Here is a 57,671-nt window from a genome sequence, read left to right on the forward strand (position 1 = left end):
TTAATTCTTAATTCTTAATTCTTAATTCTTAATTCTTAATTCTTAATTCTTAATTCTTAATTAAACTATATCTCGTGTTGTAATACGAAAGCTTTATTATAAGTCTCTTTGCGTTGTTTACGAGGATAGAATACTAATCCTATTTTACCATCAGCGATAGGGCTTATTCCTGACAATACTAAATCATTATTATCAATAGACAACACTTCCTTAGTCAATAAGTTTTGATATCCTTTTTTATTCTTGTTATAGAACAGTTCTACTAGCTCATCATTCTTAATCACTAACCATCCATTTCCAAACTCAGTCGTGAATTGTACTGCATTAGTATCATCACTTACGCGTTGTGGATGCCAAGTACCGAAGAACTCATCACCGATATTAAATAAGTCACCATACATCCCTTCTCCATCTGCATCTATCTCTACGATACCTATCTCACCATTCTCCTCACATAATAAATATGATTTCTCATCAAATGACAAGGTCAGCGCTTCGTGTACAAAAGGAAAATCAAACTCTAATAATCTTCTTCTCACTTCCTCTCCATTTTCATCTATCTGACGATGAAGCCATCCGTCCTCTACTTCTGTGATGATATGAATCTCTCCATTTCGTACACAGATCTTATTATCTTTAGGAAAAGGAATAGCTACTTTCTTTTCATCTACTAGCACACCATCTTTAAACACTATAACATTCATCACATCTGCCGCCTTTTCGCTCCAGATATCTACATTATAAAAAATAGAATGATCAGTTGTACATCCTACAAAACGCCCATCAAATGACTTGCTACTTTTAAATCCTTTTATACTCTTATCAAATATAGAATAAGAAGTCATCTCTTCTTCCTCTCCACTTACTAGAGAAACAAAGTTCTCCTTAGTAGGGCTTAAAAATAAAGTAGGCAATACTCCTCTAGTCTCTTTCTCCTCTTTTGTATTTCCCTCACTATCAATGATAGTATATACTAATTCGTACGTATTAGTATCTCCTTCATTCGAATAAATATAATTCGCGACTAACAATCCTTCTTTACTCCAACAGTTTCCCTTTACACTTAAAGCATAAGGAACTTCTATTGTAGATATTAATCCAAAAGGTGTTTTTTCGTTCATAAGATTCTATATATTTAATTTGGTACAAAGGTAACAAAAACAATATAGACATACTCGTTAGAACACAAAACTTATTTAGTGGACAGTAGACAGTTTACTGTTAACAGAATTGTCTACAGCATAGTACTGTAATACTGATGGTGCAGATTTATAATCCGTGACAATCACACCGCACAATAACCACTAAGTACATCTTGTCTATAAGAAAATTCTTAATTCTTAATTCTTAATTCTTAATTATACTAATACGTCTCCTATCTCAGCATGCATCTTTTTAAACATAGCTGATGCAAAAGGACATAACGGTAATACCTTTAAATTCTTTTCTCTTACGTAAGGGATTACTCCTTCAAGCAATATAGCCTTTCCTACTCCTTTACCATTAAATGCCTCTTCTACTCCCGTATGATCTATAATAATCTTATCTGTACCTGCTACAGAATAAGTCATATCTCCAGCGCGTTGCCCGTCTATATAAGCGACGAATGCTCCTTTTGTTTCTTGGGCTTCATGTTTTATTTCCATAGTATATTTCTTTTATTGGTTAATACTTTTCTTTTTTCTTAATACTCCTTATCGGTTTTCTGTTCCCTGTTTCCCGTTGTCTAAACAGCTAATTCTGTATTAATGGTTACCTCTCCTGTCAATACTTTATGTACAGGACACTTATCAGCTATAATAGCCAATCTCTTCTGCATATCAGCATCTAATAATGCACCTTCGAAAGAAACCTTTCTATTAAAAGTAGTCTTTGTCCCTGTAGTGTCTCTAGTCATTTCTATTTCCACCACGATCTTCTCAGCTTCCCACTTCTTTCTATCCATATACATTCTCAGTGTAGCTGCTGTACAGCTAGCTAGTGAAGTAGCTAATACTTCGAATGGGTTAAACCCTTTATTCTGTCCACCTAGATCAGCAGGCTCATCAGTAATCAATACATTACTACCTGCCGTAACCTCTGTATAATATAACTCTGTACCTAAAACGGCTTTTACTGTTACGTTCATATTACTTCTTATTTTTAAATGATTTCATCCCTTCTGGAAACGGTACATAACTATCACTATCGCCTTCAATTAAAGGAAACACATCATAGTTCTGATCGATCCAATCTTGTTTTGCTTTCTCTAATTTGTCTGTATCATGAGATACGAAATTCCACAGTATATAGCGCTCTTCTGGTAGAGGTTCACCTCCGAAGATATAGACTGTAGTATTAGGCTTCATTTCGAACTCACATAGCGTACTATCATTAGAGATCAAGATATTCTTAGGTTCGTACTCATGCTCACCACTCTTCACTCCTCCTTCTAAGATATACATCGCCGCCTCTCCGAATAATCCACTTCCGATATTAATCTTCTTGTGTTCTGTAGATTTGATTTCGATATAATACAATGGGCTATATACAGGCACAGGTGATTTTCTTCCTAATGCTTCTCCTGCTATCAGTTTATACGACACACCATCCTCTTCCCAACTTGGTAAGTCTTTTGCTTCAATATGAACAAAAGAAGGCTCCATATCCTCTAATTCTTTAGGCAATGCAATCCAAATCTGTAACCCGTGTAGAATAGCATCAGGCATAGTCGTACGTATATCCTCTGGCATACGCTCAGAATGCACTACCCCTCTACCAGCTGTCATCCAGTTTACCGCACCTGGAGTGATACGCTCTACGCTTCCCACACTATCTCTATGCATGATCTGTCCTTCAAATAGATAAGTCAATGTAGATAGACCTATGTGAGGATGTGGATCTACATCTAAATTATCGTGTTCTGCTACGGATATAGGTCCCATGTGATCTATAAAAGAAAATGGCCCTACTGTGCGCTTCTGTCTAAAAGGCAATAGTCTTCCTACTAAAAAGTTACCAATACTAGCTGCACGTTCCTCTATAACTAAATCTACGTTTGACATAATATGAATATTTAATTGATGAATACTTTATTGTTCTAGTGTAAAATTAAAGAAGTTCTCTTCATTACTAGTTAATATAGATTAAGAACCACCTTAATTTATCCCCAAAACTCTTCTCTTTAAAGATACTGCTTCTATAGAAAAAAGTAAAGTTGAAAACACTTTTTTAACGTTTCTAAGTACTCAGCGTTAATTAAGCATTCTCTAATCCCTTATTCTCTTCGAGTTTCTTGCAGTTTGCTAGGGGTATTCTTCGAGTTTACTAGCCCAAAGCACGTTTTTCAGCAAGAATACTCCTAGAAACCCTCAAGGAATCTCCTAGCATCCTACATCATGACTAAGGCACTACACACATTGAATAGTATATAAAAAAAATAAAGCATAAGTCAACTCAATAAACTTATGCTTTATAAACAAAACCTAAATAATAAAATCTTATTACTTATCTGATGTTAATTAACTACGTTAACATCGCTCAAAAAAAATAACTATGAAAATGTATACTACACCTAGACAACAACAAATGCTGTGCCAAAAAAAGCAATCAGAGCGAATAAAATGCTTTTTTATTCATAATCCTATACTACACCTCATCAATTAATTCACTAAACTTGAGTATTAACAAGGGGTAACCCTATTTTTATCACAGATCGTATTCTTGAGTTTTTTATTACCTATGTCGTTACAATGTTCTTTTTAGAGCAAAATGAATAACTACTCTATCTCATCTATTTAATCCCATTTATGCTCAGATGACAAAGCTAACTTCCCTCCTCCAGTAAAGAATAATCCAACAGCAACTAAAGCGTAGATACCTAATAACTCTACCTTCCATCCACCATTATCATTTAGACTAAATACATCTGCACTCTGTACTAATAACATAGCAGTAATACAGTTAATAGCAAACACTAAACTCGCTAATCGCATTCTATAACCAGCCAAGATTAAAAGTGGGGCAATGACCTCTCCTACATAAACTCCATACCCAAAGAAAGCAGGAAGTCCTTTATCTACTAATATTCCTTGAATAAACGAAATACCATTAAATAATTTTCCTATTCCGTATAACAACATTGGAAAGCCAATACTAATACGCGTAATTAATAAACCGATGTCTTGATTCTTGTTCATTTCTATTGTATTTTAAAGATTTATTTTTGCAAAAACACCAACGTTTTCTAGGTGTTTCCATGAATTATTAAACTGTTCTAAGTTGGCTGCTACCCCAAAGCTATATTCCTCATACTTCACCCCTAATCTGATATGTTGGAATCCTCTGGTATATTCTTCTGCGTTCACATTACCGACTGCAGATACTCTGAATAATCCTTTCACTTTATCTGTCAGCTGAGGGGTATATTCAAATAATAATGATTGTTCTAGTGTAAAACCTGCTTGGTATGTTGTCCCTACAGCATAAGAGAACAATACCTCCTTACCAGATACCTGATATTGAAGCAACATACTAGCAAACTTGCCTGGATTCTTAATCCCTACTGAAGTGTTTAAAGTAAAGTGTTTTGAAAATTGATAAGCTAGCGTATTACGCATAAATAGAATATTGTGCTTATCATCATCATACTCTGTATCAAATAGAATAAGGTTCTGAAGTTTGACCTTATCGCTAATCTGATAATTAAATGTATGGGTGTAAAAGTAAGAACGGTGACCTACCATTCCTTCTGGATTATATGAAAATTTCTGAGCGAAAACACCTTGCCCAAAAACCATTAAAATTACTATATAAAAAAAAGCTAATCTCATTTGTCTTCTATTCTTATTTGTATAGGACAAATGTATTAGCTCGAGAGAACGTGCTTCTTAAGATAACTTAAGAAGCACTTATTGGGTAAAAAAACTTATTTATTATAAGTTCTTTTTCTTTAAATAGCTTAGAAACTCAGGAGTCACACCTAGATAAGAGGCTATGATATACTGAGGCACGCGTTGTTCTATATCTCTGTAATCCTTAATAAACTTCTGGTATCTAGCATAGACCTCTGTGCTTAAATTCTCTAGCATACGCTCCTGCAGCGCTACATAAGCACTCTGAATCTTAATTCTAAAAAATGTAGATATCTCTGGAACCTCCTGATAGAGTTGCTCTAGATTAGACTGACTAATTTGCAAAATTACAGCAGGTTCGATAGCTTGAATATACATCTGAGAATCTTTCTGTGTCAAAAAACTATACAAATCATTTATCCACCAATTCTCAATACCGATCTGTAGAGTATGCTCTTGACTATTCTCATCTAGATAATAACATCTAGCACTCCCCTCTACAATAAAGCGCATAGAATTAGAAGGTTGCCCAGGAGTAAGAAGAAACTCCTTCCGTTTTAATTTCACTATTTCTAAACTGTCTAATACTTTATGTACAGCCTGTTCATCTAGTGTAATAGTCTGTCTTAAATGAGTTATAAAAACTTCAAAATACTGCTCCTGCATATTCATTGCTCAAAAATAAAAAACAAAGAAACACTTTTTATGGCAATATAAAAATGATAAAAAAAGCTTTATTATCAACAAAACATATCACATATCAAACAATATTGATTTATAATGAAGCTTAACAAAGAACGGGGTTTTGTATTCTAAAAAGCTTTATTACTTTTAGGGTAAGACAATCAAAGGTTAGAAGGTCTTAATCTATAGTTACTACTATTAACAACACAATCAACTACTTTTTATCATGAAAAAGGGACTATCGCTTGATAGTCCCTTTTTTAATTTATCTATAATAGATTCTAAAAAATACTCTTTATTCTTACTTATGATGCAGCTACTACTTTAAGCCCAATAATAGACCCTATCAAAGTAGCGATAAAAAACATCCTCCAAAAAGTAGCAGGATCTTTAAATACAAATATTCCTACTAATACTGTTCCTACAGCACCTATACCAGTCCATACTGCATAAGCTGTTCCTAGTGGTAAGGATTGAGTTGCCTTTACAAGAGCTGCCATACTACAAACTAAGGCTATCAAAAAAGCGGCATACCATCCTACTGCTTCTGCTCCTGTAGCTTCCTTAGCTTTACCTAAGCAAAAAGTAAAACCTACTTCAAATAATCCACCAATAATTAAAATTATCCAGTTCATTTGTTCTAAAAATTTAAGCGTGCAAAGGTGGATAATATAATTTTATTATTTTTTATCAAATGAAAATAAAATTGTCATTTATTTTTAATATAGAAGCTTACCTACTAAGCCTAATTATACTTGACCTATAAACAAGAATTAGCAAATGCTAGAATACTTCGGTTTAAGACAGCATATAGTTCTGCTGACAGTTCCTTATACCTCTTCTCTTGATTATCATTACTGAACTGTCCTACATCATTCCACGAGCCCATCCCCCCGAATACATAGGCTCTATCAGTAGCTTCCATTAAGGCTAAAGCCTCTTCTGTATATCCTCCTTCTACAATCATATCTTTTAGATAGGTAGTTGTAGACGGTTTCTTATTCTCTAATACACTCTTAGCTCCAGCGAATATAGTTTCCCAATTAGCTAGTTCTTCTACCTTACAGAAAGCTACTAGCTCTTCTAATACTGACATAAGGGCTAAGCTCTGTTCTTCTATCTCATATTTAATGCTTGGCAATTCGTTAATAGGAGCAAGTCTATAGGTTACATCCCATATTCTATCTGCACCTAACTGACGTTTATCCTCATTGACCTCCCACTTGCTATACCAAAACTCTGATCGATCTTCTAACACAGTCTCTACCATCCATACTCCCCCACCTCCTACAAATCCTGCTGTCATATACTCTGGTGTATTCGGTTTTGCAAAAGATTGATAGAATAACTTTACTTGCTTTACTCCTCTGAATTTTAAAGAAATAAACCAGTCTATAGGCGCTTGAGTTGTATATTGATTCTTATCTCCTACTACAGGAATATGAAATAACACTTTATTACAATACATAGAGATCTTCTCTCCTTGATTAGAAATCTCTGGTAAATGATCATTTAAGTATGCGTTAGAATAACTAACTACACTAACCATCTGAAGGATCGATACATTCATAGCTATAAAATAAAGCCCTAAATTATATAAATATACGATAGGACACAAAAACTAAAAGCCAATATTCACAAAAATATTGAGCATAAAAAAGTATATCTATATGCTAAAAACTGTATATTGCTGGAATAGATAATACTTAATATTTCTAATCATGGCTAGTCCGGTTAAAATCCCTTATCAGAGTTTTATAAAAATAGATAGAAACTCTACTACTGCAGTATATATGCAAATCGCTAATCAGTTTAGCAATGCTATACAACGCAACTTTATCCCTGAAGGGACTAAACTACCTGGCACTAGAACAATCGCAACATTGCTTTCGGTAAATAGAAATACAGTAATCGCGGCATTTGAAGAAATAGCAACACAAGGATGGATAGAAATGATCCCTAATAAAGGGTGTTTTGTATTGAGCAAAAAGTCTATTCGCCCTAAAACAAGTACTGATATAGATTATCAGAATATTCAACAATATCCAAGTAAACCAGGATATTCCTTTCAAGTCAATAATGTGCTAGATTCTCCTTATGAGACAAATCATTGTGACTATATGTTTAATGATGGTACGACAGATACAAGAATAAGCCAACTGAGTCAACTATCTTCTTTCTATAGTGCTAACCTCAAAAGAAAAAGCAATCGAAAAAAACTATACAATATAAAAAGTGAGGATAACTACCCATTCAAAAGTAATATGGCGAATTATCTAAACCTATCTAGAGGACTACATATCAGTAAGAATAATATACTGATCACACGTAATACCGAAATGAGTATCTACATCGCTTGTAGAGTACTACTATCTCCTGGTGATAAAGTGATCGTAGCTAAGCTGAGCTACTACTCTAGTAATATGACATTTCAAGAAACTGGAGCTCATGTATTAACGGTACCTGTAGATGAGCAGGGTATAGATGTACAAGCGGTAGAAGAAATGTGTAAATCACAGACTATCCGTATGCTGTATCTAACACCTCATCACCACTACCCTACTACTGTAACCTTAAGTGCACAGCGCAGAGTAAAACTTCTCAACTTAGCACGTAAGTATGGTTTTATTATTCTAGAGGATGATTATGATTATGACTTTCACTATGACAAAAGCCCTGTATTACCACTAGCAAGTGTAGACTCAGATGGCATGGTAGTATATATAGGATCATTTGGCAAATCATTAGCACCAACTTTTGAGCATGGGTTTATTGTAGCACCAGAAAGTGTATTAATAGAAATGCAGAAATACCTGAGATTACTAGATCCTAGAGGAGACATTATCATGGAACAGGTACTAAATGAATTAATAGAAGAAGGCGAAATCTTTAGATATCTAAAAAAAGCTTCTAAAATATACAAAGAAAGACGGGACTCTTTCGCTGAGTTATTACAACAGTTCTTTAATAATGATATTCATTTTACAGTACCTGCTGGTGGATTAGCTATTTGGACAGAATGGAACACTCCTATTAACCTGATGCAACTACATAAACAATGTGCTAAAAATAACTTATATCTACCTAAAACCCTACTCTATCAAGACAGAAAATTAACAGGAATGAGATTAGGATTTGGTCATTTAACAAAAGATGAAATGGTAGTTAACCTAGATATTCTTTATCGTACTATACATGCGCTAAAACCTTCTAAATAGAAACCAATTCACATTATTTTAAATACCCATATTTAATTTTTATCACTATATTTGTTTAGTATTTCCTAATTTTAACAATTAATATGAAAACATTTAAGACTAGTATTTTTATAATATTATGTGGAGTAGCCTTTTATAGCTGTAAAAAGGAAGAGAGCTTTAAACTTCCTGAAATGTCAGAACATGAAAAGTCATTAAGCATACATGTGATTGGTGATTGGACAGAATTCACTCCCTTTAATGAGAATAAGCCTAAGAGTTTTTCTTTAAAAGAGAATGGAGACGCTACATCAGTAAATATGATGACTAGTGAATATGAGAATTGGTGGATACAGAATCACGAACTTCTAGTGTTATCTAATAGAGATACCTTACATTTTACAATCAAAGCAAGTAGTGAGAATATCCTTGTTTTAGAAAAAAACAATCAAGAGTTTACCTATAAAAGAGTAGGTACAAATTAATTTATACTTTCAAACATAAAAAAGAGAGGGAAGTATCATAACGTATACTTCCCTCTCTTTTTTATGTTGTCATATATCACCAAATCGGTATTTTATGTAGATAAGCTTGCTGGAATAATTTGTCCTCTATAGCATCACTTCTAATATATCCTTTATACTTAGGTGAGCTCATTTCTTTATAAATTCGCCTAGCTTGTCCTACTAGACCTTCTTGCTTGATAAAATTATTAAAGCCTAAGCAATTCTCTTCATAAGAAGCAAAACATGCCATAAAATCTAATGGATAAACAAATTGCTTAGGAGACATATTTACATTAAATCTCCACCCTTGTTCAATAGTATAAGCTATCAGTGCCTCTCTATTTCTAAACTGCTCAAATATAGGATTCACATAAGTAGAAAGAAGCTCACTAAAAACAGCTGTTTGATCATCAAGGTTCTTGGAGTTAATTTCCCAACTAAACTTCTTCGGGAGAACAGGAATAACATCATTAAGATTAGCTATAAAAACAGTATCTACTGCTAAATCCTTACTTCTGTACTTCTGCAACCTCCATGCTTTTAACTGTTCTGACAACACCATGACAAGGCATGATAACTGTACACTAGTTTTCACTTCGCTCTGAATAGCATGAAACTTCAATACTAACTCAAAATCTGATGATTCTATTCGTTGTTTTAATATCAGACCTTTCTGAGTAGCTACAAAGCCTTCATGTAGATAAGGTGTACTGATATTCTGAATAAACTGTAAAAAAACTTGTTTCCCTGACATAAAAACAGTTTAAGAGTTGTATTTTATTCTCTTACTAGTTCAATACAGTTTGCATTCTCCTCTTTGTTTTCATGCTCTAACTTATAGATTAGGGCTTCCATCTTTCTATAAAAACTAAAATACGAAGCGAATACAAACAAAGTAAGTAATGATAAAGCATTAATAATCACTCCTAACTTGATAATATACATAACATCTACTCTAGTAGCGATACTATACTGATATAAACGCAACAAATAGATCAATAAGAAACTAACCCAAAGCAATAAAATCCAATATGATCTAAACCTCTTTAGTTTAGTACTAGTATTTTTATGTATATATAAGACCGCGCTGATAGTCATCTTATTCAATAATCGATAAGGCATCACTAGATTAAAGACAGGTAAAAACCATCCGAATATTATCCAATACTTAGAATCATTTAATCGAGTATCTAAAGACTGCATATTCACATAGGCTCTATAAAACCATACGATAAATACTATAAAGAAAAAAGCGGCAGCTACAATATTTAATACTGTCACAATGAAGTTTATCGTTTCGAACCTTACTAAATCTTTATTTACATATTGCACACCTAGATTCGCTTTAGTATATATATTGTGCTGGATTAACAAACAGTTCAAACTAGCTACTGAAGATATTATCAATAGCTTAATTGCGACTATTAAAGCATCACCTCGACTTACATTAGACAATAACATATTTCTAATTTGTATTTATAGTTTATCTCCAAAGTTCTTGACTCTGAATCTTTATTTCTTTTACTGTATTTCCCTTTGTGTCTCCTATTTTATTCTCACAAACTACCCAATACATTAGTTTTCTCTTACTCTTTGGGTTAGTATAAACACAGCTAAGCAAGGGAGAATCAGGACTGTTACCTCTACCATTCTTATACTTCATAGGTGTAGTACAGTAAGGTTCTAATTCTTCTATCGTTGTATTATATAGATATGTAGGGTCTGCAAATTCTACTTTACCTTTGGCATCTTTGGTATATGTGCTTTGCATTAAAAACTGTAGCGTATAGAACAACTTCTCTCCCTGTTTTAGTTTCTCAACAGAAAAGCGAGATTCTTCTGCAGTTTTATATGGGATATAATACAAAGTATCTCCTTCAAAATTATCATATATACTGTAATCCATAGCTCCTTCTTTCATCTCTTTAGGGGCAATAGCTAAGGTCTTTAATATTTCTCTTACTTGATTATTATCAACATTCTCCTCTGTAACTAACTCCATTAATTGACCTATCTTCTGACTAAAAGATTGCTTCTGTGCACACATAATTGTTACACTAAGAAAGGCTACTATAGTAAATACTATTCTATACATAATTTTCCTTTTAATTTCTCTAAATTAAAACAATTGAAAGTGAACACAAAATAACTAGTACGTAAATTTCTGAATATATTCAGCTCGTTTCTCTTTACTTATTTTGAGTCCTTGCTCAATATAATTATCAACAGAACCGTACTCCTTCTCTATTCCTTCAAACATTGCTTGAATATAAATAGGCTTAATCCACGAAAAGTTCTCTATAACCTGATAGTTAATCTTCGGAAAGATTACTTTGCCTACTTTAGCAAGCTTCATTCTTCCCTCTACTTCACTTACTCTATAATTATTAGATAACATATATTCAGAAATGATAGTCTCTCTATCTACCTCTAAGATGCTAAGTATCATAGCTCCTATCATACCTGTTCTATCTTTACCTGCAGAACAATGGAACAACACTGCTTCTTTTGATTCAAAAACATCATCCATTATCTCTCTAACTAACTGTGGGTTCTCTGTCATATACAGTTTATAAAACTCCATCACTAGACTATCAGATTGTACAGGAGTCACTTTTCCTTTAAGCACATCCTTTTTAGTCTTAGAGAACATATCCTCAGAATCGTCATACACTTGCACATTCTTATATACTACACCTTCTGGTACTCTATCAGGTTTCTTCGTCACTTCTTTATCCGTACGCAAGTCTATAACTGTTTTGACATTTAGATTTTCAAGTTTAGCATATTCTTTCTCCTTTAGCTTAGAGAGGTGTCCACTTCTAAAGAAATGCCCCCATATGACCTGTTTTCCGTCTTTATTTCTAATCCCTCCCATATCACGAAAGTTGTGAACCTTCTTAAACTCAATATGCCTATTTGATCGATACACAGTATCATGATTAGAAATAACGGGAAATACTTGTCTTTCATTAGTTTTTACAAAATATTGACCTACCTCTGTCTCTACATGCGTACTTTGATCTAAGACAAGTTTTTCATCAGGAGTCAATTGCACCATATACCCTTTTTTGCTTTCTGTTACATTATCATTTTTATCTAAATCAGAAAAAAAAATAGGTTGATAAGTTTGATACGAACATCCTACAAATAAAGTTGATATAAATATTATCTTGAATAAAGTATAGTAGCGCATAAATATTGATATTACTGTTACTAACAAAAATAAGTATAATAATCTAGAATACAACTTCTGACATCGTTATGAAAAAAAAGATCCCAAATGCAAGAAGCAAAATGGGATCCTTTAAAAATATATAGATAACTATTATGAATTCATGTATTTACTGATGTCGAAGTTAAGTCCTTGTGCAACTCTAGTACCTAGTTCAACATTAGCTCTAAACCAGTGGCACAGCTGTCTTCCAATAATCTCATCACGCTTAGGTCCTTCTACACCACTCATTGCCGCAACGATATTAGCTACAGTATTTGTTTTCTCTTCAGCAGTCATAATCTCGTATAGTTTTCCTGGTTGACTGAAGTGGTCATTCTCTCCTTCTCCATTTCTATCATATCTATCAGCCACAACACTATGCAAATCTTGAGCTGGTTCTTTATAACTTTGATCTACTGTAATATTATCAAAGCTATTTGGGAAGTAGTTAGGTGCGTCATCACCATTACCATCTACTCTCATATAGCCATCTCTCTGATAGTTATTAGTCATAAATGGACAACGATTCACAGGTATCTGCTCATAGTTAGCACCTAGTCTATAACGTTGTGCATCTGGATAAGATAAAATACGTCCTTGTAACATCTTATCAGGCGAAAAACCAATACCGTCTACAATATGTGCTGGTGCAAAAGCTGCTTGCTCTACATCTTGGAAGTAGTTTTTAGGCATTCTGTTTAATTCAAGTACCCCTACATCGATTAGTGGATAATCACCATGTGGCCATACTTTTGTTACATCAAATGGATTAACAACTGCTTCTTTGGCTTGTTGTTCAGTCATCACTTGAATTTTTAGATTCCATTTAGGGAAGTTACCATTAGAGATATTTTCATATAGATCACGTTGTGCATAGTCCATATCTGTTGCTCTCATTTGGTCTGCTTCTGGCCCTGTAAGGTTTTTAATTCCTTGAGCTGTTTTAAAGTGGAACTTCACGAATACTCTTTCATTCTCGCTATTAATCATAGAGAAGGTATGACTTCCATATCCATTCATATGTCTATATCCAAATGGAGTTCCTCTATCAGACATTAAGATCATTACTTGGTGTAAACTCTCAGGATTTAATGACCAGAAATCCCATACCATAGTAGCTGATTTTAAGTTAGTACCTGGGTGTCTTTTTTGAGTATGGATAAAGTCAGGGAATTTCTTAGCATCTTTAATAAAGAACACAGGTGTATTGTTACCTACTAAATCCCAGTTACCATCTTCAGTATAAAACTTAACGGCAAAACCACGTGGGTCACGCTCTGAATCAGCAGAACCTTTCTCTCCTCCTACAGTAGAGAATCTTACAAAAACATCTGTTTGTTTACCTACTTCACTAAATAATTTAGCTTTAGTATATTTCGTGATATCATTCGTTACTGTAAATGTTCCATAAGCTCCAGAACCTTTAGCATGCACAATACGCTCTGGAATACGCTCTCTATTAAAATGAGCTAATTTTTCATGTAAAATATAATCTTCTAGTAATACAGGACCTCTAGTACCTGCTGTTAATGAATCTTCATGATCTACATAAGGTCTTCCTGAAGCTGTCGTTAATTTTTGTTCTTTCATAATTATTATTTTTGTCGTTTATCTCTCTTTTTCTTTTACAAACTTACAGTTATAATCCACTGATAACTAGTCTTAAGCATACTTTGATTCAATACAACTATTGATAAAATCTATTATTGTTTAAAAATTAATAAATCCAACCAATGATCTTACATTTATACTGCACTCAAATTTTAAGCCATTTCTATATCTAAAAATACGTTTTTTTTAGCTTATTAACTTTATTCTCTGATTATAAAATAGTTAATAATAATTTCAATTAAAATATATTTATCTCTGTAAATGCAGTATCTTTCTAACTCTTAGCAAATGGTAATTTTCAACACACAATGAATACAGCAGAATTTAGCTTTATATGTTTTGATCAATTAAATTCAGTTCAGAAAGATAACTTAGTACAAAAAATTAAAGAACTAAGTAACTTACCACAATACTTACAGGCAGACAGTGGCAAAGTAAAATATTGGAATTCTATTTTTAAAGTATTTTCTAGTCAGCAATTTATAGTACTAGAGAATAATAACCTTGTTGCAACTATACATTGTGTGCCTTTACATTTAACTAAAACAGAGTTCGCTAAACTCTCAGATGGAGGGTGGAGATGGGCATTAGAGAAATCATTTGCCGACCATGAACGTATCCTAAAACCAAATACTCTGTGTTGCTTATCTATTTTTACGAATAAGTCTTATTCTGAAAATGAAGTACACCAATATGTAATAAACAACCTAAAGCTTTATGCTACTCAAGAAGAATATCAAAACATTATCTGTCCCATAAGACCTAAGATGAAACAACATTATCCCTTACAAGATATAATGAATTATTCTCAATGGATTAATAATTCGGGATTACCATACGATATTGAAATTAGAAAACACGTAATCAATGGAGCTATTATTCAAGGTGTCTGCACTACCTCATTCTACGTCGAAGGTACTATTCTTCAATGGGAAAAATGGACTGGGTATACTTTTCAGTCTTCTGGAGAATACATTTTACCTATGGGATTAACTACGCTTAGAGTAAACGTTGAGCTTAACAAAGGATATTATACAGAGCCTAATATCTGGATGATATATAAACTGTAGATCTAGCTATTTTGAATAGAAAAAGAAATAGAAGTACCTATTCCTCTTTTACTCTTTACAATAAGTTTTGAATTCAACCCTCGAAGTCGTTCTTCCATATTTTTAATTCCTAATCCACGCTTAACAGATTTAAAGCTAAATCCTTTACCATTATCTATAACTTCCATACGAAAATATTGGTCTGATAGATATTCTATTACTAATTTACATTCTTTCGCTTCAGCATACTTCTGTACATTTTGAAATGCTTCTTGAAGAACTCTATAGATATTCACTTTTATCTTATGACTTAGTCTCTCTAGTTCTATTCTAGAGTCAATTTCAATACTAAAAACTGTACTGACATTTCTATTTTGCAAATAAACTAACTCCTCTAAAAGCTGTCCAAAATTACTAACTAAGAACTTCTCTTCATTGTATAGCGCATGAGAACTATTTCTAATAAATAACTCTACTTCTTGTACTTCTTTGACTAAAGATTCTTTAACTAACTCAAGGTTATCATTTTCTAATTGTAAAAGAGAAAACCGAGTAACAAATAGCTTGTTCAATACTCCATCGTGTAATTCTTTCGCAAACTTCTTACGTTCAATATCTTGAGCTCTTGTTATACTATTCTGAATATGAATAATAGAATCATAATATTTTTCTGTATCCTTTTGATACATTTGCACCAGAGCTATTTCTTTTGCCTTATTTCTATAGAAAATAACACATAGCATTCCAATAAAACTAAAAATAAGCGCTATACTCGCATAAGTAATAAGATTATTCTGATCTTTTAGAATTTGATTAGAGCGAATAAGCGAATCTGATTCATATTTTAATCTAGCGAACTTACTCCTAACCGCACTGATATCATTATTAATCAATTCATTAATCTGTTTATAATGATAAAAATTAGATTTAGAATCGATCTTATCATACATCATAAGTAATTCTATTGCCTTTTTCTGTACTCTTAGATCATCATATTGAGTAGCAGCAGAGAATACCTCTTCTAATAATTTAATCCCATTTACAAACTCCCCTCTTTCTAATTGATATTCAGCATATAGTATTTTATTCAGATTATAAGCATGATAGTTACCTATAGTTAGACTATGATCCATAGCTTCAACTATATAACTTATTACAGTATCATAGTTTTTATACTTTAATTGAAGTGATGCATTCGTATGCAGGAGCATAGAATAAAAAGATTCTTTATCCTTATTCTCCAATTGTTCTAAATACCTAAAAGCTTCTTGAATCGCTTCTTCTGCATCATTGTATTCGCCTTTCTCTATATAGGCTCGAGACAAATTATTTTTAATAGAAATCTTATTCATCAATATCTGTTCCCTTAAATAGAAGTTTTTAAGTTCTTCTGAGTCTAAATATGCTTCAGCTTTTTTTAGCATAGTGATAGCCTCATCATTTTTATCTAAACCCAACTCTATCACGGCTAGTACAAATGCTTGACTATACAGAGTATGCTTTGATACATTATACCCATTTAATGATATAGCTTGTAACAGTTGTATATGAGCTTCTAAAAACACACCTCTGCTAGCTAGCAATATACTGAAATACAAATACGTTTTTTGAAGATCTTCAATATTCTTTATCCCCTTATAATATTGAGCTGATTTATTGTAATAATAATAACTACTATCTGAAATAGCAGTATATTGATAATGCTCGCCTAAATCAAAATAGGCACTCGCTAGTGATGCACTATCCTTATTCTTTAATGCATTAAGATACTCATAGGTTAACTTATTTTTTTCATTATAAACATCTTCTTTATTCGCTAAAGCATTTTGCTTATAATAATACGCGTTACCTAATAAAAGTAAACGTTTAGCCAAGCGACTGGTTTCTACATAATGAACAGAATCAACAACCTCTTTTTTATCTATTAAATCTAGTCCTTGTGTCTGTTTTTGTACACCTACTTGCCTCTCCTTACTTTTAGTACAACTAAGAAAAAAGGGGATTAATAAGCAATATAAAATGTATTTTTTAAACATTACACTTCTTGATTCTAAGAAAAGTTAAATGTATGAAAAATTACGCTATCTCACCTATATCACCAACCTTTTTATTAATATTTTACACAATACTACTAAAATAAATTAATACTCTTGCAATCCTTCCTTAAACACTTCTAAAGCTCTTTCTCTAGCAAACTTATGTTCAACTATTGGTTGTCTATAATAGAGTTCTCGCCACTCAGGAACCCATTTATCCATATAGCTTCCGTCTTTATCGAACTTTTTTGCTTGCTCTGTAGGGTTAAATATTCTAAAGTAGGGTGCCGCATCACAGCCACAGCCAGCTACCCATTGCCAATTCCCATTATTAGAAGCTAAGTCGTAATCTAGTAACTGTTGAGCGAAATATGCCTCTCCCCAACGCCAGTCGATCAATAAATGTTTTACTAAAAAGCTAGCAACTACCATACGCACTCTATTATGCATAAACCCTGTAGCATTTAACTCTCTCATTCCAGCATCTACTAACGGATATCCCGTATTACCTTCACACCATGCCAAGAAGTCTGCCTCATTATTGCGATATTTTATACCCTCATATTTAGACTTAAAACAATGCTTTTCTACTGCAGGGTATAAATACATGATCTGACTAAAGAACTCTCTCCAAATCAACTCTGATAGCCATACATCGTTTTCTTTTAAAGCAATACGTACACATTTCCTAATAGATACTGTACCGAAGCGCAATGCTGTACCCAATAGACTAGTCCCTTTTATACTTGGATAGTCTCTATACTGATCATACCTCGAGACGATAGCTAGATCTACTTCATTGGTTATCTTCCTGTTTTCAGAAGGACGATACCCTAGCTGTTCTAAAGATAGAATATCACTTTGAAAACGATGAAACAATACCTTTTCTAAGGCTACGGTATAATCAAACAAATGATTTTCTGTCAATAATGATCTCCATTTTTTAGCATAAGGAGTATATACTTGATACGCTGTGCCATCTTGTTTTAAGATTTCACCTCCTCTAAAAATAACGTGATCTTTATATTGATAAAAAAGGATATTCTTTTGTTGAAGAAAAGAAGCTACCTCTTGATCTCTTTGAATAGCCTGAGGCTCATAATCTTCATTGCTATAAACAGCCTTTATTAAATAGTTATCTGCTAATTGTTCGAATGCCTCAGATACTGTACTGTGATAACATTGAACGCTTGAATTATACTTCTTCAGCTCGTCATTTATCTTCCCGACCTGCTCGTGAATATACTGCACACGCCTATCCTCTACATTGCTAAACTGCTCTAAAATATCTTTATCAAAGATAAATAGAGGTAGAATAGGGTATCCACTCTCTGCTGCATGATAAAAGGCGACATTGTCTTCTAATCTTAAATCACGTCTAAACCAAACTACTACTACTTCTGCTTTTCTCATCGTTTTCTTATTTATCCCTAGATTACCTTCGTATTATCAAAAAAGGGCTAAGCATTCTTTTATTCCCGAAAGATATAAAAGAATACTTAGCCCTACTAAATCAAATTATAAACTACTTATTAAAAAGCTCCTATTAAACTCATCCAACTCGTACCTACCACTAAATAAATAGCGAGTAGCATAACTCCGATGATTAGACCATAAGTCCACCACGACTTTAGCTCTACATACCCACTTCCGAAGAATACTGGTGCAGGACCATGTCCATAATGTGTTAATGTCCCGTAGATAGATCCCATGAAACCTAACATCATCGCTAATAATACAGGTGGAACTCCTAACGAGACTCCTACTCCTAATAAAGCAGCATACATAGCAGCTACATGAGCAGTTGCACTCGCGAAGATGTAGTGACTAAAGAAGTAAACAATCACAATAATAGGGAAAGCATAATGCCAATCCATATCACCCATTTTACCTTTTACTAAATCACTGAACCATCCGATGAAACCTAATTTATTCAATGAACTCGCCATCATCACTAATACCGCGAACCATACAATAGTATCCCAAGCTCCTTTTTCTGCCTTTACATCATCCCATGTCAACACAGATGTCAACAGTAAGATTGCTAAACCAATAAACGCAGTAGTAGTCGCATCGATACTAAATAAGTCTCCAGTAATCCAAAGTGCTAACAGAATAACGAAAGTCATTAACATCAAGATCTCTGATATAGATAGCTTACCCATTTCTCTTAATTTTTCAGCAGCCACCTTAGGCGCATCTCCTGTTTTCTTAAGTTCTGGTGGGAAGATTTTATATAATACTATTGGAGTCAAAATAAAAGCAACTAATCCAGGTACAAAACCTGCAGCTGCCCATGACATCCATGAAATATTAATTCCCATATCAGCAGCGAACTTCTGACACATTGGGTTACTCGCTGTACCTGTTAAGAACATAGATGATGCAATCAAGTTCATATAATAACAGTTCAATGTCAAGAAAGAACCTAACTTTTTATGTGTTTCTGGTTTAGTCGCATCAGAACCGAAGTTCATAGCCATAGACTTCATAATAGGGTAGATGATTCCTCCTCCACGAGCAGTATTACTAGGAATAGCAGGTGCTAATACTAAGTCTGCTAATCCTAATCCATACGCTAACCCTAATGTACTTTTTCCAAAGGCGCGAATAAATAAAAACGCAATTCTATTTCCTAATCCTGTTTTGATAAAACCTCTTGCAATAAAGAAAGAGATACCGATTAACCATATTACTTTATCTCCAAAACCACTTAAACTCAGTGCTATTGACTTACCTGGATCTCCAGGTGCTAACAATTGAAAGAATGCTGTTAGACCTACTGCTAACATACACATTGTTCCCATCGGTGCGGCTTTTAGGATAATACCTAAAATGGTACTTACGAATATGGCAAATAAATGCCAGGCATTTGGAGTTACTCCTTCTGGAATTGGACAAAACCATAGTGCAATCCCGATTACAGCTGTAATCGCAAGATTCTTAAGATTTACTTCTTTCATCACTTATACATCTTTGTGGTACAATTAGAATCTACATTGCAATTGGATAAATGCTAGATTAGAATTATAAGTTTTCGAATCTTTTATATTTTCTTTAAAGTTGTCTATTTGCATCCCCAGTTGGATTCTTGCTCCATAATTTTTAAGGAACTCTAAACTAAACATAGGTGTCAATGTCTGACGTGCATTAGAGTTTAACTGTGACTCCGCATCTAGATACTCATATCGACATGCGAACTCGATAGCCTGGAAGTGCTTTTTACCTACTTCATATCGAATGTTTGGTAGCACATAGAAACTCTTCATCACATAATCATCTAACTTACCTAAGCGCTTATCAGCTGCCAGCTTAAAGAACGCATCGTGATTAGTCCCTTGCTTAGCCTCTGTTTGAAAATCAAAACACCAACGATCACCAATAGGAAACTTAGCTGCTGCCTCTACTCCTACTGCATATACGTTTTCTTTTTGCACCTCACCTATACCTCCACTAATACCTACATTAAAATCATGCTTCTTATTCAGGTTAAATAAAAGTCTACTTGAGTAATGCTTACCATCATCACTATCCGTCTTATTCTTTCCATTACCATTCGTCACAGAGAACCCGTAACTCATTGGCACCTTCCCTAAGTCTACGCTACCTGTAATAGCAGCACCTACCTGGAAGCTCATCCATCCGTTATTACCGAATAGATAATAAGAGTTAGAATAATCTATGGACTTAACGATATCTACTGCATACGTCTCTTCTAATCCGAATAGAGGTCTAAACTGTCCTACTGTAATCTGAAAGTAACGGTTAACCGTATACTTAGCATACGCATTTTCTAAAACTCGTGTACTTACGTCTTTATTCTTAAAGTCCGCAAAATTAACAAGAGCCGTTACTTCTAAGTTTTCAGTAATCTTCGCATTCATAGAAACACGCATTCTCTTGATATCAAAAGAATTGTTAGCATAACTTGTCTTTTCTGGTGTTTCTGAGTGATGTAGTCCATCTATATCCACACCTTTTTTAAAGTTATCTAAGTATCTAGTCTGGAATACTCCTCCTACTTTAAACTTAGGATATTTCTGCGGTTCAGGATTGATAATAACCTTTTCTTCGAAGACTTTGATTGTATCTGTCTTGACTTCTTGTGCGAATGAAATAGCGGAGCAGCATAATCCTGCTCCTACTATTATTTTAAATTTTAAGCTATTATAGAGTGTGAGAGTGCTCATAGGCTTATTTTTTATTTGTTATTTCTTAAACTTTAAAAAGCTAGCACGATTGTACTCGTAGTTCATACGTGCAATGTTAAGTACAGAAATACCTTGTGGGCATTCTACTTCACACGCTTCTGTATTAGAACAGTGCCCGAAATCTTCTGCATCCATCTGCGAGATCATTCTCAACGCTCTTTCTTTACGCTCCTCTTGAGATTGAGGTAACAGGGCTAATTGAGTAATCTTAGCTGATGTGAATAGGGCAGCACTACCATTCTTACAAGTAGCCACACATGCTCCACATCCGATACACGCCGCAGAGTCAAAAGCTGATTCTGCTGTCTCATGTGACACAGGGATTGTATTAGCCTCCGGAGCCTGTCCTGTATTTACAGATACATATCCTCCAGCAGAGATAATACGGTCAAAAGCACTTCTGTCCACTTTTAGGTCCTTCTTCACTGGGAATCCCTTTGCTCTAAAAGGTTCTATTAATACCGTCTCACCATCTCTGAACTCACGCATGTGTAACTGGCACGTCGTTGTATTCTCTAATGGTCCATGAGGGTTTCCATTGATTACTACACCACATTGTCCACAGATACCTTCTCTACAGTCGTGGTCGAACTCTACTGGTTCTTCTTTATTTACAATTAATTGTTCGTTTAATGTATCCAACATCTCCAAGAAAGACATATGCGGATTTACATTTTCTAACGTATAATCAACAAGTTTTCCTTGTGTTTTACGATTTTTTTGTCTCCAAATTTTTAAATGCAGTTTCATAGACTTTTTTAATTATTTATAACTACGGATAGTTGGTTGTACGAATTCGAATTTTAACTCCTCTTTATTCAAGATAGGCTCTTTATCTAATGACCCTGGCCACTCCCATGCAGAGATGTATTGGAACTCAGCGTCATTACGCTCAGCTTCCCCTTCCTCTGTCTGGTACTCTTCTCTAAAGTGTGCTCCACAAGACTCGTTTCTAGTCAATGCATCATAACACATTAACACACCGATCTCTAGATAATCTGCTACACGTCCTGCTTTTTCTAATTCAGCATTCATGGTATCATTCTCTCCTGGAACATGAACGTTTTTATAAAATTCATCTCTTAACTTTTTAATCTCTTCGATTGCATAAGTTAACCCTTCAGCTGTTCTAGCTAGACCACAATAATCATATAATAACTTACCTAATTTTTTGTGGTAGTAGTCCACTGACTTATCCCCTTTTATATTTAATAATTGGTCTATTTTTTCTTTATTCTCAGTCACCACTTTATCAAACTCTGGATGATCTGTAGAGATCTTACCTACTCTAATCTGATCTGCTAGATAGTTAGCAATCGTATAAGGTGCGATAAAGTATCCATCTACAGAAGCCTGAAGCAATGAGTTTGCACCTAATCTATTCGCTCCGTGATCCGCGAAGTTCGCTTCTCCTAATGCAAATAATCCAGGAATAGTAGTCATTAACTCATAATCTACCCATAGTCCTCCCATAGAGAAGTGAGCTGCAGGAGATATCTTCATCGGTTCTTTATACGCATTGATACCTGTGATCTTCTCATACATACGGAATAAGTTTCCGTACTTCTCAGCGATTTTTGGTTGTCCTTGCTCTTTGATTGCTTTAGAGAAATCTAAGTATACCGCATTCTTTAATGGCCCTACACCATGTCCAGCATCGATACGCTCCTTAGCTGCACGAGATGAGATATCACGAGGTGCTAAGTTTCCGAATGCAGGATAACGACGCTCTAAGTAGTAATCTCTTTCATCCTCTGGAATATCATTTGCCTCTCTTGTATCATCTGCTTTTTTAGGTACCCATATACGTCCATCATTACGCAGTGATTCTGACATTAATGTTAGTTTAGATTGGTAGTCTCCAGACTGAGGTAATGAAGTTGGGTGAATCTGAGTCCAGCTAGGAGACGCGAAATAAGCTCCTTTTTTATGTGCTCTCCAAATAGCAGATCCATTACATCCCATCGCTAAAGTAGATAGGTAATAAATTTTACCGAAACCTCCTGTTGCTAATACTACAGCATGTGCTGAGTGTTTCTCTATCTCACCAGTCTCTAAGTTACGCACTACTACACCTCTTGCTTTACCATCGATCACCACGATATCTAGCATCTCATGAGAAGAGTATAGTTGTACTGTTTTCTTATCCACTTGGCGCATTAACGCTTGGTAAGTACCTAATAATAACTGTTGTCCCGTTTGACCTCTTGCGTAGAAGGTTCTACTTACCTGTACTCCTCCGAATGATCTATTGTTTAAGTATCCTCCGTATTCTCTACCGAAAGGAACCCCCTGAGCTACCGCTTGGTCGATCAAGTTAAGAGAACATTCTGCTAGACGATACACGTTCGCTTCACGCGCTCTAAAGTCTCCTCCTTTTAATGTATCTACGAACATACGGTACACACTGTCACCGTCGTTTTTATAATTTTTTGCAGCGTTCACCCCTCCTTGTGCAGCTACAGAGTGCGCACGACGAGGTGTATCTTGAAAACAAAAAGCTTTTACATTATAACCCATCTCCCCTAGAGAAGCGGCTAATGAACTTCCTGCTAATCCTGTTCCGATAACGATTACATCAAGTTTTTTTCTATTCGCAGGGTTTACCAGACGAGCAGTTTTTTTATAGTTAAACCATTTTTCTTCTAATGGCCCCTGAGGTATTTTTGCATCTAATTTCATAGCTAGTTTTTAAGATTAGTGATGTAAATAAAAATTGGCATTGCAGCAAATCCTACACAGATAATTACTGAATAAGCAACTCCGAAGATATTAACCCAACGTACAAACTTTGGGTGAAATAAACCTAACGTTCTTACTCCACTCGTAATTCCGTGGATCAAGTGATAACACAATGCTACCATCGCGATAACATATACCACTACTAACCACAGCTCTTGGAATGCTGTAACTACTACTGCGTATAAATCTTTGTTTCCATTAGCATCGATGCCTATTTCTCCAAACTTATACACATACCAAAAGTTTTGAAAATGCAGAACAATAAAGATTAAAACTATTGTCCCTAATACTCCCATATTTCTGCTGTACCATTTACTAGCTCTACCTCTATTATCTTTTTTATAAGTACCTCCAGAAGCCTTGTTCTTAGAAGTAATAATTAAAGCATAGATGGCATGTCCTATAATAGAAGCATATAAAACATAAGAAACCATTTTTACCAATGGATTTCCGGTTAGAAAATGCGAGTACGCATTAAAGCTAAGTCTTGCGTGTTCTGGCTCTAAAAATAACTGTGTATTTCCTAAAAAGTGAATTAATAGGAAAAAGCAAAGAAATAATCCTGTCGCGGCCATTACAATCTTGCGTGAGAGTGTGTTCATCTTTGTACTTTGTTTTTAATAATTAATGAATCCTTATTATTGTTACTAAAAGCCTATTTAGAAAATCAGTACTATATTTTACTTCTATTTATTATGGAGTATTTTTTCGTTTTTACTTCTTTTAGATACATACATTCTACAAGAGTAAAATGTCTTGATACACTCAAAAACATCCTATAAACAATTTTATATTCTAATTTCAAATAGACTCTAATCGTTTTCTTTATTTATATGTTAAAAGTATAATTTTAGTGTTATTTCAAAGATGACATATATCAGCCCTCATTTGGTTTTACTCACTACCTATACACATTAACGTACATCAATATAATATTACAATCAATGTGAACTTGTATTTAAAATTATCAAATATTTTTAACATAAATAACGTTCCTTAAAAAAATAATTAGTTATAATAAAGTATATATTCATTATAAATAGTACTAATACTTCTAAAGAATACGCTGCTCTTTTAACAAAAAAACAAATTCCATACCACAATGCTCTTTTTAACAAATTTAATTAGCACTACAAATAATAATACATCATACTCTTTATGTATTCTTTCAAATAAACACAACTAAATAGTAGTAAAAATCATTATATTCATTTCAGATCCCTAAAAAGAAATCTATTATATTATTCATAATTTATAAACAGATAAAACCATGAAACCCTCTTATTTACTACATTTAAGTACATATTACATATATTCTAAAAAGTTGCTTAAACTGACTAAATAACTTTCTATAAAAGTTGTAATAAACCTAAATAAGCCTCATTTCTTCTTCTTTTATACACTAAACTGTATTTTCCTATTAATGGTTCATATTAAGAATTTAGTCTAAAAAGAAGTAATTCCTCTCCCGAAGATTACTTTTTCTACCTATCAAACCCTAAAAAGAGCGATTGCAGAATCCTCAATTTTACACTTCTATTTTTCTCTTTCTTTTAAAAGCTGTCATTAGAAGTGTGTTTAAATCAGAATAGGATAATGTAAGTGTATCAATGGAGCTTCTATTCCTATCTAATTTAGATTGAATCATAACATGGAATACAAGAACAGTAAGTGGAGTATAAAAGCACATTTGTTGGACTAACCCATGCTCTGCTCCACCATTATCGAGGTATTGTCCATGTATTGTCGAAGGATCTTCTTATAACACCTTTAAATACTAGGCTTGAGAGCTATTATAGATAAGTGCTAAAAAGAACACAAAACCAATTAACAAACTTATTATTAACTAGTTAACATAATTTCATATCAAAAAAAACACTCCTTATTTTTTATAAAAACAGCTATATATCCTTTATTTCATCTTTAAAATGAAAAAAAAAGAGTCTAAAAACTATATAATTGGTCTTTTAAGAGGCTATTTTCTACTCAAAAAGAAAAAAATGAGAAGCAATTTTAATAGAATACAAAACTAAAGCACATAAAAAAGCAATAGTAAACCAAAGTCTACTACTGCTTCATAATATATGTTTTCTGACCTATTCCTCTAAGACTGAAGTTCTACTTTAACCTAGATACGAGATAGACATCTAAACGAAAAGTAATTATACAAAATAGCTCTGAATTAGTGCGTAAAGCATACTATAATATGGTTTAAGAACTAATGAAAGAGTTATGAAGTAGAATTGCTTTGTAGTATTTGACTAATGCGAATCTGGGTTTAGATACTTAACCAAGTACTTAGGTACATCCTCATACCCCTGTCTTAAATAGAAGCGATGTGCGTCTGTCCTTCTACTATGACTGTGTAGTTCTATTCTATCACACCCCCTCCCTTTCGCTAAGGCTGTGACGTGTTCTTCTACTAACCTTCCCACTCCTTTACTCCTGATATTCTGATCTACTGCAAAATAACTTATCCTTGCAAAATCACCTTCTAAGGCTATCTGAGGAATAAAGTGTACTGAGATAAAGGCGATGACTTGTCCCTCGTCCTCTACTACTAAGAGCGCCTCTCGTTCACAATTATTCATTTCTGCTATTCTATGGGGCAAAAAACCCAAGGTATTAGGATATCCCATTTGTTCTAAAAGATTAGCAACTACATCAGCATCGTTTACTTCCATCTTTCTTATCTCCATCTCTACTTATTTTTAAAGAAAAGTAACTATTTTAAAAAACAGAGACAATGTTTTTATTCTTTTTTATACGAGCGCGCTCCAGACATACTTGATCCTGCATCTTTACTCAGATTAGTAAATACTAAACTAGACAGTATCGTAATCAATCCCATAACTAAGAAAGTATATCTAAACACGCCTATCTTATCACCTGATTCTGCAATCTGACTGTTCTGAAACAACATCAATACCATCGCTGATAAAGATATTCCTAAACTTACTGCTAACTGCTGTGTCACAGATAGCAGACTGTTTCCTTCACTAGAGGTATCCTGATCTAAATCGGCTAGAGAAATGGTATTCATTGAGGTAAACTGTATCGCGTTAAAAGCACCGTTACCGATCATCAGTAAGATAATTACCCAATAAGGCGTAGTAGGCGTTATAAAGAAGAAACAGCTGATTAACAACCCTGTCAGTACTGTGTTCGTAATTAACGTACTTCTGTATCCAAAACGTCTCACAATAGGTACTACGAAGTTACGAGAGACCAAATTAGACAAGGCTTGTGGTATCATCATCATCCCTGCGTACATCGCTGAATATCCATATCCTACTTGTAATAATAAAGGGATCATCAATGGCATTCCCCCGATTCCGAAACGTGTAATTAAGTTACCAATCAACCCTAAACGAAGCGTGGTAATCTTAAATAAGCTCAATTTAATCAAAGGTTCTTTTGTCATCCTCGCATAGAATACATAAGCTACTCCCATCAGCATCGCTACAATAAATAGTGTAATTAATTGTACTGATGATATCGTTGGGCTATTCCATTTCTCTATAACTAAAGTTAAGGTAGTCAGTCCACCACTAAATAACACCCATCCTAGAAGGTCAAAACGCCCTACCGTATTGGTAAAATTAGGGATAATCTTTCTAGCAAAAAGTACTGCTATCACACCTACTGGTACATTGATTAAGAATATCCAATGCCAAGACAACTTCTCTACTAAAAAACCTCCTACTGCAGGTCCTAGCATAGGTCCTATCAATCCTGGTATGGTGATAAAGTTAATCACCTTTAACAACTGGTTTTTAGGATAAGCATAAATTAAAGTTAATCGAGCTACAGGCACCATCATCGCTCCTCCAACAGCCTGAAATATACGTGCTAACACTAACTGATCTAAGGTAGCTGACATAGAACAGAATACAGAACCTAACGTAAATAGTCCTACTGCTAGTATAAAGATCTTCTTCGTACCAAATCGGTCTGCTAGCCATCCACTCAACGGAATCAATAAAGCGACTGTCAATGTATAGGACACGATGATACTCTGCATCCCTAAGGGCGACTCTCCTAAGCTCTTCGCGATAGAGGGTAATCCTGTGTTTAAAATTGTAGCATCTAGTGCTTGCATAAAGATGGCTAGAGCTCCTAGCCATGGCAAATATTTGCGTGTTCTTTCATCTTTTATTACTCCTGCTTGCATTGTATTCTAAATCATTTAGTAATTAATAATTTCTTTTTCACAGTGCAAAATTAGAGTATCTATTCTCATTTATTTAATGAATTAGATAGATATTTTTTATCCTAAATAGGCTTTAAAATGATGAAAAAACAGTAGTTATATCAATTATATAATTCCCTATATCTTTCTTTGTTAATATAGAATTTTTATAGCTATACTATTACTAGATAGATAATTTTTATATTATTTATACTGCAAAATATGATAGATAAACTCTATAATGATTGATAAAAAAATGCTATTACAAGCAAAACACAATAAATAATTTAACCATTATAGGGATAACACCCAATTATTTATGATTTCTCTACCATGAGAAGTAATATATGATTCGGGATGAAACTGTACTCCCTTAATATTATATGTTCTATGGCGAATAGACATGATAACTCCTTCATCACTAAGCGCTACTACCTCTAATTCTTCTGGAAAATCATTAGTCGATAAAGCCCACGAATGATATAACCCTACTGAAACAGGGGTATCTATAGTAGTAAATAAAGTGTCTTCTGTTCTATAATGTAAGGTAGTAGACTGTCCGTGATAGACATAAGACAGATTCTCTAATCTAGCTCCGAAGTACTCTCCGATAGTCTGATGCCCTAGACAAACACCTAAGATCGGTTTGTCTGCTTTATATCTATCTAATATTCGAAACAAGATAGGGTAACTACGAGGGACATCTGGTCCTGGAGATAAAACAAGCATATCAAACTTATCCAAAGATTCTAAAACAACCTCATCATGAGGAATTACTGTAATATTACAATGTTCGTTCTCATCAAAGAGTTGAACCAAATTATAAGTAAACGAGTCATGATTATCTATTATAACAATTTGTTTGATTTCACTCATAAACTATTTTGTACTTTTGAACCTTTAAACTTGATTAAATATGGTGCTCAAAGATACAACTATCTCTCTAATGAACTCATTGGGATCACAGAGAATTCCTTTCCTTTTTATCATTAGCTATGATGGAAATGATTGTATCATCCAACCGTTAAAAGATATCGATCAAGAAGAAATAAAATATAACTTCAACGGAATAAGCAATACACAACCAAAAGAGCGTATCTCTGATCTAAAAATAGAAGCTACTCCCCTTAGCTTTGAACAATATCAAGAGAAGTTTGATATCGTCAAACAAGAGTTACAGCTAGGAAACACATACCTTATTAACCTCACTGTGGCTACTCCTCTAACTTCTGCGTATACCCTAGAAGATATCTATCATACTACTAAGGCAAAGTATAAACTACTAGTAAAAAATCAGTTCACTTGTTTTTCTCCTGAGATATTCGTTCAGATCAAGGATAATGCGATATACTCCTATCCTATGAAAGGAACTATTAAAGCAGATATTCCCAATGCTAGTGAATTGCTCTTAAAGGATAAAAAAGAGACGGCAGAGCATTATACGATTGTTGATTTGATCCGAAATGATTTAAACATTGTTTCTAAAAAAGTAAGAGTGAACCGATTTAGATATCTAGATCGATTAGAGACTTCTAAAGGACCTATCTTACAAATGAGTTCTGAGATAGCAGGAGAGCTATCTCCTAATTGGCACAAGGAGATAGGAACTATATTTAGCAAACTACTACCTGCTGGCTCTATCACTGGATCTCCTAAAGAAAGTACGGTAAATATAATAGCCAAAGCAGAACAATACGACCGCAATTACTATACTGGAGTATGTGGTATCTATGATGGTGAAAGCGTTGATAGTGCTGTGATGATTCGCTTTATAGAACAACAATCTAATCAACTGGTGTATAAAAGTGGTGGAGGAATAACCTCGTCTAGTGAAGTAGAAAAAGAATACGAAGAATTACTTCAAAAAATATACATACCTAGTTGATTAATTTCAATTAAAATACAAATCAACTAGTATAAATTCATTTTTATCATTTTTAAAGTGATAAACAACTCTTATTAATAATAGTTAAAAAACAACTCTACTGAGCGAATTTAAATTATTCAATTATCATATTGCACTACTTTTTATTGCATTTTAGTTAATTAAAATCACTAAAAACAAGCACTTTGTCTATTCATAATTGATTATTTTATTTTTATATACATCTTAATTCTGTAAATTACCCCTACCAAAAACTAATTTAATAAAGAATGAAAGATTTGTATAAACAAATCGGTGAATTACTCATCGATCAGAATTACGATGCCTTACATGATCTAAAAATCGAAAAGCCAGAGTACTTTAACTGGGTACAAGAAGTGTATGAAGATATACACGTAAAAGAGACACCTGAGAAGACTGCCCTATTATGGACAGATGGAGAGGTGACTCATCACTACACCTTTCAGACCTTACATGACAGGTATAACCAATTGATTAACTTCTTGCGTTCTAAAGGGATTCAAAAAGATGATGTGATTCTAACACAAATGATGCTACAACGCATTAACTGGGTAACGCATTTAGCTACAATAAAAGCGGGGTATAGATTATCACCTGCAGCAAGTATATTAGGTGTAAAAGATCTAGTATACAGATTCCAAAAGATAGCTCCTAAAGTAATACTAGCTGATAGTGACAATGTAGAAAAGATAGATCAAGCAGAGAAAGAATCTGGTATAGTGATCCCTGTAAAGATTATCGTAGATGGACAAAGAGAAGGTTGGTACCCACTGACTGTACTAGATGAACAGAGCAAAGAGGCAAAAGGTGAAATGACTAAACCTGATGATACCCTATTTATGTTCTTTACCTCTGGTACTACAGGAATGCCTAAGATAGTCTGTCATACTCAGTTAAGTCAACCTCTTGGGCACCTTACTACTACCTCTTGGATAGGACTTACGCGCAATGATATTCACTATAATATCTCACAACCTGGGTGGGCTAAATTTGCTTGGAGTAGTCTGTTCGCACCTTGGAATGTGGGAGCTACTATATTCGCTTTTGCTACGAAAGAACGCTTCAATGCTGCTAAAACACTAGAGATGATAGAAAAACATGGGGTAACATCCCTATGTGCTCCTCCTACGGTACTGCGTTTCTTCATACAAGAGGATCTAAAGAAATACAACTTTAGCCTAAAGAAATGTGTAGCAGCTGGTGAACCTCTAAACCCTGAGATCATTGAGGAATGGAAAGAAGGAACTGGGTTAGTCGTTAGAGATGGTTTTGGTCAAACAGAAAGTACATGTATGATCGCTAACTACCCTAATGCTAAACTAAAATATGGTTCTATGGGTAAACCTACTTTCTTATACGACATTGTCATTGCGGATGATGATGGAAAAGAAGTAGCGATCAATGAGGAAGGGAATATCTGTGTAAGAACAGGTACAGGACAGCTAAACGGGATATTCAAAGAATACTTATACGACAAAGTAAAACAGAGTGAAGTATTTAAACATGGATTATACTACACAGGCGACAAGGCATATAAAGATGAAGATGGTTATATCTGGTTTATCGGAAGAGATGACGATGTGATCAAGGCTTCTGATTACCGCATCGGTCCATTCGAAGTAGAAAGTGTACTATTAGAACATCATGATGTGGTGGAGTCTGCTGTAGTAGCGAGTCCTCATCCTGTAAAAGGGTTTGAAGTAAAAGCGTTTATTATCTTAAATGACCATACTAAAGCATCTGTTGAGCTAGCTAACGAATTATTTAAATACTCTCGTGAACATTTAGCACCTTATAAGATGCCTCGTAAAATAGAGTTTGTGACAGAGCTACCAAAGACCATTAGTGGTAAAATAAAGCGTGTAGAACTAAGAGCCTTACAAGCTGAAAGGATTGCCAAAAAACAAGAAGTTGAACTAGAGTTTGACTACGTAAAATAAGAAAAGAGAAAAGGGCTGCCAGATATCTGACAGCCCTCTCTAATTATGAATAAAAAACTTACTATTCTAACGTAAAACTAATAGACACATTAGACACTACTTCTAATTCTCCTAAAGCGATAGTTTGTTCTCCGAAATCCGCTGATGCTTTCATCATTGCCATCGGTCTAACGATAATAGGTGTAGATGCACTGCTGTCAGATACTAAAATAGCTTTACCTACTTTTTGCCCTAATGCATTTGCATAATCAGTAGCTTTTTGTTTTGCTTCTTTTACTGCTAGTGTACGAGCTTCTGCTTCATACATTGCTGTCTTAGAAGACTGGAAGTCTACTCCATCGATTCTATTCACTCCAGACTCTGTAAGTCCTACCATTAACTTCTCATACTTAGAGATATCTGTCAATGTAATAGATAAAGTCTGAGATGCTGTAAAATAATCTTTCTTCTCTTCATAGTCTCTAGATTTATAAAGGCTCACACGTTCTGTCTGCATGTCTTTATCTTCTATTTTCATTGATTTTATGTACTTAATGATCGTTGCGATAGCTTTATCATTTGCTTTTTTAGCATCTGCTGCTAAATCAGCTTTATTCTCTACTCCTACTCTAATGACTACTTTATCTGGTGTAACATTTACCTTTCCTACTCCATTTACTTGAATCTGTGGAACAACTACACCGTTGTTATTTTGAGCTACGATAGCTGTTGTTGTCATTAATAATGACGCGAACATAATTGACATTTTTTTCATTTGTGACTTTCTTTTTGCTTTGTTATATTACAAATGTATCTAAAAAACATACTGTAAATAGTACCAAGTTCATAAATAATTGCCAAAAAAAGTCTATTGAATCCTTTTGCTTCGATACATTCCCACTAAAATCAGTACGGGGATTAATAGTATTGCTATTAATTTAAATTCTGTTTGGATCAAGATAGGATATTTTAATACAATCAATATTAAACCTGCTAATGCTCCTCCAATATGTGCTGTATGTCCTATACCATCATTATTCTTCTTCATTCCATAAAGTGAATACAGTAAATACCCTACTGCAAATATATAAGCAGGGATAGGAATCGGTATAAAAAACATATACAGACTCATAGAAGGATTAAGCATGATAGACGCATATAATACTCCCATAATAGCTCCTGATGCACCTACTGCTCTGTAATGAGGTTGGTTCTTATAGAACTGATAGGTCAATATATTTCCTACCAATAAACTTGCAACATAGACTATCAAGAAGTATAATACTCCCGAAACCTGGATAATAATATCTGCAAAAAAATACAGAGTTAACATATTAAATGCGAAGTGCATCCAGTCAACGTGTAAGAAACCTGATGTTATGAAACGATAGCGCTCTCCTCTATTAATTTGATTAATATCAAAGCAATACTGATTAAAAAAGCTAAAATCATTTAACCCTTTGTAAGTAACAAGTCCATTTAACCCCAAAAGAATTAGGGTAACCGTAGATATATCCATATAAAAATATTTGGTTAAAAATAAAGAATTGTTCGCTACTCGCCTATTAAATTTGTGTTAGATTATGGTATTAAACTATCTTTGCACAAAATCAAACAGAATGAATTTCCTTATATATATAATTGTTTACCCTATAATATGGCTAATCTCTAAGATGCCTTTCCCTATATTTTATTTTATCTCTGATATCTTCTATATATTGTTATATAAAGTTGTCGGATATAGAAAGAAAACAGTGAGAGAGAATATCAGAATGACTATGCCTCACTTATCTGAACAAGAGATAAGAATAGTAGAGAAAGAATCTTTTAGACATCTATGTGATATCTTCTTAGAGATGATCAAAACATTTACTATCTCAGAAGCAGAGCTCAAGAAGAGATTTACCTTTACAAATCTAGACACTGTCTTAGAAGTAGAGAAACAAGGAAAGAGTGTCATGCTGTTCTGTGCACATTATGCTAACTGGGAGTGGATCATCATCTTAGACCGCTTTATTCAATTCCAAGGTTATGCTGTCTATAAGAGAATTGCAAATCCTTACTTCGATAAGTTAATTAAGAAGATTCGTTCTCGCTTTAACACCGTACTTGTCGAAATGAAGGAAACCATCAAGGTAATCAGACAAAATGAAGTGAATAAAAACCATGGTGTCTATGCTTTTATTAGTGATCAATCTCCTATGGTGAGTAAAGCCAATTGTTGGCAAGATTTTATGGGGATAGAAGTTCCCGTATTTACAGGAGGAGAAGCACTGTGTAAGAAATTCGATATGGTACCTATGTATCTTAAAGTAGAATATGTTAAACGCGGGCATTATAAGACAACTTTTGTTCCTTTATTAAAAGAAGGAGAAGCACTAGAGGATGTTCCTAATTATGAATTGACTCATCGATTCTTAGGTGAATTAGAGAAGCAAATTATAGAAGCGCCTTCATACTACTTCTGGACACATAAGCGATGGAAACACCAAGGCAAAAAACCTGCTAATATCAAATAGTAATATCATTAAATCCTTTCTAATCAGAAAGGATTTTTTATTTACAATAAAAGTAAGTCCACATCGCTAATATCATTGTAAATTATTACATTAGCACATTATAAGTATTCTAATTTTTTATGAAATACATCAAATTATTAATTAAGATAATCTTAATTTCAATCTCTACTTTAGGGATATGTGTTATTATTTATTTTTTAGCTGCCAGAGGACTTTCGAATATTACAGTAAATGAGATACAAGAAGAACCTCAAGAATTCACCATGTACCTTACCACTAATGGTATGCATACAGACTTCGTGTTTCCTGTTAAATCAGATTTAATTGATTGGAGTAAAGAGCTAAAATTCGAGCATACAAAAGGACAACGTAGAAACTTCGCTTATATCGCATTAGGTTGGGGAGATAAAGGATTCTTTTTAGACGTAGAGGATTGGGATAACGTAAAACCAGGTATAGCTATCAATGCTGCCTTTGGGTTAGGAACTACTGCAATACACTCTACTTACTTATCTAATATAGAACTAGACGAAAATACAAGAGAGGTGAAATTATCCAAACAACAGTACCAGATACTCATCGAGTACATCTTATCTTCGTTTAAACGAGATACAGATAACAATGTAATTAATATCAAAACTGATAAAGCATACGGATTAAATGATTCTTTTTATGAAGGAGAAGGAAAGTATAGCTTCTTATATACATGCAATACTTGGGCTAATTCTGGTCTAAAAAAAGCTAAGATGAAAGCTTGCTTATGGACTCCCTTTCAAGAAGGTATCTTTAGAAAATATGAATTGTAAACATCTTTTATTTCGGAATGAGGATTTCCGTATAGTTTTATTATAAAGGTGTAGTACCTTTGTTCATGCGCTAGGTAAGTGATTCTGTACTAAGTATACTACTATACAGAATTCAATAAATACTTATTATACAAATAAAGGGAACCGATTTGGTTCCCTTTGTTATTTGCTATAATTCTATAGTTATATTCCAGCAATCACTTTTAACTCGTCTATCATACGCAAAGCTAAACTGTCTGCATCTTCTTGTGTTCCTGCTTCCGTATATATACGAATAATAGGCTCTGTATTAGACTTTCTTAGATGTACCCATGACGAAGGGAAGTCTATCTTCACACCATCAACTGTAGATACTTCTTGATTTTTATAATTTTCAGCGATCTGTTCTAAGATCATATCTACATTTAACTTAGGCGTAAGTTCTATCTTATTCTTACTCATATAATACTGAGGATAAGAAGCTCTTAACTCTGCTACAGTCATATCTAAGTTAGACAAATGTGTTAAGAATAAAGCTACACCTACGATAGAATCACGTCCATAATGTGTCTCTGGATAAATGATACCTCCATTACCTTCTCCTCCGATTATTGCATTAGTAGCCTTCATCATTTCTACTACATTTACTTCTCCTACAGCTGATGCATTATAAGTACCTCCATGTTTCTGAGTAATATCTCTTAATGCACGTGATGATGATAAGTTAGACACTGTGTTACCAGGTGTTTTACTTAATACATAATCTGCTACTGCTACTAAAGTGTACTCTTCTCCAAACATTTCGCCATCATTAGAAATAAAAGCTAAACGATCAACATCTGGATCAACTACTACACCGAAGTCTGCATTCTCTTTTTTCACTAAGGCACAGATATCACCTAAGTGCTCTTTTAGAGGTTCTGGATTATGAGGGAAGTGTCCTGTTGGATCACAATAAAGCTCTACTACCTCTACTCCTAATTTTCTCAATAAAGCAGGAATAATAATTCCTCCAGATGAGTTAACAGCATCTACTACTACCTTAAACTTACGTTTCTTAATAGCTTCAACATCTACTAACTTTAGTTTTAATATCTCCTCTATATGGATGTCCATATAGTTATCTTTATGTTCTATAGTCCCTAAACTATCTACATCTGCAAAATCAAATGCATCTTTCTCAGCAATTTCTAAAATGATTTGCCCTTCAGCACCACTTAGAAACTCTCCTTTACTGTTCAATAATTTTAGAGCATTCCATTGTTTTGGGTTATGAGAAGCAGTTAAGATAATACCTCCATCTGCTTGCTCTAATGGAACAGCTATCTCTACAGTAGGCGTAGTAGATAAACCTAAGTCTATTACATGAATACCTAACCCAACTAAAGTATTTACTACCAAATTATGAATCATAGGTCCTGAGATACGAGCATCTCTACCAATCACTACTTTTAAGCTTTCTTTATTTGAGTTGTTTTTAAGGAATGTTCCATAAGCTGATGCAAATTTCACTGCATCAATTGGAGTAAGATTATCCCCTACTTTTCCTCCTATAGTACCACGTATACCAGATATAGATTTAATCAATGTCATAATTACATATTTTTTATTAACACAAAGATATAGAATTATAGGTGGGACAGCCTGAACAATTTTGTAAAATACCGTATTTTTATAGTCAAAATGAGATTATGAACTTCTTAGCCCATATATACCTCTCTGGGGATGACACTTTACTTAAAATAGGAAACTTTGTAGCGGATAGTATTCGAGGAAAAGACTACATCAATTATCCTACTAAAATTCAACAAGGTGTAATCTTACATCGCGAAATAGATACTTATACAGATGCTCATGAAATCTGGAGAAAAAGTAAAAAACTTATTGTACCCCAATACAACCATTACGCCGCTGTTCTAATAGATATGTACTACGATCACTTTCTAGCTAAAAATTGGAATCAATACAGTTCTATCCCATTAGAAGAATATGCTCAACGTTTCTATACCGAATTACAAGAGAACTTTACTGCCCTACCTGTTAAGGTTCAAAACTTCTTACATATTATGCTTGAAGAAAATTGGCTTGTAAAATATCGTTCTATAGAAGGGTTAAGATATATACTGACACAAATGGATCGTAGAACGAAAGGAGTCTCTAAGATGTCTTTTGCTACAACAGAACTAGTAGAACATTATGATACATTCGAAGAGCATTTCTCTACTTTCTTTACAGAATTACAAAAACATTTAATTGATTTTAAAAAAACAGAGCGTTACTTATTAAAATAATATCTTATCTTATATCTTTCTATTATCACGAATAACAAAACTAGATAATTATTACCAAAAGGGTTTTCTTTTACATTATTTTTGCAATATGAAAATTATAAATCCCAAGAAAATAAAGTACTACGCTGGTCAAGTGTTTAAGTATGCTGAAGGAATACTATTCTTCCTGAAGTCTATCTTAAGCAATAGGCAGTTTTTATATTTCTCTTGCGTCTTAGTAGGGGCATCATCTGCTATTGCTGTTACAGTTTTGAAGTACTTTGCTCACAATGTATTTAAACTTGCTACCTATATAGACAACATCTCTCATCTACCTTATATGAACAGTATTCTACCTATTATAGGTATTTTACTTACCGTATTCGTTGTTAGAAAATTTCTAAATGGATCTATTGAGAAAGGTACATATCAGATCATGATTGCTGTTGCTAAGAAGTCTGGTATTATGCCACGTAAGCAGATGTACTCACAGATTATCACAAGTTCTTTGACTGTAGGTATGGGAGGTTCGTTAGGTCTTGAATCTCCAATTGCTATTACAGGGGCTGCTTTTGGTTCTAATTATGCTCAGAACTATAAGCTTAATTACAAAGATCGAATACTATTATTAGGTTGTGGTGTAGCTGCTGGAGTATCAGCTGCTTTTAATGCGCCGATAGCTGGTGTTCTTTTTGCTATAGAAATTATCTTAGTTGATGTTTCTGTATCTGCTTTTATACCTATTATGATTTCTGCTGCTACAGGTACTATTGTAACGAACTTAATTATCAAAGAAGACATTTTACTTTCTTTTAAAAATCAGTTGGTATTTGATACAGGTAACACAGCTTACTATATTTTACTAGGTATTTTATCTGGTTTCTTTTGTGTATATCATGCTAGAATGTTCCGAAAGACAGAACACTATATATCAAGTATGAAGTTTGGTGCTTATAAGAAAGCATTAATAGGGGCTTCTATGTTAGCAGTCTTAATTTTTCTCTTTCCTACACTTTTTGGTGAGGGATATGAAAGCATTAAAATACTAACTAGTGATGCACCACAGTCTATTCTAAATAATACTTTGTTAGCTGATTTTTCTAATAAACAATGGGTATTATTACTCTTTGTTGGAGGGGCAGCATTAGTAAAAACTTATGCTGTAGGATTAACAATGGGAAGTGGAGGAAATGGAGGTAACTTCGCTCCTTCTCTATTCGTAGGTTCTTATCTTGGTTTTACTCTAGCTAAACTATTACAGTTATTAGGTATAAAGGAGATTCCTGTTCAAAACTTCACGGTAGTAGGAATGGCAGCTGTAATCAGTGGATTGTTTCATGCTCCTCTGACAGGTATTTTCTTAATTGCAGAAATAACAGGAGGATATGGATTAATGGTTCCTCTATTAATCGTATCATCTATTAGCTTTGCAATCTCTAAGCACATGGAAAAATACTCTATGGATATTAAATCTATAGCTACAACGGGGATGGTCTTCACTTCTGATAAAGATTCTAATATATTATCAACTATAATAGCAAGTGATTATATTAAAAATGATATTAAGACTTTAACACCACAACACACTACCGCAGCTGTTGTAGATATTTTTGCAAATACTAAACAGACCTTTATTCCTATACTAGATAGTGAACAAAAAATCATTGGTATCGTTAACCTTGATAGTGTAAGACCTATTATATTCAGTGAGTTTCAAACCAAATTCACACCTATTAAAGACCTAATAGAAACACCTATAATTGTATCTAAAAACGATTCTTCTAAAATCATTATGCAGACTTTAGAAACTAACAACTTAGAATTTGTACTAGTACAAGAAAACAAAAAATATATAGGATATCTAATTAAAGCAGAATTACTTAAAGCATATCGTATCAACCTAAAGTCACTGTTATTAGAATAAAAAAGGGTTCCTTATTGAAGGAACCCTTTTTATTTTAAGTATGTATTTTTTTTTGTTTCACAAATTTTGAAATAGAACAACAAAACAACAAAACCAAATCCCTTTTTAAGTAGCCAGCTCAAAAGAAATTAAAATAAAAAATCTATTTCAGAAACAAAACACATAACTGATTGAATTACTTCGCCTTTGTAATTCTCTAACAAAGATAAAATAATATTGTATAGTAAAAAGAGAGATCCTTTGTTTTTAACAACTATTATCCCAAATAGATACTTTGCCACTATCCGTCTTCTAAATAAGCCGTTTTAAATACATTTCATAAATAAAATGAAAGTTTTGTTAAACACTCTTCAACCTTCGTTGTACAATTCTTACATTTACATAATAATGTATTTATTATCAAATATTACTATAGTTATGTATATTAAAAGGTATTTCCTTTATTGTATACATACTTTAATTCAAATTACGTTTATTCATGCAAAATGATTTCGTTAGAGAGATACTGACACAAAATGAAAGTTCACAATCATTCTTAGACAAACAAAGAATTGAAAAATTCACTGATACGTTATTTCATTTTCTATTTCAATTAGAAGATAAAAAATACTTATCAGAAGAAGCTATCAATATCCGTTTATCTACACTAAAGTTAGAGTTACTTTCTATTGTATTTAAAATTAATAATGATGTAGATAAGTCTCAAAAAATAGCTAATGACTTTTTCGAAGCTTTACCACATATTTTCTTTACACTTAAAACAGATGCGCAAGCTATTTTAGAAAATGACCCTGCAGCTACTTGTTTACAAGAAGTATACATAGCTTACCCAGGATTTTATGCGATTGCTATTTATCGTTTTGCACATCAACTACACACACAGAAAGTAGTGCTATTACCAAGAATATGGACAGAACATGCACATAGTAAGACAGGTATTGATATTCATCCTGCTGCTATCATTGGATCTCATTTCTGCATAGACCATGGAACGGGTATCGTGATAGGAGAAACTTGTGTTATTGGTCAAAACGTAAAAATATATCAAGGTGTTACTTTAGGAGCTATTTCTGTATCTAAGGACAAAGCAAATACAAGAAGACACCCATATATTGAAGATAATGTTATTATTTATTCTGGTGCAACTATATTAGGAGGTGATACTATTATAGGTCATGATACTGTAATAGGTGGTAATGTATGGTTAACCAAAAGTGTAAAGCCTAACTCTATAATGTATAGTAAAAGTAAAAGCTATTCTAAAGATCAAGAAAATTATCCTGAACCAATTAATTTCATAATTTAATTAATCAAAAAAATCTAAGAATCATGAAAATAAATAGTGTACTTGAGGCAATAGGAAATACCCCTCATATTAAAATAAACAAGTTATTTCCAAATGATATTAATGTTTGGATTAAACTAGAGAAACAAAATCCAGGAGGAAGTTTAAAAGACCGTATTGCCTTAGCTATGATTGAAGATGCTGAAGCAAAAGGGTTAATCAATAAAGACACTACTATTATAGAGCCTACTTCAGGAAACACTGGAGTTGGTCTAGCTATGACATGTGCCGTTAAAGGTTATAAATTAATCCTAGTAATGCCTGAGTCAATGAGTATCGAACGCAGAAAGCTTATGGCTGCTTATGGAGCTAAATTTGTCCTAACGCCAAAAGAATTAGGAACATCTGGTTCTGTATCTAAAGCAACTGAACTAGCAGAAGAAATGGAGAACGCATGGGTACCTCAACAGTTTAACAACTTAGCAAACCCACAAGTACACCGTAAAACAACTGCTCTAGAAATCATCAATGACTTCCCTGAAGGTATTGACTATCTAATCACTGGAGTAGGAACAGGTGGACACATCACTGGAGTAGCAGAAGAGTTAAAAAAAGTTTTTCCTAAATTAAAAGTGTTTGCTGTAGAACCTGAAAACTCTCCTGTCTTAAGTGGAGGAAAACCAGGTCCACACCCATTACAAGGTATTGGTGCAGGATTTATACCTAAAGTAGTGAATACAGATATCTTTGATGGTATTATCACTATAGGTAAAGAAGAAGCGTATGCTTATACTAATAAAATTGCTAGTCAAGAAGGTATTTTGGCTGGTATTTCTACAGGTACATCTTTAGCTGCTATTGCTAAAAAATTACCAGAAATAGAAAAAGGAGCTACTATTTTAACCTTCAACTATGATACAGGAGAAAGATATTGGTCTGTTTCTGAATTATTTGATGAAAAAGCAGCAGAAATAAAGTAATTATTATTCATACGATCTATATCAAGGGAGTTTAATCATAAACTCCCTTTTTGTTTTTCGTCTCTGTTTATTTAACAGTTTTTAAAGAAGGCTAACTAAGCTGTATTCCTCTAACTGTAGCTCTCTTCCAGATTATTATTGTATTTTTGTGCTTGTAACAGAAAATAATAAAACACATGCTTAAAAGATCTTTTCTAATAGCAGCTTTAGCTTTTACAGCTTTAACTGCATGTAAGTCAGTACCACAAGGAACAACTACAACATCAGAAAACGCCTTAAACAACATTGAAGTAAATGGAAAGTTATACTCAGCTGTATTCCAACAAAATGCTGCTGAATATCAAGCATTAGCTGCTCAGGCTTTCAATATTGCTACATTGCAACTAGATCGCATTCTTACAGAACAACACAATAAGCCTCTTGCTATTGTTACTGACATCGATGAGACATTTTTAGACAACTCTCCTTATGCTGTACAAATGGCTAGAGAAGGTAAATCTTATGACCAAGCTACTTGGACAGAATGGACTTCTAAAGGAGAAGCTCTTCCATTATTAGGAAGTTTAGAATTCTTTAACTATGCTAAGTCTAAAGGTGTAGAAGTATTCTATATCACAAATAGAAACCAGAATGACAAACCTGGTACTATGAAAAACTTAGTAAAGTATAACTACCCTTACGCAGATGATACACACGTTATCGTTAGAACTGCTGAGTCTAGTAAAGAGGCAAGACGCCAAAAACTAAGCGAAACTCACGAAATCGTAATGCTTTTAGGAGATAACTTATCTGACTTCTCTACGCTTTGGGATAAAAAGACTCAAGAAGAGAGAATCGAAAATGTAAAAAACAATAGAGAGCAATTTGGTAAGAAATTTATTGTTTTACCAAATACAGGTTATGGAGATTGGGAAGCGGCATTATTCCAATACAGAAAAGACCTTTCTAAAGAGGACAAAGATAAAATCTACGACAAAAGCGTAAAAGGTTTTAAATAATAACAAAAAACTAACAACTTAATATCAATGAAAAAATTAATGGCTTTAGTACTTTTCGTAAGTGCTACTCTATCTTTCACAGCATGTTCTAACGATGACAATGCTCCTATTAGATCTGAGATAAATGCTGAAGGAACATGGTATGCAGATAAATTATCTTATACTTATGGGACAACAGAAATGACTCATAACTATACTGAAATGCCTGGTGAAAATGCCGTATATCAAACAGATAAACTAGTCATTATTAATAATAAAGTTACACTTACAGAATATTTTAAAAATGTTTCTGAACCTGTAGTTACAACAGGTACGGTTAAAAACAATATAATTACTTTTGATAAAGAAGGATATGCTCCTCGTCAAATCAATGGTATTGTTAATGGGCAATTATCACTTACCTATAATTACACAATGAGAGGTGCAACATTACCTGTAACTGTTACTTATGGTAATTCTAACCCTACTCAATACATTGGTACTTGGATTTCTCACGAATTGTCTTATACTTATGGAACAACAGAAATGATTCATAACTATACCGATATGCCTGGTGATAATGCAGTAAATCAACCTGATAATTTAGTATTAACAGAAAATACTGCTGTTCTTACTGAATACTTCAAAAACAAAAAAGAACCTGTTATTACTAAAGGAACAATTAAAGGTAATATCATTACTTTCGAAAAAGAGAATTATACTCCACGTAAGATTAATGGTATTGTTAAAGGTCAATTATCTCTTACTTATGACTATACAATGAGAGGTTCAACATTACCTGTAACTGTCACTTACACTTCAAATAAATAAACTAATATTAGTTAATACACTAAGCCTCATAATTAATTTTATGGGGCTTTATATTTTATTACAACATTCAATTCATTTTTTTTATATATTTCCACACAAATAACAAACCATCATAAACTAATGAAAAAACTATTATCTATCAGTTGTTTCCTTTTAACTACAATTCTATTCACTAGCTGTAGTAATGACAGTGGAATCACAGTAAAAACTTATTTTGGAAAATGGGAATCTAACACTATCAGATTAAAAGATGGTAGTACAGTTAAATACACTGAAATCGGTACATTTAATAAAAATGAAGAACTAGAGGTTTTCACAGATCAACTTGAATCAGTCAAATTAGTTCAATATTATAGTAATGAAATAAAACCTAAAGTTAAGTTAGGTAACGTTTCTGATGATTTTATTGTTTTTGAAAGTGTTAATGACAAAAGACAAATTGTCAAAGTAGAACAAAACGAGCTCTCTTTAGTAACTAGAGTAAGTATAAATGGTCAATTAGAACTTGTTCAAATAAATTATACAAAAATAGGTCCTCCAAGAGATGAAGAACCTATAAAATAAAATTATCAGCCTATAAGACAAAGCCTCATAATTAATTTTATGAGGCTTTTTTATTACAACATATTCATTATAAACACTTCTCACACAAAAGCCGTACTTTAAAGGATTAGCAATAAAACGGCAATATGTAGTTTTATTCTAAATAATATTGTACAGATATTAAATTCTATTGATTTTTATGTATCTTCAAGCTCTTTACAAACAACATAAAACAATCATGAATATTGAAACTAAAGTCAAATCCAAAAAAATAACCTTATTACAATCTCTAATCCCTATGATAGTCCTTATTGCACTATTAGGTACTAATGTATTCGTTTATGGTAGTGCTGCTTTAGCGGGTTCTAACCAATTCGTTCTATTAATAGGTGGGCTTATCGCAATCGGAATAGGTCTATACAATAAAGTCGATTACGAAGATATTATTAAAAAAATCACTAAGAACGTTAGAGAGACCACTAGAGCTATCTATATACTGTTATTAGTAGGAGCCTTATCAGGAACTTGGTTATTGAGTGGTATTATTCCGACAATGATTTACTATGGTTTACAGATTTTAGAACCTCATATATTCTTACCAGCGACAGTAATTATCTGTTCCATTATCGCCTTGGCAACAGGTAGTTCTTGGACCACATCTGCTACAGTAGGTATTGCTCTAGTAGGTATAGGTAATGCGATGGGTATTGATCTAGCGCTTATTGGAGGTGCTGTAATATCAGGAGCATACTTTGGAGATAAGTTATCTCCACTATCAGACACTACTAATCTAGCCTCTGCTATGGCTGGTACAGATTTGTTTACTCATATAAGATATATGATGTTCACTACTATCCCTACCTATGTACTAACCTTAATCATATTTATCATCATCAGTTTTAATCTTGATGTACCTGAGACCATAGATATGTCCGCTTCATTACAGGCAATTGACCAAACATTCAACATTACACCTTGGTTATTCTTAGTTCCTGTCATCGTAATTGGAGCAATATTAAAAAAGATGAAACCAATACTTGCTTTACTTTTAGGAACCTTATTAGGAGCTGTATTCGCTCTATTTTTTCAGCCAGATATAGTAGCCTTTGTAGGAGAAGGAACTTCATTGACACCAGTTACAGCCTATAAAGGAATTATGAATGCCATCACTACAGATATTGCTATCCTATCTCCTATGGAAAGTTTAAATAGCTTATTCGAAGCAGGAGGAATGAAAAGCATGCTAAACACAGTATGGTTAATTATCTGTGCAATGTTCTTCGGTGGAGCAATGGAAGCTATTGGAGCTTTAAAGAAAATAACACAAACCCTATTGAGCATAGCAAAGTCAGTTTTTGGATTATTCGCAAGCACAATGGCAAGTTGCGTTGTTGTAAACTTAACTGCTTCTGAACAATATTTATCATTAGTAATACCTGGTAAAATGTTTTCTAAAGCCTATAAGGATAAAGGACTTGCGCCTGAGAACTTAAGTAGAACACTAGAAGATTCAGGGACTGTGACATCAGTACTAATTCCTTGGAATACTTGTGGGGCTTATCACTCAGGAGTACTAGGAATTGATACAATGACATATGCTCCTTACGCATTCTTTAATATTATTTCACCATTTGTATCTCTTACTTATGTTGTATTAAATATTAAAATAAGACGTTTAGTAGATACTATAAAAGCATAATTACCACTTATCTTATAAAAAATAATAGGGCTATTTCGTACGAAATAGCCCTATTATTTTAATTATATCTCTAAGGTTGTTGCGAATTTGTAATCCGTAACATACCATCTAACACTATCTAGAATAGTTAGGTGCAGATTTAGTAATCGTAATATTGTGAGGGTGACTCTCTCCAATACCAGAAGCAGTTAACTGAACAAATCTAGCCACTTCTTGTAATGTAGGAATATCTTTAGCACCACAGTATCCCATACCTGCTCTAAGACCTCCTATGAACTGTAACATACTCTCGCTAAGTTCTCCTTTATAAGGTACTCTACCTTCGATTCCTTCTGGTACCAATTTTTTCACATCATCTTCCACATCTTGGAAGTAACGATCTTTAGAACCTTGTTTCATAGCAGCTACAGATCCCATTCCGCGGTAAGCTTTGAACTTTCTTCCTTCGAAGATAATAGTTTCACCTGGAGATTCCTTAGTACCTGCTAGCATTGATCCTAGCATTACACAGTCTGCTCCTGCTCCTAACGCTTTAGGGATATCTCCTGTATAACGAAGACCTCCATCACCGATCACTGGTACACCTGTTCCCTTTAGAGCAGCTGCTACTTCCATGATAGCTGAGAACTGTGGGAACCCAACCCCTGCTACTACACGTGTAGTACAGATAGATCCAGGTCCGATACCTACTTTAACAGCGTCAGCACCATTCTCTACTAAGAATAAAGCAGCCTCTGGAGTAGCGATATTACCTACTACTACATCGATTTCAGGGAAAGCAGTTTTTACCGCTTTTAATACCCCTACCACTCCTTGAGAGTGACCATGTGCAGTATCTATAATTAATGCATCTACACCAGCTTGTACTAATAATTTAGCTCTATCTACAGCATCAGCAGTTACTCCTAAAGCAGCTGCAACACGTAGTCTACCGAACTTGTCCTTATTAGCATTTGGTTTTAAAGTAAGTTTAGTGATATCTCTAAAAGTGATTAATCCTACTAATTTATTATCAGCATTAACTACTGGTAATTTTTCGATTTTTTTCTCTTGAAGAATTTCTTCTGCTTGATCTAAAGTAGTACCCTCAGCAGCAGTTACTAGATTATCTTTAGTCATTACCTCTGTGATAGCACGATCGTTTTGTTTTTCGAAGCGCATATCTCTATTCGTAATGATTCCTTTAAGAAGCCCATTGTCATCAACAATTGGAATACCTCCGATTCCGAATTCAGCCATTGCCTTTTTCGCATCACCTACAGTAGCTGTAAGAGGAAGAGTTACTGGGTCTATAATCATACCTGACTCAGCTCTTTTTACCTTTCTTACTTCTTTTGCTTGCTCTTCAGCAGTCATGTTCTTGTGAATCACTCCGATTCCCCCCTCACGAGCCATAGCAATAGCCATTTCACTTTCCGTTACAGTATCCATCGCAGCAGATACTACAGGAACGTTCAAAGTAATGTTTCTAGAAAATTTTGATTTTAAACTAACTTCTCTTGGAAGTATTTCTGAATAGTTTGGAACTAGTAATACATCATCGTAAGTAAGTCCTTGACCGATGATTTTAGTTGTGTGTGCTTTCATGTGCAATGTCGTTGAATTGCACGCAAATTTACTATTTTTCTATGTAATAAAAAACTTTAATGGTAAAAATTAAATATTTTTAAAGCTTCATTATATGAGCTTTCAAATGACATAGCACTCAAGTTCGTATCTACCTTATTTGCTGTAAAGTAGCTCAACATCTTCTCTGTTGGCATATTTCCAGTCAAATCATCTTTTGCCATTGGACATCCCCCATAACCTTTTATTGCACCATCATAACGTAGACATCCTGCCTTATACGCCGCATCAATCTTCTCAAACCAACTGTCAGGAGTAGTGTGTAGATGTGCTCCAAACTCAATATTAGGATAAGCTGGAATCAAATTGCTAAATAAATAATCTATCACTTCTGGTGTAGAACTTCCTACCGTATCCGATAATGAAAGAATCTTCACCCCCATCTTTGACAACTTTTCAGTCCAATCCCCTACGATATCTACATCCCACGGATCTCCATAAGGATTTCCGAAGCCCATAGATAGATAAGCCACAACCTCTTTATCCGCCTTAGTAGCGATATTCAATATCTCATCTAAGGTAACGATAGATTCTGCAATAGTCTTATGTGTATTACGCATCTGGAAGTTCTCTGATATAGAAAAAGGGAATCCTAAGTACTGAATTTCTTTATGCTCAGCAGCTTGTTCTGCACCTCTCGTGTTTGCGATAATAGCTAATAGTTTGCTCTCTGTCTTACTCAAGTCTAACTGAGCTAATAACTCAGCCGTATCCTGCATCTGAGGAATAGCCTTAGGAGAAACAAAACTACCAAAATCTATGGTATCAAACCCCACTCTTAAAAGAGACTGTATATACTGTACCTTTTTTTCTGTTGGGATAAACATCTTAATGCCTTGCATAGCATCACGAGGACATTCTATAATTTTTACTGCTGGTTTCATATAATTCAAATATAAATGAAAAGCCACAATTTTACAATGTGATTTTCTTTATTTTATTTACTTAACATACTCAAACAACATTCTATTGATTATCTGACACATAGAGTTCCTATAAACAAAAAAAGGTTCTAAAGATATTATCCTTAGAACCTTTTTTACTATTATTTTCTTCTTAGCTTACTAGTAGAAAAACTGCTAATCCACTAAAAACGATGATTTGAAGCCACTTTAAAAATATATTGACATATTTATTATCTCTCATATAATCTGTCAGCTTAGCTGCTATAGTACAGATGATAAAGAAAATGACTACTGCCTCTGTAATAAACACGGTACCTAGTACAAAAACCTGTTTCTGTACACTACCTGCACTTTCTGTAATAAACCCTGGGAATAAAGCCAAAAAGAACATCATCACCTTTGGGTTTAATACATTCATCAGCAACCCTTTTCTGACAAATCCCATAAAAGTCTTATCATTCTGTCCTGAAGTAGATTCATCAATGACGATTACATTCTCTTCCTGAAATACTTTATAAGACAACCAGAATAGATATAAGGCTCCGAATAACTTAACACCTTTAAACAGTAATTCAGATTGCGTAATTAAGGCAGAAATCCCAAAAGCAAATAATGATAAATGGAATAATAAACCTCCTACCTGTCCTACCACTACCGCATATCCATACTTACGCCCTCTGGTAATGCTCTGCGAAACCACATATAGAATATCTGGTCCTGGAGTAATAATCAATAAAAAACAAGTTATAAAAAAAGTATATAATACTTCTGTTGACATAATTAATTCTAATATTTAGATAATATGGCTTTATTAATCTTTTTAATCAAGCCTGGTCCTTCATATATAAAGCCAGTATAAAGCTGAATCAAGCTTGCTCCTGCCTCTAGTTTTTCTATCGCATCTTCTGCAGAATGTATACCTCCCACACCGATAATAGGGAATGCTTTATTACTCTTCTCAGATAAGAATCGAATAACCTCTGTACTTCTCTTTGTCAGAGGTTTTCCGCTTAGTCCCCCTGTCTCCTGCTGATGAATAGACTTCAGATTACTGCGATCGATAGTAGTATTCGTAGCGATCACTCCAGCTATCTTTGTTTCTGTAACGATCTCTATAATATCTAATAACTGATCATCTGTTAAATCTGGTGCTATCTTCAGTAAAATAGGCTTAGGAGCCTCTTTCTGATTATTTTTAACTTGTAATCCGTGAAGTAACGCTTTCAGTGGTTCTTTATCCTGTAATGCACGTAAATTAGGTGTATTAGGTGAACTCACATTTACCACGAAATAATCTACATAAGGAAACAACGCTTCAAAACAGATTTCATAATCTTCATTTGCTTGTTCATTAGGAGTCACTTTGTTCTTCCCAATATTCCCTCCTATCAGCGTTCCTTTATTCTTCTTTAGACGCTCAATAGCCTCTTCTATCCCTCCATTGTTAAATCCCATTCTATTGATAAGACCATTGTCTTCTTTTAGACGGAATAATCTCTTTTTAGGATTTCCAGGTTGTCCTTTTGGAGTAAGAGTCCCGATTTCTATAAAACCAAAACCAAAGTTTTCTAATTCACTGTATAACTTAGCATCTTTATCAAGTCCTGCTGCAAGACCTACTGGATTCTTAAACTTTAATCCAAATACTTCTCTCTCTAATCTAGGGTCATTTACTTGACAATTGGCGCGAATAAGTGCGGATACACCAGGAATACTATTCACGAATTTAAGAGCACCGAAGGTAAAATGATGCACTTTCTCTGGGTCAAACCTAAAAAATATAGGCTTAATAATGCTTTTATACATACTAAATGACTTTGTGTTGTTGTGTGTCTAAATTTTGTGCAAAGGTAGTATTTAAACCTTGGATTTCATAGTGGTCTTTTTTTGTTTTTTATGATGGCCTTCCAATAGTTATTTCTAACACTAACCAATTAGGTCAAAACAGTTTACAAAAAAGTCCTTCTAAGTAATCTCTACTAATCTTTCTCTACCAACCAAGCCCTATTTTCCTTGCACTTTCTTGAGGTTTTCTTGGAGATTCCTTGGGATTTTCTAGCTCAGAAGGCATTTTTCTCGAAGAAAGGTGCAAGAATACCTCAAGAAAACCCCTAGCAATCTCGAAACATTATAATTTAAACATTATTCATCACCATACCTCCAACTACCGCATCTTATTTAAATCCAGTATAAACAAAGCGTTCTACTCTTATCTTTTTTATATGTTTTGTAAATTGTAGCATATTAAAAAAGATAGAAATATGTTACCATTACAATACCAAAAGTTCAAAGAAGAACTAGCTAATCACTTAGATTCTGATAGAATTATCACTAATCCGATTCAACTATTAGCGTATGGTACTGATGCTAGTTTTTATAAATTAGTTCCTAAAATAGTTGTTCAAGTACACAATCACCAAGAAGCTGTAGCTACTCTACAGACTGCTACAAGGCATAATGTAGCGGTGACGTACCGAGCGGCAGGAACAAGTCTATCTGGACAGGCAGTAACAGATTCTGTCTTGATGGTGGCTACTCATCAATGGAAAAAATACGAAATCTTAAACAATGGGCTTCAAGCGAAGTTTCAGCCCGGTATTATTGGAGGAAGAGCTAATATTATCCTGGCTCCTTATGGACGTAAAATCGGTCCTGATCCTGGTTCTATCAATGCCGCAATGATAGGCGGTATCGCTGCTAATAACGCTAGTGGAATGTGCTGTGGTACTTCGCAGAACTCTTATAATACAATTGCAGATATTAAGATTGTTCTTTATGACGGAACTGTATTAGATACAGCAAGCGAAGAAAGCAAAAAAGAGTTCGCTGAGAAACACCCTGAAATCATCAAAGAAATAGAGCGTTTAAGGGATGCTATCTACACAGATCGCACATTATACGACCGAATAGAGCGCAAGTTTAAAATCAAAAATACCACAGGATATAGCCTTAACGCGTTTATAGACTATCACGATCCTTATGAAATCATTAAGCATATTATGATAGGGTCTGAGGGTACATTAGCCTTTATCTCTGATATTACGTATAATACAGTCATTAATTACAAACACAAAGCATGTACATTAATGATTTTTGAAACGATAGAAAAAGCCTGTCAAGCAGTGCCTTTTTTAAAGAAAAGCCCTGTAGCGGCAGTAGAGTTACTAGATAGAAATAGTATTAAATCTATCGAAGATGAAGCTCTTGCCCCAGAATATTTCAAGACATTACCAGAAACGGCTTGTATCTTACTTGTCGAAGCACAAGCAGAGAATGAAACTGAAATGTCAACTAAACAACAACAGATTAGAGAAGCTATCGCTTCTACTCCTACTTATAAACCTTTTGAGTTTACTTCAGAACCTCAACAATACGCATTCAATTGGAAGGCTAGAAATGGTCTGTTACCTACGACAGGAGCATTGAGAAAGACAGGTACTACTTGTATCATTGAAGATGTTGCCTTTCCTGTAGAGAAATTAGCCGATGCGTGTATTGCTATGAAAGATTTGTTTGCAGAATTACAATACCATGATGCAGTACTATTCGGGCATGCCTTAGAAGGAAACTTACACCTAGTATTCTCACAAGATTTCTCTACTCAAGAAGAAATAGACAGATATGCTCGATTAATGGATGGGTTGGTAGAAATAGTAGTAGATAGATTTGATGGTTCATTAAAAGCAGAACATGGAACAGGGCGAAATATGGCTCCTTTCGTAGAGAAAGAATGGGGTAAACAAGCGTATGACATTATGCTAAAAGTCAAAACTATCTTCGACCCACATAACTTAGTTAACCCTGGTGTGATTATCAATGCTAATCCTCATGTTCACTTAGAGAACTTCAAGGCTTCTCCTGCTACCAACGAAATAGTAGATAAATGTATCGAATGTGGATTCTGTGAATCACACTGTGTCTCAGAAGGGCTCACACTATCACCAAGACAGCGTATCGTAGTAGGTAGAGAAATAGCAAGACTACAAGCCATAGGAAAAGATACAGAAGAGTTAGAGAACTTAGTTGATAGTGCTCACTACTATGCAGACGAAACGTGTGCAACAGATGGTCTATGCGCCTTAGCATGCCCTGTAAAAATAGATACGGGTAAATACATTAAAAACATTCGTCATAGCGCTATTACTGAGAAAGACAGAAAAAATGCTGAATACTTCGTAGAAAATATGGAGCGCGTAACAGCTATGGGACGCAAAGCATTAAACACCGTCGGGGTATTCCAAAATATCTTAGGGAATAAGATTATGACTAGTGTGTCAAGTGGTATGCGTAAGATGTCTGGTAATAAAATACCGCAATGGAACGTAGCTATGCCTAAAGGCAATAAGCACAAAATAACAGAAGCTATCGTTAATCCTGGACAAGATAGAAAAGTAGTTTACTTCCCTTCATGCATTAATAGAACAATGGGTAAATCTAATGACTATCCTAAATCTGATATGGACTTAACTGCTAAAACCGTAGAACTACTTAAACGTGCTGGATATACCATTATCTATCCAGAAAACGTAAATAATATGTGCTGTGGAATGCCATTTAGCAGTAAAGGAATGAAAGAAGAAGGTCATATTAAATCATCCGAATTAGAACTTGCTTTATTAAAAGCTACTGAGGATGGTAGATATCCTGTATTATTCGACATGAGTCCTTGTTTTTATACCTTCTATGATGCTCATAAAGATGGTAAGCTAAAAATGCACGATCCTATCGAATTTATGTTAGATTATGTGATGCCTATATTACCTGTTAAGAGTCCAAGAAAAGAAATCAGTGTATTCCCTGTATGCTCTGTTAAGAAAGTAGGATTAGAAGGCAAGTTACTTGAATTGACTAAGCTGTGTGCTGAGAAAGTAAACTATATTGATAGCAACTGCTGTGGCTTCGCAGGAGATAGAGGGTTTACGTTCCCTGAATTAAACAAACATGGTAATAGACACTTAAAAGAACAAATACCTACTGATGCGAAGGATGCATTCTCTACTAGTCGTACGTGTGAAATAGGGCTAACAGAATATGGAGGTGTAAACTTTAAGTCAATCTTCTACTTGATAGATGAAGTAACTAAATAGAACCTACTTATTAAAAATGATATAATATGGCATAGACAACAAGTCTATGCCATATTATATTTAGATTTGTTTTTAAACCAATTCAAAAAACATGCTAAATATAGACTTAACCATATTTCCTATACTCGAAACAGATAGACTTATTCTTAGACGTTTAGATATAAATGACTTAAATACGATGTACACCATGCGTACAGACCCAGAAGTGATGAAGTATATCCCTGTACCCGTTACACAGTCAGAAGAAGAAATAAAACAATATATCCATTCTATAGATGAAAGAATGGCAGCTAAAGAATGTGTTAATTGGGCAATCACGCTAAAAGAAGAAGGTACAATGATCGGCACCATCGGGTTTTATCGTATGAAACTAGAGCACTATAGAGCAGAAACAGGATATATGTCTTTGCCCCAGTATAATGGAAAAGGTTATATAACTGAAGCTCTTCAAGCCATCGTACATTATGGCTTCTTTACAATGAAATTACATTCTATAGAAGCGCTCTTAGATCCAGAGAATATTGGTTCTATGAAAGTTCTTGAAAAATGCGGCTTTATCAAAGAAGGTCATTTAAAAGAAAACTGGTTCTTTGATGGTCAATTCTTAGATACGGTGATCTATTCTAAACTAAACAAATAAAGTAAGGCTACCTTCTTAGAGGTAGCCTTACATTTTTATATTCACTATTTATAATGCAATTTGATTATAAGCAGCACTAATATGGTTACTTACATCCGAAGCAACTAGACTATGTGGATGAATATTCTCAATAGCTAAATCACCTGCTAATCCATGTAAATAGACTCCTACTATAGCGGCTTCTTTACTAGTGTAACCCTGCCCAAGTAAAGAGGTAATCATACCTGTCAAGGTATCTCCTACTCCAGCAGTAGCCATTCCCCAGTTACCTGATGAGTTAAAGTAGATCGTTTCGTCTGGTGCTATTGTTATCGTATGTGCTCCTTTTAATACAAAGATGACATTGTGCTTTTTAGCCAACTGTTTTACTTTATCAATCTTATCAAAGTCATTATCCCACTCACCGATAAGTCTTTTCAGTTCTTTTTCGTGTGGGGTTAAGATACTTTCTGCTGGAACTTTATCTAAACACTTCTGTTCACTAATAATATTAAGAGCATCTGCATCTATTACTAATTTCCTATCCTTATTCTCTTTTAAAAAACTGATTAATGCAGTAGCTGTATCTTTATGTAATCCTATACCACACCCTACTCCTACTGCATCATAATGTTCTACAGATGGAAATACTTTTATATAGTCTTCACTAGTACATGTATCACACATGACTTCAGGTATCCCTGTCTGTACGATAGTATATCCGCAACTCGGTACATAGGCCGTCACGATTCCACTTCCTGTATGCATAGCAGCCTTACTTGCTAAAGTCACAGCTCCTATTTTTCCTTTACTCCCACCGATTAATATTACTCTACCAAAGTCATCCTTATTACTAAACTTAGTTCCTGATTTCACTAAGTTTTTCACTTTATCCTGTTCTACAAAATAAGCATCCGACTTAGTACTCTCTATATAGTCTAGATCGAGTCCTATATCTAATATTTCTAGTTCTTTCACATATTCTTTAGCATCAGATAACAGTAATGCTGTTTTTGGTAATTGGAATGTATAAACTACATCAGCCTTAAATACAATAGCTTCTTTTGGTGTTGCCACATCTGCTAATAATCCTGAAGGCATATCTATAGAAACTCTCTCTAGACATGGAGTTTCATTTAAAAAATCAAAGATAGGACGCCACTCTTCATCTAAAGGACTATGTAATCCTATACCAAATAAAGCATCTACGATAACATCATCTTTCTTTACTTTTAATTTACTCTTTGTATTAAACTTCTCTACATTGATATCTCTATCCTCTAATAGATCTTGATTCTGAGCATTATCAGGACTATATTTCTTAGTTTGCACCAAGAATACCTTCACCATAGCTCCTCCTTCTTTTAATAATCTAGCTAAGGTTAATCCATCACCTCCATTATTTCCCGTTCCACAAAAAATAACAAATGATGTTTGATATAATTTATATCTAGTTTGCAACTTCTCAAAGACTTTAGTTGTTGCTCTCTCCATTAACTTAAATGAAGATATATATTGATTGGATACTGTCTCTTTATCCAATGCTTGCATTTGTGCTGTATTAAAAATTTTCATATTGCTACTTATAGTTAATCATCATGAGTAAAGGTAACAAATACAACTATTGAAAACTGAGCTATACACTACTATACCACCGAATTATCTAAGTGTGAAGAAACATATTGATTCTCACTTTGAGTAATACTAATTATATCAAAAAAATAACAAAACAATGATTATTTACTATAAAATCAACTAAATACTAAAAGCATAAAATAACACTTTTACTGTCAAACTATATTGTCTCTGTATATTTATGTTCAAATGTGATTTAGTATCTTTGAGTTTCTAAAAGGATATTTCAGATGAAACTATATATAAAAAACATGGTGTGTGAAAGGTGTAAAATGGCAGTAGATAATCTACTGACAGAAGCAAAATACACCCCTACTAAAATAGAACTAGGAGAAATAGAAATACAAGAAGACTTGAACTCTTCACAGCTAAAAGAGATTGAAGTTAAATTACAAAAGATTGGTTTTGAACTCCTAGACAATCAAAAAAGTAAAACAGTAGACAAAGTCAAAACAGTATTAATAGAATTAGTACAAAAACACAATGCTAATCTACAAATACCACTATCTGCTTATATAGCGGATAAAATGCAAATGGATTACCACGCTCTAAGCCTATTATTTTCGCAATTAGAATCTACTACTATAGAACAATACTTTATTCAATTAAAAATAGAAAAGGTAAAAGAACTGTTAGTATATGATGAATTAAGCCTAAAAGAGATAACCTATCAATTAAATTATAGTAGTGTAGCTCACTTAAGCAAACAGTTTAAAAAAGTAACAGGTCTAACTCCTACTCACTTTAAAACTACTGGGGCAGAACGCCGTAAGGTTATTGATAAAATATAACAAAAAAGACGATTTGGTTAAATCGTCTTTTTTGTTCTTATAATTTTGCTTCTAGAGCCTCTTTAGCATAACTAAACCATTCGTCTTTAAGCATACTAAATATAGCTGTATCTCTACGTCTACCACTGTGGATAATGATTTCGCTTCTCAATACCCCTTCTAGGGTACAACCTACACTCTGAACAGCTACTTTACTCCTCTCGTTGGTATTATCTACTCTAAACTCTACCCTTTCCATTCCCATCACTTCAAAAGCATATTTAAACATCATATACTTACAGTGCTTGTTTACTCCAGTTCCTTGAGTAAGTTTACTATACCAAGTATACCCTATTAATAGCGTCTTGTTCTTTTGATCAATATTATAAAATCGCGTAGAGCCAACATACTCTTCTGTCCTTTTATCAAAAACAATGAAAGGATACGCTTTACCCTTATTCCTTTCTTCTATTGCCTGACTAATATAGTTCTTCATTCCATCAGCTCCTTCAACTCCCACAGTTGCATATTTCCATATTTCAGGTTCTTTAATTGCAAATCCTACTAAATCATTATAATTATATGCTTCTAGTGGTTTAAGAATGACGCGATCATCCATTAACACAATATCCTCCATAATACTATGCTTTTTTTTCTTTTGCAATCTCACTTACTAAAACATATCTAAAAGATGGTGTATCTGCAGGAGGATTAGGTACATCTATTCTTTTCACTTCTATTTTATACTCATATCCTTCTTCATAATTAAACCCCTCTATCTCTTGATACATTAACTCCCAAGGTGCATCTTCTTCCTCCTTGACCATCATACATTTTTTAGGAGAAATCCCAGCACACTCATCCAGCTTAGAAGCTACATATAATACCTTCACCTCTTCAGAAGCATCTATTTCGGTTACTTCAGGCACATCATTATGCTCAACAGTACTATTTTCTCCTTGCTCTATATTTTTATCCTTACAAGAAATTAATACACCTAAAGACATTATGGCTAATAAAACTATTTTTTTCATTCTTTATAATTTTCTAGTTTGGTAAAAATATAAATTTAAAACTCAATGAGTCGTTTTTACGTACTTAATTCTAGTATAAA

At 33.9% G+C, this 57,671-nt stretch carries 52 protein-coding genes; 18 read left to right on the top strand and 34 right to left on the bottom strand.

Translation table 11 applies throughout. The features are described from left to right. Positions 1 to 65: 65 nt before the first annotated feature. The 9 genes from AABL87_RS11990 to AABL87_RS12030 all read right to left on the bottom strand — a co-directional run bounded on the left by AABL87_RS11990 (position 66) and on the right by AABL87_RS12030 (position 7,086). Complete coding sequence (locus tag AABL87_RS11990) at positions 66 to 1,121, bottom strand: hypothetical protein (RefSeq protein ID WP_006261674.1); 1,056 nt, start codon at positions 1,119 to 1,121, stop codon at positions 66 to 68. A gap of 237 nt (positions 1,122 to 1,358) precedes the next feature. Then, entirely contained in the window at positions 1,359 to 1,646 is a 288-nt protein-coding gene (locus tag AABL87_RS11995; protein WP_006264147.1) for a GNAT family N-acetyltransferase, read from the bottom strand. Positions 1,647 to 1,726: 80 nt separating this feature from the next. Next, positions 1,727 to 2,128: an OsmC family protein gene (locus AABL87_RS12000; RefSeq protein ID WP_006264148.1), complete on the bottom strand. Its 402-nt coding sequence runs from the start codon at positions 2,126 to 2,128 to the stop codon at positions 1,727 to 1,729. A gap of 1 nt (position 2,129) precedes the next feature. Continuing rightward, complete coding sequence (locus AABL87_RS12005) at positions 2,130 to 3,044, bottom strand: pirin family protein (protein WP_341277409.1); 915 nt, start codon at positions 3,042 to 3,044, stop codon at positions 2,130 to 2,132. Between the two features lie 732 nt (positions 3,045 to 3,776). Next, entirely contained in the window at positions 3,777 to 4,178 is a 402-nt protein-coding gene (locus AABL87_RS12010; protein ID WP_016649014.1) for a DoxX family protein, read from the bottom strand. Positions 4,179 to 4,190: 12 nt separating this feature from the next. Further along, positions 4,191 to 4,811: a hypothetical protein gene (locus AABL87_RS12015; protein WP_016649013.1), complete on the bottom strand. Its 621-nt coding sequence runs from the start codon at positions 4,809 to 4,811 to the stop codon at positions 4,191 to 4,193. Between the two features lie 102 nt (positions 4,812 to 4,913). Continuing rightward, positions 4,914 to 5,504, bottom strand: a complete 591-nt coding sequence (locus AABL87_RS12020) for a Crp/Fnr family transcriptional regulator (protein WP_016649012.1) — start codon at positions 5,502 to 5,504, stop codon at positions 4,914 to 4,916. A 317-nt stretch (positions 5,505 to 5,821) separates the two neighbouring features. Then, positions 5,822 to 6,151: a DMT family transporter gene (locus AABL87_RS12025; protein ID WP_016649011.1), complete on the bottom strand. Its 330-nt coding sequence runs from the start codon at positions 6,149 to 6,151 to the stop codon at positions 5,822 to 5,824. A gap of 125 nt (positions 6,152 to 6,276) precedes the next feature. Then, a complete protein-coding gene (locus AABL87_RS12030) occupies positions 6,277 to 7,086 on the bottom strand; it encodes a hypothetical protein (RefSeq protein ID WP_341277410.1) in 810 nt (269 codons plus the stop codon). Between the two features lie 151 nt (positions 7,087 to 7,237). Between AABL87_RS12030 and AABL87_RS12035 the strand changes: the two genes are divergently transcribed. Together AABL87_RS12035 and AABL87_RS12040 are read left to right on the top strand one after the other, a co-directional pair. Beyond that, positions 7,238 to 8,734 (top strand): aminotransferase-like domain-containing protein, encoded by a 1,497-nt coding sequence (locus AABL87_RS12035; RefSeq protein ID WP_341277411.1) that lies wholly within the window; start codon positions 7,238 to 7,240, stop codon positions 8,732 to 8,734. A gap of 83 nt (positions 8,735 to 8,817) precedes the next feature. Further along, positions 8,818 to 9,198 (top strand): lipocalin family protein, encoded by a 381-nt coding sequence (locus AABL87_RS12040; RefSeq protein ID WP_006261682.1) that lies wholly within the window; start codon positions 8,818 to 8,820, stop codon positions 9,196 to 9,198. 76 nt (positions 9,199 to 9,274) lie between these two features. On the opposite strand, the gene AABL87_RS12045 is transcribed toward AABL87_RS12040, so the two are convergent. The 5 genes from AABL87_RS12045 to AABL87_RS12065 all read right to left on the bottom strand — a co-directional run bounded on the left by AABL87_RS12045 (position 9,275) and on the right by AABL87_RS12065 (position 14,026). After that, the gene (locus tag AABL87_RS12045) at positions 9,275 to 9,973 is read right to left on the bottom strand and encodes a hypothetical protein (protein ID WP_006261683.1); all 699 of its coding nucleotides are present in this window, start codon (positions 9,971 to 9,973) and stop codon (positions 9,275 to 9,277) included. Positions 9,974 to 9,996: 23 nt separating this feature from the next. Then, complete coding sequence (locus tag AABL87_RS12050; protein WP_016649008.1) at positions 9,997 to 10,680, bottom strand: DUF4328 domain-containing protein; 684 nt, start codon at positions 10,678 to 10,680, stop codon at positions 9,997 to 9,999. A 22-nt stretch (positions 10,681 to 10,702) separates the two neighbouring features. Beyond that, a complete protein-coding gene (locus AABL87_RS12055) occupies positions 10,703 to 11,314 on the bottom strand; it encodes a hypothetical protein (protein WP_016649007.1) in 612 nt (203 codons plus the stop codon). Between the two features lie 54 nt (positions 11,315 to 11,368). Then, complete coding sequence (locus AABL87_RS12060; protein WP_283840154.1) at positions 11,369 to 12,415, bottom strand: tyrosine-protein phosphatase; 1,047 nt, start codon at positions 12,413 to 12,415, stop codon at positions 11,369 to 11,371. Positions 12,416 to 12,547: 132 nt separating this feature from the next. Then, positions 12,548 to 14,026: a catalase gene (locus AABL87_RS12065; RefSeq protein WP_341277412.1), complete on the bottom strand. Its 1,479-nt coding sequence runs from the start codon at positions 14,024 to 14,026 to the stop codon at positions 12,548 to 12,550. A gap of 329 nt (positions 14,027 to 14,355) precedes the next feature. On the opposite strand from AABL87_RS12065, the gene AABL87_RS12070 reads away from it, so the two are divergent. Then, positions 14,356 to 15,117 carry a hypothetical protein gene (locus AABL87_RS12070; protein ID WP_006261688.1) on the top strand — a complete coding sequence of 254 codons (762 nt, stop codon included), beginning with the start codon at positions 14,356 to 14,358 and terminating at the stop codon, positions 15,115 to 15,117. A 2-nt stretch (positions 15,118 to 15,119) separates the two neighbouring features. On the opposite strand, the gene AABL87_RS12075 is transcribed toward AABL87_RS12070, so the two are convergent. The 10 genes from AABL87_RS12075 to AABL87_RS12120 form a co-directional block, all read right to left on the bottom strand. Next, positions 15,120 to 17,132, bottom strand: a complete 2,013-nt coding sequence (locus AABL87_RS12075; RefSeq protein ID WP_006264159.1) for a sensor histidine kinase — start codon at positions 17,130 to 17,132, stop codon at positions 15,120 to 15,122. Between the two features lie 105 nt (positions 17,133 to 17,237). Beyond that, on the bottom strand, positions 17,238 to 18,545 hold the full coding sequence (locus AABL87_RS12080; RefSeq protein ID WP_006258442.1) for a cryptochrome/photolyase family protein: 1,308 nt from the start codon (positions 18,543 to 18,545) through the stop codon (positions 17,238 to 17,240). Between the two features lie 119 nt (positions 18,546 to 18,664). After that, a complete protein-coding gene (locus AABL87_RS12085) occupies positions 18,665 to 20,095 on the bottom strand; it encodes an anion permease (protein WP_341277413.1) in 1,431 nt (476 codons plus the stop codon). Positions 20,096 to 20,119: 24 nt separating this feature from the next. Further along, positions 20,120 to 21,322 carry a porin gene (locus tag AABL87_RS12090; protein ID WP_058699715.1) on the bottom strand — a complete coding sequence of 401 codons (1,203 nt, stop codon included), beginning with the start codon at positions 21,320 to 21,322 and terminating at the stop codon, positions 20,120 to 20,122. 18 nt (positions 21,323 to 21,340) lie between these two features. Then, entirely contained in the window at positions 21,341 to 22,093 is a 753-nt protein-coding gene (locus AABL87_RS12095) for a succinate dehydrogenase/fumarate reductase iron-sulfur subunit (RefSeq protein ID WP_006258445.1), read from the bottom strand. A gap of 12 nt (positions 22,094 to 22,105) precedes the next feature. Next, complete coding sequence (locus AABL87_RS12100) at positions 22,106 to 24,025, bottom strand: fumarate reductase/succinate dehydrogenase flavoprotein subunit (protein ID WP_006258446.1); 1,920 nt, start codon at positions 24,023 to 24,025, stop codon at positions 22,106 to 22,108. Between the two features lie 2 nt (positions 24,026 to 24,027). Next, entirely contained in the window at positions 24,028 to 24,687 is a 660-nt protein-coding gene (locus AABL87_RS12105; RefSeq protein WP_006258447.1) for a succinate dehydrogenase cytochrome b subunit, read from the bottom strand. 1,659 nt (positions 24,688 to 26,346) lie between these two features. Continuing rightward, on the bottom strand, positions 26,347 to 26,784 hold the full coding sequence (locus AABL87_RS12110; RefSeq protein ID WP_341277414.1) for a GNAT family N-acetyltransferase: 438 nt from the start codon (positions 26,782 to 26,784) through the stop codon (positions 26,347 to 26,349). 53 nt (positions 26,785 to 26,837) lie between these two features. Beyond that, positions 26,838 to 28,259: a multidrug transporter subunit MdtD gene (gene mdtD / locus AABL87_RS12115; protein WP_006264162.1), complete on the bottom strand. Its 1,422-nt coding sequence runs from the start codon at positions 28,257 to 28,259 to the stop codon at positions 26,838 to 26,840. 312 nt (positions 28,260 to 28,571) lie between these two features. Continuing rightward, a complete protein-coding gene (locus tag AABL87_RS12120) occupies positions 28,572 to 29,153 on the bottom strand; it encodes an anthranilate synthase component II (protein ID WP_006261693.1) in 582 nt (193 codons plus the stop codon). 40 nt (positions 29,154 to 29,193) lie between these two features. Here AABL87_RS12120 and AABL87_RS12125 point away from each other — a divergent pair, with 40 nt between their 5' ends. Next, a complete protein-coding gene (locus AABL87_RS12125) occupies positions 29,194 to 30,162 on the top strand; it encodes an aminodeoxychorismate synthase component I (protein ID WP_006261694.1) in 969 nt (322 codons plus the stop codon). 269 nt (positions 30,163 to 30,431) lie between these two features. Next, on the top strand, positions 30,432 to 32,123 hold the full coding sequence (locus AABL87_RS12130; protein WP_341277415.1) for an acyl-CoA synthetase: 1,692 nt from the start codon (positions 30,432 to 30,434) through the stop codon (positions 32,121 to 32,123). 61 nt (positions 32,124 to 32,184) lie between these two features. Here AABL87_RS12130 and AABL87_RS12135 read toward each other — a convergent pair whose 3' ends face one another. Both AABL87_RS12135 and AABL87_RS12140 read right to left on the bottom strand, forming a co-directional pair. Further along, on the bottom strand, positions 32,185 to 32,877 hold the full coding sequence (locus AABL87_RS12135) for an SIMPL domain-containing protein (RefSeq protein ID WP_016648996.1): 693 nt from the start codon (positions 32,875 to 32,877) through the stop codon (positions 32,185 to 32,187). Between the two features lie 93 nt (positions 32,878 to 32,970). Continuing rightward, complete coding sequence (locus tag AABL87_RS12140; RefSeq protein ID WP_039330200.1) at positions 32,971 to 33,621, bottom strand: rhomboid family intramembrane serine protease; 651 nt, start codon at positions 33,619 to 33,621, stop codon at positions 32,971 to 32,973. 100 nt (positions 33,622 to 33,721) lie between these two features. On the opposite strand from AABL87_RS12140, the gene AABL87_RS12145 reads away from it, so the two are divergent. Next, positions 33,722 to 34,621 carry a lysophospholipid acyltransferase family protein gene (locus AABL87_RS12145; protein ID WP_039330202.1) on the top strand — a complete coding sequence of 300 codons (900 nt, stop codon included), beginning with the start codon at positions 33,722 to 33,724 and terminating at the stop codon, positions 34,619 to 34,621. Between the two features lie 119 nt (positions 34,622 to 34,740). Next, the gene (locus AABL87_RS12150) at positions 34,741 to 35,427 is read left to right on the top strand and encodes a TIGR02117 family protein (protein ID WP_341277416.1); all 687 of its coding nucleotides are present in this window, start codon (positions 34,741 to 34,743) and stop codon (positions 35,425 to 35,427) included. A gap of 183 nt (positions 35,428 to 35,610) precedes the next feature. On the opposite strand, the gene glmM is transcribed toward AABL87_RS12150, so the two are convergent. Continuing rightward, positions 35,611 to 36,999, bottom strand: coding sequence for a phosphoglucosamine mutase (gene glmM, locus AABL87_RS12155; protein WP_006258457.1), 1,389 nt, complete (start codon positions 36,997 to 36,999; stop codon positions 35,611 to 35,613). A gap of 98 nt (positions 37,000 to 37,097) precedes the next feature. Between glmM and AABL87_RS12160 the strand changes: the two genes are divergently transcribed. The 8 genes from AABL87_RS12160 (at position 37,098) to nhaC (ending at position 45,915) form a co-directional block, all read left to right on the top strand. Beyond that, positions 37,098 to 37,697, top strand: coding sequence for an acyl carrier protein phosphodiesterase (locus AABL87_RS12160; RefSeq protein ID WP_006258458.1), 600 nt, complete (start codon positions 37,098 to 37,100; stop codon positions 37,695 to 37,697). Positions 37,698 to 37,785: 88 nt separating this feature from the next. After that, the gene (locus AABL87_RS12165) at positions 37,786 to 39,600 is read left to right on the top strand and encodes a chloride channel protein (RefSeq protein WP_006258459.1); all 1,815 of its coding nucleotides are present in this window, start codon (positions 37,786 to 37,788) and stop codon (positions 39,598 to 39,600) included. A 478-nt stretch (positions 39,601 to 40,078) separates the two neighbouring features. Continuing rightward, complete coding sequence (locus tag AABL87_RS12170; RefSeq protein ID WP_006258460.1) at positions 40,079 to 40,906, top strand: serine O-acetyltransferase; 828 nt, start codon at positions 40,079 to 40,081, stop codon at positions 40,904 to 40,906. Between the two features lie 23 nt (positions 40,907 to 40,929). Next, positions 40,930 to 41,865: a cysteine synthase A gene (cysK, locus tag AABL87_RS12175; protein ID WP_341277417.1), complete on the top strand. Its 936-nt coding sequence runs from the start codon at positions 40,930 to 40,932 to the stop codon at positions 41,863 to 41,865. Positions 41,866 to 42,041: 176 nt separating this feature from the next. Continuing rightward, positions 42,042 to 42,863, top strand: coding sequence for a 5'-nucleotidase, lipoprotein e(P4) family (locus tag AABL87_RS12180; RefSeq protein ID WP_006258462.1), 822 nt, complete (start codon positions 42,042 to 42,044; stop codon positions 42,861 to 42,863). A 27-nt stretch (positions 42,864 to 42,890) separates the two neighbouring features. After that, the gene (locus AABL87_RS12185; protein WP_016361636.1) at positions 42,891 to 43,673 is read left to right on the top strand and encodes a hypothetical protein; all 783 of its coding nucleotides are present in this window, start codon (positions 42,891 to 42,893) and stop codon (positions 43,671 to 43,673) included. Positions 43,674 to 43,793: 120 nt separating this feature from the next. After that, entirely contained in the window at positions 43,794 to 44,237 is a 444-nt protein-coding gene (locus tag AABL87_RS12190; protein WP_006258464.1) for a hypothetical protein, read from the top strand. Between the two features lie 178 nt (positions 44,238 to 44,415). Next, positions 44,416 to 45,915, top strand: coding sequence for a Na+/H+ antiporter NhaC (gene nhaC / locus AABL87_RS12195; protein WP_006261702.1), 1,500 nt, complete (start codon positions 44,416 to 44,418; stop codon positions 45,913 to 45,915). Positions 45,916 to 46,029: 114 nt separating this feature from the next. Here the strand turns inward: nhaC and guaB are convergent, their stop codons facing one another. From guaB to AABL87_RS12215, 4 genes are all read right to left on the bottom strand, one after another. Continuing rightward, positions 46,030 to 47,502 carry an IMP dehydrogenase gene (gene guaB / locus AABL87_RS12200; RefSeq protein ID WP_006258466.1) on the bottom strand — a complete coding sequence of 491 codons (1,473 nt, stop codon included), beginning with the start codon at positions 47,500 to 47,502 and terminating at the stop codon, positions 46,030 to 46,032. A gap of 56 nt (positions 47,503 to 47,558) precedes the next feature. Beyond that, the gene (locus AABL87_RS12205; protein WP_036471599.1) at positions 47,559 to 48,425 is read right to left on the bottom strand and encodes a hydroxymethylglutaryl-CoA lyase; all 867 of its coding nucleotides are present in this window, start codon (positions 48,423 to 48,425) and stop codon (positions 47,559 to 47,561) included. Positions 48,426 to 48,597: 172 nt separating this feature from the next. Then, positions 48,598 to 49,224 (bottom strand): LysE family translocator, encoded by a 627-nt coding sequence (locus AABL87_RS12210; RefSeq protein ID WP_006258468.1) that lies wholly within the window; start codon positions 49,222 to 49,224, stop codon positions 48,598 to 48,600. Between the two features lie 8 nt (positions 49,225 to 49,232). Continuing rightward, positions 49,233 to 50,252 (bottom strand): quinone-dependent dihydroorotate dehydrogenase, encoded by a 1,020-nt coding sequence (locus AABL87_RS12215; RefSeq protein ID WP_006258469.1) that lies wholly within the window; start codon positions 50,250 to 50,252, stop codon positions 49,233 to 49,235. A 455-nt stretch (positions 50,253 to 50,707) separates the two neighbouring features. Between AABL87_RS12215 and AABL87_RS12220 the strand changes: the two genes are divergently transcribed. Then, on the top strand, positions 50,708 to 53,533 hold the full coding sequence (locus AABL87_RS12220) for an FAD-binding and (Fe-S)-binding domain-containing protein (RefSeq protein ID WP_341277418.1): 2,826 nt from the start codon (positions 50,708 to 50,710) through the stop codon (positions 53,531 to 53,533). Between the two features lie 91 nt (positions 53,534 to 53,624). After that, positions 53,625 to 54,173, top strand: a complete 549-nt coding sequence (locus AABL87_RS12225) for a GNAT family N-acetyltransferase (protein ID WP_326368058.1) — start codon at positions 53,625 to 53,627, stop codon at positions 54,171 to 54,173. Between the two features lie 48 nt (positions 54,174 to 54,221). Here the strand turns inward: AABL87_RS12225 and AABL87_RS12230 are convergent, their stop codons facing one another. Beyond that, positions 54,222 to 55,727 carry a bifunctional ADP-dependent NAD(P)H-hydrate dehydratase/NAD(P)H-hydrate epimerase gene (locus tag AABL87_RS12230; protein ID WP_006261707.1) on the bottom strand — a complete coding sequence of 502 codons (1,506 nt, stop codon included), beginning with the start codon at positions 55,725 to 55,727 and terminating at the stop codon, positions 54,222 to 54,224. Positions 55,728 to 56,017: 290 nt separating this feature from the next. On the opposite strand from AABL87_RS12230, the gene AABL87_RS12235 reads away from it, so the two are divergent. Further along, positions 56,018 to 56,578, top strand: coding sequence for a helix-turn-helix domain-containing protein (locus AABL87_RS12235; RefSeq protein ID WP_006258473.1), 561 nt, complete (start codon positions 56,018 to 56,020; stop codon positions 56,576 to 56,578). 37 nt (positions 56,579 to 56,615) lie between these two features. Here the strand turns inward: AABL87_RS12235 and AABL87_RS12240 are convergent, their stop codons facing one another. Together AABL87_RS12240 and AABL87_RS12245 are read right to left on the bottom strand one after the other, a co-directional pair. Further along, on the bottom strand, positions 56,616 to 57,194 hold the full coding sequence (locus tag AABL87_RS12240) for a GNAT family N-acetyltransferase (protein WP_006261708.1): 579 nt from the start codon (positions 57,192 to 57,194) through the stop codon (positions 56,616 to 56,618). 4 nt (positions 57,195 to 57,198) lie between these two features. Beyond that, entirely contained in the window at positions 57,199 to 57,591 is a 393-nt protein-coding gene (locus AABL87_RS12245; RefSeq protein ID WP_341277419.1) for a DUF4377 domain-containing protein, read from the bottom strand. Positions 57,592 to 57,671: the final 80 nt, after the last annotated feature.

Source organism: Myroides sp. C4067 (assembly GCF_038039665.1).
Lineage (GTDB): Bacteria > Bacteroidota > Bacteroidia > Flavobacteriales > Flavobacteriaceae > Flavobacterium > Flavobacterium odoratimimum.

Coding starts and splice junctions, on each gene's coding strand:
- nhaC (WP_006261702.1), top strand. CDS start 44,416: ATGTATCTTCAAGCTCTTTACAAACAACATAAAACAATCATGAATATT.
- AABL87_RS12120 (WP_006261693.1), bottom strand. CDS start 29,153: ATGAGTGAAATCAAACAAATTGTTATAATAGATAATCATGACTCGTTT.
- AABL87_RS12240 (WP_006261708.1), bottom strand. CDS start 57,194: ATGGAGGATATTGTGTTAATGGATGATCGCGTCATTCTTAAACCACTA.
- AABL87_RS12045 (WP_006261683.1), bottom strand. CDS start 9,973: ATGTCAGGGAAACAAGTTTTTTTACAGTTTATTCAGAATATCAGTACA.
- AABL87_RS12165 (WP_006258459.1), top strand. CDS start 37,786: ATGAAAATTATAAATCCCAAGAAAATAAAGTACTACGCTGGTCAAGTG.
- AABL87_RS12185 (WP_016361636.1), top strand. CDS start 42,891: ATGAAAAAATTAATGGCTTTAGTACTTTTCGTAAGTGCTACTCTATCT.
- AABL87_RS12025 (WP_016649011.1), bottom strand. CDS start 6,151: ATGAACTGGATAATTTTAATTATTGGTGGATTATTTGAAGTAGGTTTT.
- AABL87_RS12005 (WP_341277409.1), bottom strand. CDS start 3,044: ATGTCAAACGTAGATTTAGTTATAGAGGAACGTGCAGCTAGTATTGGT.
- AABL87_RS12065 (WP_341277412.1), bottom strand. CDS start 14,026: ATGAAAGAACAAAAATTAACGACAGCTTCAGGAAGACCTTATGTAGAT.
- mdtD (WP_006264162.1), bottom strand. CDS start 28,259: ATGCAAGCAGGAGTAATAAAAGATGAAAGAACACGCAAATATTTGCCA.
- cysK (WP_341277417.1), top strand. CDS start 40,930: ATGAAAATAAATAGTGTACTTGAGGCAATAGGAAATACCCCTCATATT.
- glmM (WP_006258457.1), bottom strand. CDS start 36,999: ATGACATTGATTAAATCTATATCTGGTATACGTGGTACTATAGGAGGA.
- AABL87_RS12090 (WP_058699715.1), bottom strand. CDS start 21,322: ATGAGCACTCTCACACTCTATAATAGCTTAAAATTTAAAATAATAGTA.
- AABL87_RS12075 (WP_006264159.1), bottom strand. CDS start 17,132: ATGTTTAAAAAATACATTTTATATTGCTTATTAATCCCCTTTTTTCTT.
- AABL87_RS12000 (WP_006264148.1), bottom strand. CDS start 2,128: ATGAACGTAACAGTAAAAGCCGTTTTAGGTACAGAGTTATATTATACA.
- AABL87_RS12170 (WP_006258460.1), top strand. CDS start 40,079: ATGCAAAATGATTTCGTTAGAGAGATACTGACACAAAATGAAAGTTCA.
- AABL87_RS12235 (WP_006258473.1), top strand. CDS start 56,018: ATGAAACTATATATAAAAAACATGGTGTGTGAAAGGTGTAAAATGGCA.
- AABL87_RS12055 (WP_016649007.1), bottom strand. CDS start 11,314: ATGTATAGAATAGTATTTACTATAGTAGCCTTTCTTAGTGTAACAATT.
- AABL87_RS12110 (WP_341277414.1), bottom strand. CDS start 26,784: ATGGAGATAAGAAAGATGGAAGTAAACGATGCTGATGTAGTTGCTAAT.
- AABL87_RS12190 (WP_006258464.1), top strand. CDS start 43,794: ATGAAAAAACTATTATCTATCAGTTGTTTCCTTTTAACTACAATTCTA.
- AABL87_RS12135 (WP_016648996.1), bottom strand. CDS start 32,877: ATGAAAAAAATGTCAATTATGTTCGCGTCATTATTAATGACAACAACA.
- AABL87_RS12150 (WP_341277416.1), top strand. CDS start 34,741: ATGAAATACATCAAATTATTAATTAAGATAATCTTAATTTCAATCTCT.
- AABL87_RS12020 (WP_016649012.1), bottom strand. CDS start 5,504: ATGAATATGCAGGAGCAGTATTTTGAAGTTTTTATAACTCATTTAAGA.
- AABL87_RS12085 (WP_341277413.1), bottom strand. CDS start 20,095: ATGAAAGAAGTAAATCTTAAGAATCTTGCGATTACAGCTGTAATCGGG.
- AABL87_RS12230 (WP_006261707.1), bottom strand. CDS start 55,727: ATGAAAATTTTTAATACAGCACAAATGCAAGCATTGGATAAAGAGACA.
- AABL87_RS12105 (WP_006258447.1), bottom strand. CDS start 24,687: ATGAACACACTCTCACGCAAGATTGTAATGGCCGCGACAGGATTATTT.
- AABL87_RS12245 (WP_341277419.1), bottom strand. CDS start 57,591: ATGAAAAAAATAGTTTTATTAGCCATAATGTCTTTAGGTGTATTAATT.
- AABL87_RS12080 (WP_006258442.1), bottom strand. CDS start 18,545: ATGAGAAAAGCAGAAGTAGTAGTAGTTTGGTTTAGACGTGATTTAAGA.
- AABL87_RS12160 (WP_006258458.1), top strand. CDS start 37,098: ATGAACTTCTTAGCCCATATATACCTCTCTGGGGATGACACTTTACTT.
- AABL87_RS11990 (WP_006261674.1), bottom strand. CDS start 1,121: ATGAACGAAAAAACACCTTTTGGATTAATATCTACAATAGAAGTTCCT.
- guaB (WP_006258466.1), bottom strand. CDS start 47,502: ATGAAAGCACACACAACTAAAATCATCGGTCAAGGACTTACTTACGAT.
- AABL87_RS12040 (WP_006261682.1), top strand. CDS start 8,818: ATGAAAACATTTAAGACTAGTATTTTTATAATATTATGTGGAGTAGCC.
- AABL87_RS12030 (WP_341277410.1), bottom strand. CDS start 7,086: ATGAATGTATCGATCCTTCAGATGGTTAGTGTAGTTAGTTATTCTAAC.
- AABL87_RS12035 (WP_341277411.1), top strand. CDS start 7,238: ATGGCTAGTCCGGTTAAAATCCCTTATCAGAGTTTTATAAAAATAGAT.
- AABL87_RS12130 (WP_341277415.1), top strand. CDS start 30,432: ATGAAAGATTTGTATAAACAAATCGGTGAATTACTCATCGATCAGAAT.
- AABL87_RS12140 (WP_039330200.1), bottom strand. CDS start 33,621: ATGGATATATCTACGGTTACCCTAATTCTTTTGGGGTTAAATGGACTT.
- AABL87_RS12215 (WP_006258469.1), bottom strand. CDS start 50,252: ATGTATAAAAGCATTATTAAGCCTATATTTTTTAGGTTTGACCCAGAG.
- AABL87_RS12010 (WP_016649014.1), bottom strand. CDS start 4,178: ATGAACAAGAATCAAGACATCGGTTTATTAATTACGCGTATTAGTATT.
- AABL87_RS12205 (WP_036471599.1), bottom strand. CDS start 48,425: ATGAAACCAGCAGTAAAAATTATAGAATGTCCTCGTGATGCTATGCAA.
- AABL87_RS12225 (WP_326368058.1), top strand. CDS start 53,625: ATGCTAAATATAGACTTAACCATATTTCCTATACTCGAAACAGATAGA.
- AABL87_RS12060 (WP_283840154.1), bottom strand. CDS start 12,415: ATGCGCTACTATACTTTATTCAAGATAATATTTATATCAACTTTATTT.
- AABL87_RS12050 (WP_016649008.1), bottom strand. CDS start 10,680: ATGTTATTGTCTAATGTAAGTCGAGGTGATGCTTTAATAGTCGCAATT.
- AABL87_RS12015 (WP_016649013.1), bottom strand. CDS start 4,811: ATGAGATTAGCTTTTTTTTATATAGTAATTTTAATGGTTTTTGGGCAA.
- AABL87_RS12125 (WP_006261694.1), top strand. CDS start 29,194: ATGGTGCTCAAAGATACAACTATCTCTCTAATGAACTCATTGGGATCA.
- AABL87_RS12095 (WP_006258445.1), bottom strand. CDS start 22,093: ATGAAACTGCATTTAAAAATTTGGAGACAAAAAAATCGTAAAACACAA.
- AABL87_RS12100 (WP_006258446.1), bottom strand. CDS start 24,025: ATGAAATTAGATGCAAAAATACCTCAGGGGCCATTAGAAGAAAAATGG.
- AABL87_RS12180 (WP_006258462.1), top strand. CDS start 42,042: ATGCTTAAAAGATCTTTTCTAATAGCAGCTTTAGCTTTTACAGCTTTA.
- AABL87_RS12145 (WP_039330202.1), top strand. CDS start 33,722: ATGAATTTCCTTATATATATAATTGTTTACCCTATAATATGGCTAATC.
- AABL87_RS12220 (WP_341277418.1), top strand. CDS start 50,708: ATGTTACCATTACAATACCAAAAGTTCAAAGAAGAACTAGCTAATCAC.
- AABL87_RS12210 (WP_006258468.1), bottom strand. CDS start 49,224: ATGTCAACAGAAGTATTATATACTTTTTTTATAACTTGTTTTTTATTG.
- AABL87_RS11995 (WP_006264147.1), bottom strand. CDS start 1,646: ATGGAAATAAAACATGAAGCCCAAGAAACAAAAGGAGCATTCGTCGCT.
- AABL87_RS12070 (WP_006261688.1), top strand. CDS start 14,356: ATGAATACAGCAGAATTTAGCTTTATATGTTTTGATCAATTAAATTCA.